At 45.5% G+C, this 57,671-nt stretch carries 51 protein-coding genes, 1 tRNA gene and 1 other RNA gene (1 of these 53 running past the window's edge); 21 read left to right on the top strand and 32 right to left on the bottom strand.

The annotated features are described in order from the left end of the window. From accB to ABD744_RS15395, 10 genes are all read left to right on the top strand, one after another. Positions 1 to 7 carry the end of an acetyl-CoA carboxylase biotin carboxyl carrier protein gene (gene accB / locus ABD744_RS15440; protein ID WP_344799433.1) on the top strand. The gene continues 434 nt to the left of window position 1, outside the view, so only the last 7 of its 441 coding nucleotides appear in the window; its start codon lies beyond the left edge, outside the window; the stop codon is at positions 5 to 7. A 57-nt stretch (positions 8 to 64) separates the two neighbouring features. Continuing rightward, positions 65 to 1,408, top strand: coding sequence for an acetyl-CoA carboxylase biotin carboxylase subunit (gene accC, locus ABD744_RS15435; protein WP_344799432.1), 1,344 nt, complete (start codon positions 65 to 67; stop codon positions 1,406 to 1,408). Positions 1,409 to 1,453: 45 nt separating this feature from the next. Then, a complete protein-coding gene (gene prmA / locus ABD744_RS15430; RefSeq protein ID WP_344799431.1) occupies positions 1,454 to 2,338 on the top strand; it encodes a 50S ribosomal protein L11 methyltransferase in 885 nt (294 codons plus the stop codon). A 129-nt stretch (positions 2,339 to 2,467) separates the two neighbouring features. Further along, complete coding sequence (locus tag ABD744_RS15425) at positions 2,468 to 3,598, top strand: DUF3426 domain-containing protein (protein ID WP_344799430.1); 1,131 nt, start codon at positions 2,468 to 2,470, stop codon at positions 3,596 to 3,598. Positions 3,599 to 3,749: 151 nt separating this feature from the next. Then, positions 3,750 to 4,739, top strand: a complete 990-nt coding sequence (gene dusB / locus ABD744_RS15420) for a tRNA dihydrouridine synthase DusB (RefSeq protein WP_344799429.1) — start codon at positions 3,750 to 3,752, stop codon at positions 4,737 to 4,739. Continuing rightward, positions 4,736 to 5,056, top strand: coding sequence for a DNA-binding transcriptional regulator Fis (fis, locus tag ABD744_RS15415; protein ID WP_425562176.1), 321 nt, complete (start codon positions 4,736 to 4,738; stop codon positions 5,054 to 5,056). The genes dusB and fis overlap by 4 nt, the downstream gene beginning before the upstream one ends. 72 nt (positions 5,057 to 5,128) lie before the next feature. Beyond that, positions 5,129 to 6,712 carry a bifunctional phosphoribosylaminoimidazolecarboxamide formyltransferase/IMP cyclohydrolase gene (gene purH, locus ABD744_RS15410; RefSeq protein WP_344799428.1) on the top strand — a complete coding sequence of 528 codons (1,584 nt, stop codon included), beginning with the start codon at positions 5,129 to 5,131 and terminating at the stop codon, positions 6,710 to 6,712. Positions 6,713 to 6,863: 151 nt separating this feature from the next. After that, positions 6,864 to 8,153 carry a phosphoribosylamine--glycine ligase gene (purD, locus tag ABD744_RS15405; RefSeq protein WP_344799427.1) on the top strand — a complete coding sequence of 430 codons (1,290 nt, stop codon included), beginning with the start codon at positions 6,864 to 6,866 and terminating at the stop codon, positions 8,151 to 8,153. Beyond that, a complete protein-coding gene (locus ABD744_RS15400) occupies positions 8,095 to 9,129 on the top strand; it encodes a hypothetical protein (protein ID WP_344799426.1) in 1,035 nt (344 codons plus the stop codon). Before purD ends, ABD744_RS15400 begins: the two co-directional genes overlap by 59 nt. 411 nt (positions 9,130 to 9,540) lie before the next feature. Next, positions 9,541 to 10,563, top strand: coding sequence for a hypothetical protein (locus ABD744_RS15395; RefSeq protein ID WP_344799425.1), 1,023 nt, complete (start codon positions 9,541 to 9,543; stop codon positions 10,561 to 10,563). A gap of 43 nt (positions 10,564 to 10,606) precedes the next feature. Here the strand turns inward: ABD744_RS15395 and gspD are convergent, their stop codons facing one another. The 6 genes from gspD to ABD744_RS15365 all read right to left on the bottom strand — a co-directional run bounded on the left by gspD (position 10,607) and on the right by ABD744_RS15365 (position 17,173). Then, on the bottom strand, positions 10,607 to 12,559 hold the full coding sequence (gene gspD, locus ABD744_RS15390; protein ID WP_344799424.1) for a type II secretion system secretin GspD: 1,953 nt from the start codon (positions 12,557 to 12,559) through the stop codon (positions 10,607 to 10,609). Positions 12,560 to 12,583: 24 nt separating this feature from the next. After that, on the bottom strand, positions 12,584 to 13,462 hold the full coding sequence (gspC, locus tag ABD744_RS15385) for a type II secretion system protein GspC (protein ID WP_344799423.1): 879 nt from the start codon (positions 13,460 to 13,462) through the stop codon (positions 12,584 to 12,586). 36 nt (positions 13,463 to 13,498) lie between these two features. Further along, the gene (gene gspN / locus ABD744_RS15380; RefSeq protein ID WP_344799422.1) at positions 13,499 to 14,260 is read right to left on the bottom strand and encodes a type II secretion system protein N; all 762 of its coding nucleotides are present in this window, start codon (positions 14,258 to 14,260) and stop codon (positions 13,499 to 13,501) included. Between the two features lie 252 nt (positions 14,261 to 14,512). Next, positions 14,513 to 16,162, bottom strand: coding sequence for a chaperonin GroEL (gene groL / locus ABD744_RS15375; protein WP_344799421.1), 1,650 nt, complete (start codon positions 16,160 to 16,162; stop codon positions 14,513 to 14,515). A 74-nt stretch (positions 16,163 to 16,236) separates the two neighbouring features. Then, positions 16,237 to 16,527, bottom strand: coding sequence for a co-chaperone GroES (locus ABD744_RS15370; protein WP_344799420.1), 291 nt, complete (start codon positions 16,525 to 16,527; stop codon positions 16,237 to 16,239). Between the two features lie 148 nt (positions 16,528 to 16,675). Then, a complete protein-coding gene (locus ABD744_RS15365; RefSeq protein WP_344799419.1) occupies positions 16,676 to 17,173 on the bottom strand; it encodes an FxsA family protein in 498 nt (165 codons plus the stop codon). Positions 17,174 to 17,233: 60 nt separating this feature from the next. On the opposite strand from ABD744_RS15365, the gene ABD744_RS15360 reads away from it, so the two are divergent. Next, positions 17,234 to 17,557, top strand: a complete 324-nt coding sequence (locus ABD744_RS15360; protein WP_344799418.1) for an MGMT family protein — start codon at positions 17,234 to 17,236, stop codon at positions 17,555 to 17,557. A gap of 66 nt (positions 17,558 to 17,623) precedes the next feature. On the opposite strand, the gene ABD744_RS15355 is transcribed toward ABD744_RS15360, so the two are convergent. Further along, positions 17,624 to 18,967 carry an AmpG family muropeptide MFS transporter gene (locus ABD744_RS15355; RefSeq protein ID WP_344799417.1) on the bottom strand — a complete coding sequence of 448 codons (1,344 nt, stop codon included), beginning with the start codon at positions 18,965 to 18,967 and terminating at the stop codon, positions 17,624 to 17,626. Positions 18,968 to 19,336: 369 nt separating this feature from the next. Here ABD744_RS15355 and ABD744_RS15350 point away from each other — a divergent pair, with 369 nt between their 5' ends. The 4 genes from ABD744_RS15350 (at position 19,337) to ABD744_RS15335 (ending at position 24,135) form a co-directional block, all read left to right on the top strand. Further along, positions 19,337 to 20,341, top strand: a complete 1,005-nt coding sequence (locus ABD744_RS15350) for a GGDEF domain-containing response regulator (RefSeq protein WP_344799416.1) — start codon at positions 19,337 to 19,339, stop codon at positions 20,339 to 20,341. 296 nt (positions 20,342 to 20,637) lie between these two features. After that, positions 20,638 to 21,543 carry a ketopantoate reductase family protein gene (locus ABD744_RS15345; RefSeq protein ID WP_344799415.1) on the top strand — a complete coding sequence of 302 codons (906 nt, stop codon included), beginning with the start codon at positions 20,638 to 20,640 and terminating at the stop codon, positions 21,541 to 21,543. Between the two features lie 8 nt (positions 21,544 to 21,551). Further along, positions 21,552 to 23,567 (top strand): ATP-binding protein, encoded by a 2,016-nt coding sequence (locus tag ABD744_RS15340; RefSeq protein ID WP_344799414.1) that lies wholly within the window; start codon positions 21,552 to 21,554, stop codon positions 23,565 to 23,567. Positions 23,568 to 23,580: 13 nt separating this feature from the next. Beyond that, positions 23,581 to 24,135 carry a cob(I)yrinic acid a,c-diamide adenosyltransferase gene (locus tag ABD744_RS15335; protein WP_344799413.1) on the top strand — a complete coding sequence of 185 codons (555 nt, stop codon included), beginning with the start codon at positions 23,581 to 23,583 and terminating at the stop codon, positions 24,133 to 24,135. 79 nt (positions 24,136 to 24,214) lie between these two features. Here the strand turns inward: ABD744_RS15335 and pnp are convergent, their stop codons facing one another. The 13 genes from pnp to ftsH all read right to left on the bottom strand — a co-directional run bounded on the left by pnp (position 24,215) and on the right by ftsH (position 38,514). Beyond that, on the bottom strand, positions 24,215 to 26,311 hold the full coding sequence (pnp, locus tag ABD744_RS15330) for a polyribonucleotide nucleotidyltransferase (RefSeq protein WP_344799412.1): 2,097 nt from the start codon (positions 26,309 to 26,311) through the stop codon (positions 24,215 to 24,217). Positions 26,312 to 26,370: 59 nt separating this feature from the next. Beyond that, positions 26,371 to 26,640, bottom strand: a complete 270-nt coding sequence (rpsO, locus tag ABD744_RS15325; RefSeq protein ID WP_344799411.1) for a 30S ribosomal protein S15 — start codon at positions 26,638 to 26,640, stop codon at positions 26,371 to 26,373. A gap of 114 nt (positions 26,641 to 26,754) precedes the next feature. After that, complete coding sequence (truB, locus tag ABD744_RS15320; protein ID WP_344799410.1) at positions 26,755 to 27,732, bottom strand: tRNA pseudouridine(55) synthase TruB; 978 nt, start codon at positions 27,730 to 27,732, stop codon at positions 26,755 to 26,757. A gap of 21 nt (positions 27,733 to 27,753) precedes the next feature. Further along, positions 27,754 to 28,158 (bottom strand): 30S ribosome-binding factor RbfA, encoded by a 405-nt coding sequence (gene rbfA, locus ABD744_RS15315; protein WP_344799409.1) that lies wholly within the window; start codon positions 28,156 to 28,158, stop codon positions 27,754 to 27,756. A 124-nt stretch (positions 28,159 to 28,282) separates the two neighbouring features. Further along, positions 28,283 to 30,802, bottom strand: coding sequence for a translation initiation factor IF-2 (gene infB / locus ABD744_RS15310; protein ID WP_344799408.1), 2,520 nt, complete (start codon positions 30,800 to 30,802; stop codon positions 28,283 to 28,285). 26 nt (positions 30,803 to 30,828) lie between these two features. Next, positions 30,829 to 32,313, bottom strand: coding sequence for a transcription termination factor NusA (gene nusA / locus ABD744_RS15305; RefSeq protein ID WP_344799407.1), 1,485 nt, complete (start codon positions 32,311 to 32,313; stop codon positions 30,829 to 30,831). Positions 32,314 to 32,340: 27 nt separating this feature from the next. After that, the gene (gene rimP, locus ABD744_RS15300; protein ID WP_344799405.1) at positions 32,341 to 32,799 is read right to left on the bottom strand and encodes a ribosome maturation factor RimP; all 459 of its coding nucleotides are present in this window, start codon (positions 32,797 to 32,799) and stop codon (positions 32,341 to 32,343) included. Between the two features lie 182 nt (positions 32,800 to 32,981). Continuing rightward, positions 32,982 to 33,068, bottom strand: a tRNA-Leu gene (locus ABD744_RS15295). 15 nt (positions 33,069 to 33,083) lie between these two features. Continuing rightward, positions 33,084 to 33,452, bottom strand: coding sequence for a preprotein translocase subunit SecG (secG, locus tag ABD744_RS15290; protein ID WP_344799404.1), 369 nt, complete (start codon positions 33,450 to 33,452; stop codon positions 33,084 to 33,086). Positions 33,453 to 33,456: 4 nt separating this feature from the next. Beyond that, positions 33,457 to 34,203, bottom strand: coding sequence for a triose-phosphate isomerase (gene tpiA / locus ABD744_RS15285; RefSeq protein ID WP_344799403.1), 747 nt, complete (start codon positions 34,201 to 34,203; stop codon positions 33,457 to 33,459). Positions 34,204 to 34,265: 62 nt separating this feature from the next. Beyond that, positions 34,266 to 35,609 (bottom strand): phosphoglucosamine mutase, encoded by a 1,344-nt coding sequence (gene glmM / locus ABD744_RS15280; protein WP_344799402.1) that lies wholly within the window; start codon positions 35,607 to 35,609, stop codon positions 34,266 to 34,268. Between the two features lie 46 nt (positions 35,610 to 35,655). After that, positions 35,656 to 36,477 (bottom strand): dihydropteroate synthase, encoded by an 822-nt coding sequence (gene folP, locus ABD744_RS15275; protein ID WP_344799401.1) that lies wholly within the window; start codon positions 36,475 to 36,477, stop codon positions 35,656 to 35,658. A gap of 93 nt (positions 36,478 to 36,570) precedes the next feature. Then, positions 36,571 to 38,514, bottom strand: a complete 1,944-nt coding sequence (gene ftsH / locus ABD744_RS15270; RefSeq protein WP_425562174.1) for an ATP-dependent zinc metalloprotease FtsH — start codon at positions 38,512 to 38,514, stop codon at positions 36,571 to 36,573. Between the two features lie 452 nt (positions 38,515 to 38,966). On the opposite strand from ftsH, the gene ABD744_RS15265 reads away from it, so the two are divergent. After that, positions 38,967 to 39,284 carry a YhbY family RNA-binding protein gene (locus ABD744_RS15265; RefSeq protein WP_344799398.1) on the top strand — a complete coding sequence of 106 codons (318 nt, stop codon included), beginning with the start codon at positions 38,967 to 38,969 and terminating at the stop codon, positions 39,282 to 39,284. Between the two features lie 49 nt (positions 39,285 to 39,333). Here the strand turns inward: ABD744_RS15265 and ABD744_RS15260 are convergent, their stop codons facing one another. The 8 genes from ABD744_RS15260 to grpE all read right to left on the bottom strand — a co-directional run bounded on the left by ABD744_RS15260 (position 39,334) and on the right by grpE (position 50,048). Beyond that, entirely contained in the window at positions 39,334 to 39,747 is a 414-nt protein-coding gene (locus tag ABD744_RS15260) for a hypothetical protein (RefSeq protein WP_344799397.1), read from the bottom strand. Continuing rightward, positions 39,747 to 40,223 carry a transcription elongation factor GreA gene (greA, locus tag ABD744_RS15255; RefSeq protein ID WP_344799396.1) on the bottom strand — a complete coding sequence of 159 codons (477 nt, stop codon included), beginning with the start codon at positions 40,221 to 40,223 and terminating at the stop codon, positions 39,747 to 39,749. Before greA ends, ABD744_RS15260 begins: the two co-directional genes overlap by 1 nt. Further along, complete coding sequence (gene carB, locus ABD744_RS15250) at positions 40,220 to 43,441, bottom strand: carbamoyl-phosphate synthase large subunit (RefSeq protein ID WP_344799395.1); 3,222 nt, start codon at positions 43,439 to 43,441, stop codon at positions 40,220 to 40,222. The genes greA and carB overlap by 4 nt, the downstream gene beginning before the upstream one ends. A 131-nt stretch (positions 43,442 to 43,572) precedes the next feature. Continuing rightward, on the bottom strand, positions 43,573 to 44,706 hold the full coding sequence (gene carA, locus ABD744_RS15245) for a glutamine-hydrolyzing carbamoyl-phosphate synthase small subunit (protein WP_344799394.1): 1,134 nt from the start codon (positions 44,704 to 44,706) through the stop codon (positions 43,573 to 43,575). Positions 44,707 to 45,008: 302 nt separating this feature from the next. After that, on the bottom strand, positions 45,009 to 45,818 hold the full coding sequence (gene dapB / locus ABD744_RS15240; protein WP_344799393.1) for a 4-hydroxy-tetrahydrodipicolinate reductase: 810 nt from the start codon (positions 45,816 to 45,818) through the stop codon (positions 45,009 to 45,011). 262 nt (positions 45,819 to 46,080) lie between these two features. Then, on the bottom strand, positions 46,081 to 47,217 hold the full coding sequence (dnaJ, locus tag ABD744_RS15235) for a molecular chaperone DnaJ (RefSeq protein WP_344799392.1): 1,137 nt from the start codon (positions 47,215 to 47,217) through the stop codon (positions 46,081 to 46,083). Between the two features lie 135 nt (positions 47,218 to 47,352). Then, on the bottom strand, positions 47,353 to 49,278 hold the full coding sequence (gene dnaK / locus ABD744_RS15230) for a molecular chaperone DnaK (RefSeq protein ID WP_344799391.1): 1,926 nt from the start codon (positions 49,276 to 49,278) through the stop codon (positions 47,353 to 47,355). Positions 49,279 to 49,415: 137 nt separating this feature from the next. After that, the gene (gene grpE / locus ABD744_RS15225) at positions 49,416 to 50,048 is read right to left on the bottom strand and encodes a nucleotide exchange factor GrpE (protein WP_344799390.1); all 633 of its coding nucleotides are present in this window, start codon (positions 50,046 to 50,048) and stop codon (positions 49,416 to 49,418) included. Positions 50,049 to 50,230: 182 nt separating this feature from the next. Here grpE and recN point away from each other — a divergent pair, with 182 nt between their 5' ends. Continuing rightward, a complete protein-coding gene (gene recN / locus ABD744_RS15220) occupies positions 50,231 to 51,904 on the top strand; it encodes a DNA repair protein RecN (RefSeq protein WP_344799389.1) in 1,674 nt (557 codons plus the stop codon). A gap of 86 nt (positions 51,905 to 51,990) precedes the next feature. On the opposite strand, the gene fur is transcribed toward recN, so the two are convergent. Continuing rightward, the gene (gene fur, locus ABD744_RS15215) at positions 51,991 to 52,395 is read right to left on the bottom strand and encodes a ferric iron uptake transcriptional regulator (RefSeq protein ID WP_344799388.1); all 405 of its coding nucleotides are present in this window, start codon (positions 52,393 to 52,395) and stop codon (positions 51,991 to 51,993) included. A 74-nt stretch (positions 52,396 to 52,469) separates the two neighbouring features. On the opposite strand from fur, the gene ABD744_RS15210 reads away from it, so the two are divergent. After that, a complete protein-coding gene (locus ABD744_RS15210; RefSeq protein WP_344799387.1) occupies positions 52,470 to 52,808 on the top strand; it encodes an outer membrane protein assembly factor BamE in 339 nt (112 codons plus the stop codon). 57 nt (positions 52,809 to 52,865) lie between these two features. On the opposite strand, the gene ABD744_RS15205 is transcribed toward ABD744_RS15210, so the two are convergent. From ABD744_RS15205 to ABD744_RS15195, 3 genes are read right to left on the bottom strand one after another with little or no spacing between them, the layout of a single operon-like run. Then, positions 52,866 to 53,177 (bottom strand): RnfH family protein, encoded by a 312-nt coding sequence (locus ABD744_RS15205; protein WP_344799386.1) that lies wholly within the window; start codon positions 53,175 to 53,177, stop codon positions 52,866 to 52,868. Next, positions 53,167 to 53,601 carry a type II toxin-antitoxin system RatA family toxin gene (locus ABD744_RS15200; protein ID WP_344799385.1) on the bottom strand — a complete coding sequence of 145 codons (435 nt, stop codon included), beginning with the start codon at positions 53,599 to 53,601 and terminating at the stop codon, positions 53,167 to 53,169. Before ABD744_RS15200 ends, ABD744_RS15205 begins: the two co-directional genes overlap by 11 nt. A gap of 8 nt (positions 53,602 to 53,609) precedes the next feature. After that, entirely contained in the window at positions 53,610 to 55,211 is a 1,602-nt protein-coding gene (locus tag ABD744_RS15195) for a sodium-dependent transporter (RefSeq protein WP_344799384.1), read from the bottom strand. 168 nt (positions 55,212 to 55,379) lie between these two features. Between ABD744_RS15195 and smpB the strand changes: the two genes are divergently transcribed. From smpB to ABD744_RS15180, 3 genes are all read left to right on the top strand, one after another. Next, the gene (smpB, locus tag ABD744_RS15190) at positions 55,380 to 55,862 is read left to right on the top strand and encodes an SsrA-binding protein SmpB (protein ID WP_344799383.1); all 483 of its coding nucleotides are present in this window, start codon (positions 55,380 to 55,382) and stop codon (positions 55,860 to 55,862) included. Positions 55,863 to 55,919: 57 nt separating this feature from the next. Further along, positions 55,920 to 56,280, top strand: a transfer-messenger RNA (tmRNA) gene (gene ssrA / locus ABD744_RS15185). A gap of 503 nt (positions 56,281 to 56,783) precedes the next feature. Further along, a partial coding sequence (locus ABD744_RS15180) for a WYL domain-containing protein (protein WP_344799382.1) occupies positions 56,784 to 57,671 on the top strand: 888 nt, incomplete at its 3' end.

Genomic DNA, 57,671 nt, shown 5'->3' with positions numbered 1-57,671 from the left:
TGTTTAAACACTGGTGATTATTGTCATCGATTACGATCCATCCGTTTCCATCTGAGTCCGTTTCATGCTTGATAAAGTTGTCATTGCAAACCGAGGCGAAATTGCCCTTCGCATTCTAAGAGCCTGTAAAGAACTGAACATAAAAACCGTTGCCGTACACTCCCAGACAGACCGGGATTTACTCCACGTACGGCTGGCCGATGAATCGGTTTGTATTGGATCAAACCAACCCATTGACAGTTATTTAAACATTCCGGCCATCATCAGCGCGGCGGAAGTCACCGATGCAATGGGCATTCACCCAGGCTACGGCTTTCTCGCTGAAAACGCAGACTTTGCAGAACAAGTTGAGCGCAGCGGTTTTACATTTATAGGCCCATCTCCGGAAGTCATTCGCCTGATGGGCGATAAAGTGTCAGCGATTCGCGCCATGAAACGCTCCGGCATTCCGACAGTGCCCGGCTCTGACGGTCCTTTGCCAAATCATAAAGACGCCATCATTAAAGTGGCTCAGAGAATTGGCTACCCGATTATCATTAAAGCCGCCGCCGGTGGGGGTGGCCGGGGCATGCGCGTTGTTCACAGTGAAGCTTCGCTGTTAAATGCCGTCTCAGTCACCAAAGCGGAAGCATTGGCCGCCTTTGGCGACGGCACTGTCTATATGGAAAAGTTTCTCGAGAACCCAAGGCACATTGAAGTTCAGGTTCTGTCCGACGGAAAGGGAAATGCAGTTCATCTCTATGACAGAGACTGCTCCATTCAACGCAAACATCAGAAAGTCATCGAAGAAGCACCGGCAACCAACCTGGACCCCGAAGCACGAGCAGCCGTATTTGAAGCCTGCGTCCGGGCCTGTAAAGAAATCAATTACCGAGGCGTTGGCACCTTTGAGTTTCTTTATGAAAATGGCCAGTACTTCTTCATTGAGATGAACACCCGAATTCAGGTCGAACACCCGGTTACGGAAGTAATCACTGGTGTTGACCTTATTCGACAACAACTGTTAATCGCCGGTGGCGAGCCGTTATCTATACAGCAGAGCGATATCAAATCCTCCGGCCATGCCATCGAGAGCCGCATTAATGCCGAGGACCCTAAAACCTTTGTTCCTTCGCCCGGTACGGTTAAGTTTTATCATGCCCCTGGCGGCCCAGGCATTCGTGTGGACTCTCACTTATACGCGGGTTACACCGTACCGCCATTCTATGACTCATTAATTGCCAAAGTGATCAGCCATGCGGAAACCCGAACTCAGGCCATCAAGCGCATGCAGAGCGCGATGGAAGAAATGTTGATCGACGGTATCCGAAGTAACATCCCATTGCATCGCAGACTGATGAGCGACCAAGGATTCTGCAAAGGCGAATTTAATATTCACTATCTGGAAAGCATACTCAAACGTAAATAGTCATTTATTTCGATAACCTAAGAATCTTTATTACGGGAAAACAACATGAGCTGGTTACAAATCAAGATCACCACCCAAGCAGAGTCCGCTGAAGCACTCGAAGATTTCTTGCTTGAAATTGGCGCCAGCTCAATCACACTCGAAGACCCTGAAGACCAACCCATCTATGAACCCTTGCCAGGTGAAACTCCGCTTTGGAAGTCCACCCGAGTGGTCGGCCTGTTTACCGAAGACTTTGCTATTGATCACATCGTTAAGGAAGTCCAGGCGTTTGCCAATCAACAGCAGATTCCAAACGAAATCACTTCCGAGACCGTTGAAGATCAGGACTGGGAAAGAGCCTGGATGGACGACTTCAAACCGATCCAGTGTGGTGAGCGTCTGTGGATTTGCCCAAGCTGGCATGAGCCACCGAATAAGAACGACGTTAACATGATTCTCGATCCTGGCTTAGCATTCGGTACTGGCACTCACCCTACGACCTTTCAGTGCCTTCAATACTTAGACGGTTTACCACTGACCAATGCAAAAGTTCTGGACTATGGCTGTGGTTCAGGCATTTTAGCCATTGCCGCATTATTGCTTGGGGCTCAAGATGCAATTGGTGTCGACATCGATCCCCAGGCACTGATCGCAACCACTAATAACATGGAAAGAAACAGCCTGGAACGGAATCGAATTGAATTATTTCTCCCGGAAGAATTCCAGGGTTGCCAGGCCGACGTGACCGTTGCAAATATTCTGGCAGGCCCTCTGGTAGAACTGGCTCCGGTCATTAGCAGCAACACCAAATCGGGTGGTTACTTAGCTTTATCCGGCATTTTATCCGATCAGGCCAATGAAGTTTATGAAACCTACAGCCAGTATTTTGACTTAAATCCAATACAGCAAAAAGAAGACTGGGTACTCATCACAGGGAAAAAGAAATAGCCAAACCTTCACGGAATACGCTGCGTCAGCTATGATCTCGTGATGTAAAATGATCTCAGCCAAGACGGCGGCAGCTGATTTTTACCCATTAATGGATTATACCGAGTTACAGGAACTAGGATTTGCGCCATGGTCGCGGAACTGATCACTCAATGCCCGAAATGCCAGACTTCGTTTAAAGTCCGAAATGAGCAGCTGAAAGTTGCAGAAGGTCTGGTGCGTTGTGGCAGTTGCCTGCATGTATTTAATGCCGTGGAATACAGTGCCCTGAATAACGACGCCCCGACACCGCCTCCTGCAAACGAAGACAAGCTTGAGATGGACGACATGTTCGGCCCTCAGGACACCATCAGCAAGATTGATCAGGACTTCGACCTTTCAGACGACAGCGTCAATGAAATGTTCTCTCCCGAACAGAAGCCTAAATCCAAGAACACGGCGCCCAAACAAGACATAGAACCCGAAGAAACGTTTCTAACCATCACGGACGATCTTGACGGTGAAGACATCGACGCCGATGAACTGTTTGGTAAAAGTGAAGAGTCGGACAACCAGCAGGACGACAGCTGGGCCGAAGAGCTGCTGAGAGAACTCGACAGCTCCGTGGAGGAGGATGAAAACACGCCCCAGGAAACGGTTCCCAAATCCGACAGCGCCCCCAATAACGCATTTCAGTTTTCAGAAGAGGAAGAAGACGACTTCTCCCGTTCACAGATAAATGGCCCTCAGATAGAAAGTGAGCCGGTTTACCTGAGCACTGAAAAAACCACCGCTGATAAAAAGCAGATATATTCGACCGTAGCCTTGAGCGTTGGTTGTCTATTCGCCATCAGTGGACTGATCCTTCAACTTGCCTGGCTGAATTTCAACCAGTGGTCCAAACTACCAAGCCTTAGGCCTGCTTACAGCGTCACCTGCCAGATTATCGACTGCAAGTTGCCGCACGTCAGAGCCATTGAAAAAATACGAGCCAGTAACTTAATCGTTCGTAGCGATAACAAAAACAATAAACACTTACTCATTGACGCTGTCATTTTAAATCAGGCTTCCTTTACTCAGCCGTTCCCGAAATTAGCGTTAATCTTCAGTGACAATGACGGACAGGATATTGCCAGCGGCCTAATTTTGCCAAAACAATACCTTGGCGGTGAACTGTCAGGGGTCACGAACATGCCAACCAACACCCCAATTCATATCGCATTCAAGATCCTTGACCCAGGTGCAAACGCAAGAAGTTACCGAATCGAGTTCTATCCATAAATGTCAAGTACAAAATGATCACTTTCTAGACAATTTTTTACATCTACAGCCTTTTCCAGCACTGACGAAATCGTTATCATAGCGCCCCTGTCTTATTACCATCGAACAAAATTCGATCAATCCATTTAGACATTAACTTTCGGAGCTATTTTTGATTCAGCTGGGCCCTTACACATTAGACAATCGACTGGTACTTGCCCCCATGGCAGGCGTCACCGATCGTCCTTTTCGTATTATGTGTAAACAACTGGGCGCAGCCATGGCCGTTTCCGAAATGATCACATCCGACAAGCGGCTATGGAAAACCGCCAAATCTTCTTTGCGGATGAACTATGATGGAGAACCAGGCATTCGATCAGTACAAATTGCTGGCGGTGATCCTGAGATGATGGCTGAAGCAGCCAAATTAAGCGCCGAAAGAGGCGCCCAAATTGTTGATATCAACATGGGCTGCCCGGCAAAGAAAGTCTGCAATAAAGCAGCTGGCTCTGCACTGTTAAAAGACGAGGGGCTCGTCAAAGAAATTCTGGATGCGGTGATTGAAAGTGTCGACATACCCGTCACCCTAAAAACCCGAATAGGCTGGTCTCAAGCCCATCACAACGGAATAAGAGTTGCCCATCTTGCGCAAGATGCTGGCATCACGGCCATAGCGATCCATGGCCGTACCCGAGAGTGTAAATATCACGGCCCGGTTAATTACGAAGCCATCAAACAAATTAAGTCGGAAGTCAGTATCCCAGTATTTGCCAATGGCGATATTGACAGCCCCGAAAAAGCACTCCAAGTGTTGGAGTACACACAAGCAGACGGTCTGCTGATTGGTCGCGCCGCTCAAGGTCGTCCTTGGATTTTTAATGAAATAAACCACTACCTTGAGACAGGGGAAAAGCTGAAAGCCCCTACCGCTACAGAAATACAAACTTTGCTCCTTTCACATTTGAGAGCACTGTACGAATTTTATGGTGACTTTATGGGCGTTCGAATTGCCCGTAAACATGTCGGTTGGTACCTACAAACCCAACCCACTCATGAAATCTTTAAAAAAGACTTTAACCGTTTAGAAAGCTGCCAAGAACAACTTGCAGCAATCCAAACGTTTTTCCATCAATTAATACGCACAGGAAGTATAGCTGCATGATTCCTTTTGATACTGCCGAAGCCACCGTGGACCAGTCCAACCCGGAAGCTAACCGATTTAGAGAACACCTGACTGCTCCGGTAGAACAGCATCAAACACTGCGCGACAGCGTTGAAAAAGCACTGCAAAATTATTTTAATCACCTGGATGGCCAAGACGTAACAGACGTTTATGACATGGTTCTTTCAGAAGTTGAAGCACCTCTGCTGGACGCCGTTATGACTTTTACACGCGACAACCAGACGAAAGCAGCGGTCATGCTTGGTCTTAATCGCGGGACGCTTCGTAAGAAGTTAAAGCAGTACGGTCTACTATAATTTGTCTGCTTCGAGAGAAGCAGCCCCCTCTTTCACAGTCAGTCGTTAACCAGAACAGGTAAAGACAACACCATGTCGACAACAGCTCTAAAACCAGTAAAACGCGCGCTTATCAGCGTATCTGATAAAGCAGGTATCGTTGAGTTTGCAAAATCTCTTTCCGATTTAGGCATTGAATTACTTTCAACAGGCGGTACTTATCGCTTACTTCAAGAGAACAGCATCAAGGTCACAGAGGTTTCTGAGCACACAGGTTTCCCTGAAATGATGGATGGCCGTGTAAAAACGCTTCATCCGAAAATTCATGGTGGCATTCTGGGTCGTCGTGGTACCGACGACCAGGTCATGGAAGCGCACAACATCGATGCCATTGATATGGTCATCGTGAATCTTTACCCGTTCCAACAGGCGATTTCTCGTCCGGACTGTGACTTACCGACTGCGATTGAAAACATCGACATCGGCGGCCCGACCATGGTACGTGCTGCGGCTAAAAACCATAAAGACGTGGCCATCGTTGTTAACGCCACCGATTACGACGCGCTTCTGGCAGAACTGTCTGACAACCAAGGTCAGTTAAGCCTTGAAACCCGTTTTGACCTGGCGGTTAAAGCCTTCGAACATACAGCTCAATACGACGGCGCCATTGCCAACTACCTTGGCAACCGTAATATTGAAGGTGACACAGTAAGCGACTTGCCTCGTACCTTTAATACTCAGTTCATTAAAGCCCAAGACATGCGTTACGGTGAAAACCCTCACCAGAAAGCCGCGTTTTTTGTTGAAGAGAATCCAGCTGAAGCCAGCGTTTCTACTGCGAAGCAACTTCAGGGTAAGGCGTTGTCATTCAATAACGTAGCTGATACTGATGCAGCACTGGAAACCGTCAAACTGTTTGAAGAACCTGCCTGTGTCATCGTTAAGCACGCGAACCCATGCGGCGTAGCGACCGGCGCAACCATTCTGGAAGCCTACGATCGCTCTTTTAAAACAGACCCAACGTCTGCATTTGGTGGCATCATCGCTTTTAACCGTCCGCTGGATGTAGAAACGGCGAAAGCCATCATTGATCGACAGTTTGTTGAGGTGATTATCGCGCCATCCGTCAAAGCTGGTGTTTTAGAGGTGACATCCGCCAAGACGAATGTTCGTGTACTTGAGTGCGGCCAGTGGTCTGCTGATCGTACACCAGCGCTGGACTACAAGCGCGTCAACGGCGGTCTGTTGGTTCAGGATCTGGATCGTGGCATGGTGTCACAAAGTGACCTGAAAGTCGTCACAACCAAAGTACCAACCGAAGAAGAAATGCGCGACCTGTTGTTCGCCTGGAAAGTAGCAAAATGCGTTAAATCCAACGCCATTGTTTACGCTAAAAATGCAATGACCATCGGTGTCGGCGCAGGCCAGATGAGCCGTGTTTACAGCGCTAAAATTGCCGGTATTAAAGCCGCTGACGAAAACCTTGAAGTCCGTGGTTCGGTCATGGCTTCTGACGCCTTCTTCCCGTTCCGTGACGGCATAGACGCAGCGGCAGCGGCAGGCATCAATGCCGTGATTCAGCCTGGCGGTTCAATGCGAGATCAGGAAGTCATTGACGCAGCCAACGAACATGGCATGGCGATGGTCTTTACTGGCATGCGTCACTTTAAGCACTAAAGTTTAAATAGAAACGACTATTATTTGTCTTATAAGTGCGCCTTAATCACAAAATACCAGGTGATAAGAAGCGCGCAACGACAGAATTTACGGGCCGATTCCAATCAGGCCCGTTGCTGTTTTTTAACTATCAGGAAGAAGAGAGAACATCATGAAAGTATTGGTGATTGGTTCAGGCGGTCGTGAGCATGCCCTTGCATGGAAAGCAGCAAAAGCTGAAAACGTTGAACAGGTATTTGTAGCTCCGGGCAACGCAGGTACCGCACTGGAACCAAATCTAACAAACGTTAATATTGACGTTCTTGATCAGAATAAGCTGGTTGCCTTTGCTCAAAAAGAAGCCATTGACCTGACCATTGTTGGCCCGGAAGCGCCATTAGTCGAAGGTCTGGTAGATCGTTTTGAGCAAGAAGGCTTAAAAGCATTTGGCCCAACGAAAGGCGCAGCTCAACTGGAAGGCTCTAAAGCATTCACAAAGGATTTCCTGGCTCGTCATAACATCCCAACGGCGGAGTATCAGAACTTTACTGAAATCGAGCCAGCGGTTGCTTATGTTAAAGAAAAAGGCACACCGATTGTTATTAAAGCGGATGGGCTGGCTGCAGGTAAAGGCGTAATCATCGCACAAACCGAGCAAGAAGCCATTGATGCCATCGAAGACATGCTGGCCGGAAACAAGTTTGGCGATGCCGGCTCTCGCGTAGTGGTTGAAGAGTTTTTGACCGGTGAAGAAGCAAGCTTCATCGTTATGGTGGATGGTACTGACATCTTGCCATTAGCTTCTTCGCAAGATCACAAAGCACGCGATAATGGCGACCAAGGGCCAAACACAGGTGGTATGGGTGCGTATTCACCTGCGCCAGTCGTAACTCAGGACATTCATGACCGCATCATGCGCGAAGTCATTGTGCCTACCGTTCAGGGTATGCAGGATGAAGGCAACCGCTACCGTGGCTTCCTATACGCAGGCATCATGGTTGCTGAAGACGGCACACCAAAAGTTCTTGAATACAACTGCCGTTTCGGTGACCCTGAAACACAGCCAATCATGCTTCGCTTAAAGTCTAATTTGGCGGATCTTTGTCTCTCAGCCATTGATGGTCAACTGGCCTCCACTACCGTTGAGTGGGACGAAAGAGCCTCTGTAGGTGTGGTTTTAGCTGCAGGCGGCTATCCTGAAGCGTATAAGAAAGGTGATATAATCACTGGTCTGCCGCAACAGGAAGTTGAAGGGATTAAGGTTTTCCATGCAGGTACCGCTGAACATGAAGGCAATACAGTTACCAATGGTGGTCGCGTATTATGCGCTACAGCACTGGGTAATACTGTGTCTGAAGCTCAGCAAAAAGCCTATTTACTGGCGAAACAAATTAACTGGGACGGTGTTTACTACCGTACAGACATCGGCTATCGCGCAATCGCTCGCGAAGAAAACAGCTAGTTTCCTTTTAGGCATTGCATGGGTAAGAAACACCATCTCCGGTGTTTCTTACCGGCTTTTATCCTCCGCTGAATTATCATTCTTACATTCGCCAACCCGCCATATCTTCATTAGACGGCTGTTCTTTTGTACGTGTTTTTTAACGTTAGTCGAAGTCCCCTTATCATCTGCCGATGAAGCACCGACCATCATCACCTTACCGGCCATCGAAAACATCACCAACGAACAAGATCAGTACTTTATTGACCTACTCCACTTGGTGCTCAAAGCCACAGAAGAGGAATTCGGCCCCTATGAAATTCAATACTTAAACTCCACGATTCCTCAAACACGCGCAGTATTGATGCTTCAATCCAATCACAGAATTAACCTGCTCTGGACCATGACCTCCAAACAGAGGGAAACCAACCTCAAGGCCATTCGAAGACCCTTACTTAACGGTTTATTCGGCCTGAGAATTTTTATTATTAACCGGGAAGACCAGCCTACCTTTAATAAAATTCGTTCATTGGATCAACTGAAAAAACTCAAAGCTGGTCAAGGGCGGTATTGGCCAGACACAAAGATATTAAAGACCAATGGATTAAAGGTCGTTGAAAGCCCCAGTTATCAGTCTCTGTTTTCCATGCTTAAAGCCCGTCGCTTCGACTATTTTCCAAGAGGTGTTTCTGAGCCTTGGGGCGAACTCAGCCATTTAAATGACCCCGAACTGGTCGTTGAAAAACGACTGTTACTTCGCTACCAGGCCCCTGTGTACTTCTTTGTAAATCAATCAAATGATGCCTTGTACAGGCGGCTTGATACCGGGCTTTCGCACATCAATAAAAATGGCAAACACCAATCTCTTTTTATGGCCCAAGCCTTTATTCAGCATATTCTGGATAAAGCAGATCTTAAAAACAGAGTGATTTTTGACTTAAACAACCCAGATATTTCACCCCCTAAGACAGCAGAAAACCTTCAATTCTGGCAATAACTCAGCCTAATTCCTGAAGCCTAAACCAGACCAATGGTCAGGCAGCCTTTGAATGACAGGCTATACTTTAACCTGTGTCTGCATAGGCATGGCGTTCTGTTAATAATTACAATATCAGGAGGATAAAATTATGGAACCCGAAATCTGCGTACCCCACAATGACAAAGAACAGAAAAATGTTCGTGCGTTAGCATGTTATTTTGAGGATCTCTATTATTGGTAATCTTTTAGGATAATGCCAATCAGCGATCCTAAACCCAAGAATTCCAAACGCCTGTGTTCTACATGAACAACAGGCGTTTTTAGTTGTGAATCGGTCACCTGTACCAAGCGTTCAACAATGAGTTTCATCAAGCCAAAACTCACTCTGCTACATTTATTAATAGGCACTTAATAAAGGCAGAATAACGAATGCGAGATATCCCTTCCTATCTAAAAGACTCCTCTGAAAGTGCACTTCCCTATCGATTTATATTAATCAGCTTGCTGTTAGGATGGACTTTGGCGGTATTTATCAGTTATCTGGCCATTAACCGAGACTCTCAAAAAGCCACTTCACGCCAGGTCAGCAACTACAACCTGGCAGACTGGGTGACATCAACCTCCAGTAAAATTAACCAAGCTCGCAATCTCACACTGCACCTTGCCCGAGATTATCAAACCGTGGAGTTTTTAGCCGACATAAATGAGCCTGCGGAGCACATATCCAATTACTGGGACAGCCATATTAAAGAAGCTCCTTACATCGAACGTATTGGTGTCGTCGAAGAAGAAACCAACGACTTATTCTATGTGGGTAAAGTTGAGCATACACCCACTGACTTCTCTGACATAGAAAACAAGTTATTAAGCTACTGGATGCAAGTCAGCCTATTAAACAACGATGATGTGCTGTTCAACTATTTGAGTGAATCCGGCCACAGCGATCAAAACACACAACAAGAGTTATTTCGATTTACAACACCAATACACTATGAAGATCTGCGGCTAGGCCATTTGTACATAGACATAAATATCAATGAGTTGCTCTCCGTCACCGCTAACGAACTTGGTGAACTAAGCCAAAATGTCATTATGCTGGACAGTTTAGGCAATTACGTTGCAGAGTCTAAGGCACTCAATAAAGATTGGTCAGCCAAAAGCGCATTCGTGGAAAATATTGGCTTTTACGACCCCGAACTTTGGCGCGCAATGAACGCCATGCTCTCAGGAAACCACAACGCATCATCACAGGAAACCTACTTCTCGAAAATTGATGTTCCCTGGTACGAAAACCAAATCAAGTATTTCTACTTGGTGGAGTTTAAAGAGAAGGCACTGCAGGCGAACGTTGCCAGCTTCGCCTCCCTGCCGATTCTCTTTATTTGGCTGATCGGTCTGTTCGGGTTTACCTTAGCCGTTTCAACGGTTAAACCAAAAAGCGCAGAGGCTTAGAACACCAAGCATAAAAAAGCCGACATCAAGTCGGCTTTTTTATTTATTCGTTTTCTTCAGGCTTATCTTTGGGTTTTATAAAGATTTCTCTTTGCCCTTCAAAAAATTCATCGTATGTAGGGGCAATCATTTCGATCTTAGTCTCTTCGTTTTCAAGACCTTGTTTGGCTTTGTAATTGTTATATTTTAACTCCCACAAACCTTCGTACTTCTTGTGTGTAATCGATTCAATATCTTCACGCGTACGCTGAATGGTTGGCCTTAAAAAGATAAGAAGGTTACGCTTTGTCTTAGAAATCTTAGTACTTTTAAATAAATTCCCCAACCAAGGAATATCACCTAATAAAGGCACCTTTTGAACATCCTCTGAAACCTCATCAGAAATTAAACCACCCAACACAACCGTTTGTTCATTATCCACCAAAATAGACGTCTTCAGTGTACGTTTATCCGTGACCAAATCCGTTGCACCTGAACTTGAGGTTACATTTACAGACTCAACTTCTTGTTCCACATCTAACAGAACAACATTTCCTTCCGTGATTTTAGGCACTACTTTTAAAGTCACACCCACATCTTGTCGCTCAATGGTTTGAAACGGGTTAGATGTTCCATCCCCCGAGGTGGTGGTAGAACCTGTGACAAACGGAACATTCTGGCCAACAACAATTTCTGCTTCTTGGTTATCTAAGGTCATGATACTTGGAGTAGATAACAAATTACTATTTGTTACGGCTTCCAAAGCCTGAATTAAAGCGCCCCATGTGAACTTACCTTCACCACCAACTCCACCAGTAAAACCACTGCTTGGCGTCAAAGTAGATGTGTTATCAGAAGTCAAAGCACCTAATACATCAGCAGTACTCACCCCAACGTTTGTAAAGTTGGTTCCTAAACCCGGGAAATCACCAAAACCACCCAAAGCCCACTGAATACCTAAATCATCTCCAATAATTCCCTGAACCTCGACAATGACTGATTCAATCAATACCTGCGCACGGCGGATATCCAACTGACGAATCACATCTTCCATTTCTGCCATATCCGACGGCGATGCTTTAATCACCAACGCATTCATGTCTTTGTCGGCAATAATATTGGCTTTTTGCTGACCTTTATTTTCTTTACCAGAACCTCCTGTAGTCACTAAACCTTTCAGAGTTTCAGCCACTTTCTCAGCATCTGCGTGATTCATGTAGATCACACGGGCAGAGCCGTCTTGTTTCACAGGTTGATCAAGACGATTGACCAAAGAAATAATTCTATTTCTTGCTGATTTTTCACCTTTAACAATCAGGCGATTGCTACGCTCATCCGCGACAACAGAAATGGTGCTGTTTTTGGATTTACCAACGTCCGGAATTAACTTTTCAAGAATGCCTTTAAGATCACCTACCCAGGCATGCTCTAGCTGAACAACTTCCAGCTCTTCACTTTCTGAGCTGTCCAGATTTTGAATAATCGCCATCATACGATCAATGTTGGTCACGTGATCACTGATGATCAAAGAGTTCGCAGATGCAACACCCGCTAAGTGACCATACTTGGCAACCATTGGCCGTAAAATCGGCACCAACTCAATGGCACTGGTATTGGTAACTTTTACGACGCGAGTAACAATCTCTTCACCTTTTTTACGATTTTTGGCATCAAACCCAGCACCCTCCTGCTTCACTTGGTTTTGCTGAATGACCTTAACAACAGTGCCGTTATCTACGGCGGTGTAACCATGCACCTGAAGCACAGACAGGAACAACTGATAAACTTCATCCGTGGGTAAGGCGGTATTCGATACCACAGTCACTTTGCCTTTGACTCTGGGATCAACCACGAAGGTTTTACCCGTAATGTCGGCGATCTGGCTGATTAACACCCGAACATCGGCTTCTTTAAGATTTACTTTCCAAGTATCTTGAGCAGCCATAGCTAAAGACGAAGTAACAAGCACAATACACAGTACGCTTGCCTTAACTACTCTATTTATTCCATAAAACATCTTAACACCCATACCTTAAACTTCTTATTTAAGCGGAACAGTTATTTCGAATTGGCGAGAACCACGTTCAACAACAACGCTCGCCTCTCCTTGCTCAAATACTTGATCTAAATATTCACCATCTGAACTGGTATCACCCACATCGATGCCATTCACGGATAAAATGACATCCCCTTTTTGAATGCCGTAACGTTCCATCGCCGGATTATGTCCAGAGAACCGATACCCCAAAGCCTGACCATCTTTACTCACAGGTTCAAAGCCTACCGCACCTAATGCACTTAGCGGGTTGGCTTGCCACTGTTTCTGCGCTGCAGCAGCAAACTGGTCTACGGTATTAATTTCTTCTTGCTGTTGAGCAACGTCTGGCTCAGCCTTTTCTTGAACTTCAAACAAGTCTTTGTCGTCATCAAAATACAACGCTTCCAAGCGACCGTTTCTGTTCAAAATCACGCGATCGGCCAATACTTGGTCTAAACGAACACCATTCTGAACGGTATCACCAACATGATAAAACTCTGCATCAGACTTTCCCTGTTCGGAAATAATGGCCGTCGACAAAGTGGTTTTCTGCCCGACAAACACCCCCAGCAACCTCAACCTTAGACGAGTTTTAGGGGCATCCACGACTTCTGTTTGAGCGACTTCTGTCACTTTAGGCGCTTCTCCAAACAAAATTTCGCTTGCAATACTGACACTCCTGCTGACCATAGAGCGCTTTGCATCTAGTCCAGTCGATGAACCAGCCGAAGCAACAATCTCGGGAATTGGCTCCGGTGCCACAACCAACCATACCGCCTTAGCCGCTATGTTCGACAACCACACGCACAACAGCAGAGTAACCACAACTTTTGCTGTTTTGGTTATCGTAAGCAACTTTTCAGGTGTTAAATTACTAATCATTCACAAACCAATAAATAGTTATCGCACTTTGATAAATTACCAAAGCTTCTCTCTCACTTGGAAAATAATGTCATCCGGTTGTTGATTTCCAACCCACGTTTGACCAACCAAGTCTACACTTCGCTTTTTAACCTTGACACCAGCCCAGCCTTTATTCATAACAAAGGCTGAAGCCAGGGCACTGCCATCGGCACCAGACATCACATCCAACGAAGCACCGTTTTCATCGCTTGTTAATTTACCAACAATATCAGGTAACTCTATGTTTTCGATACCTTTAGGACCGGGATAACTGGCTTTCGCGTCTTTCCACATCAGCCGCCCTTCCGCAAATTCAAAGACATTATTGTTATAGTCAAATCCTAAACCAAGGTTATACAAGCTAACAATGCCATTCCCGGTAACTTTCTGAACTTTTAAATACGGGTTTATAACGGGCACAGACAATGAGCCATTCAACTCTTGTATTTGTAAACGCTCGGAGGACACTTTCACCAAACCACTTAATTTTGTATGGCGATCTATTTGGGAGCTTATCTCTAACTCAGGACTTAAAGAAAATAAAGACCAAGGATTTAAACGCCAATTAGCATGCACTGACAAGTGTTGATAACCAATCGTCCCGGTTCCACGCCAAACCGTTCCGGTCAACGATGAAATTTTTACCGGTAAACCAGGAACATGCTCCTTCGCCAACTTCCATGCATAATGCGCAGGAAAGTTAATTACCAGAAAAAACGAAAACAACACCAATGTCAGCAGCACATACCAACGTGCCGCTTTAATTACTGACCACAAATGGAAACCCTCTAATTCAATCCTTGAGTCTAATTATTATTTTTACGTAGCGCTCTATTATAGAGACGACATGAACCAGCACAACCACCCTCTCGGGTAATTTGATCCTTTTTCGCCTTTGTTGCACATTTTGATCGATAATTGTCCCTTTCTATCGAACGCAATAGGCTAACTGTATCCTTATTAAATGACAAACATAAAAAAACCCTGCTTAAAAAGCAGGGTTTTTTGAAAGCGACAGTAGAGGGCTGATTACATCATGCCGCCCATACCGCCCATTCCACCCATTCCGCCCATATCAGACATAGCTGGAGCACCACCTTCTTGTGGAGCATCAGCAATCATCGCTTCAGTTGTGATCATCAGACCCGCAACAGATGAAGCCGCCTGTAGAGCAGAACGCGTTACTTTAACCGGATCAAGAATACCAAACTCGATCATGTCTCCGTATTCGCCTGCAGCAGCGTTATAACCGTAGTTACCTTCGCCACCCTTAACGTTTTCAAGGACAACTGAGCCTTCTTCACCACAGTTAGCAACGATTTGACGTAAAGGCGCTTCCAGTGCACGACGTGCCAGAGCAACACCTACGTTTTGATCTTCGTTCGCACCCAGAACTTCACCAGCTTTAGTTAATGCACGTACCAGTGCAACACCACCACCAGCAACCACACCTTCTTCAACTGCTGCGCGAGTTGCGTGAAGTGCATCATCAACACGAGCTTTCTTCTCTTTCATTTCTACTTCAGAAGCTGCGCCAACTTTAATCACAGCAACACCGCCTGCTAACTTAGCAACACGCTCTTGAAGCTTCTCTTTATCGTAGTCAGATGTAGACTGTTCAATTTCAGTACGGATCTGAGCAACACGAGCATTGATGTCATCTTTATCACCAGCGCCGTCAACGATTACTGTGTTTTCTTTAGTCAGAGTAACACGTTTCGCTGAACCCAAGTGCTCAAGCGTCGTTGTCTCAAGAGACATGCCAACTTCTTCTGAGATCACAGTACCCGCAGTCAGAATCGCGATGTCCTGAAGCATTGCTTTACGACGATCACCAAAACCAGGCGCTTTAACTGCAGCAACTTTAACGATACCGCGCATGTTATTCACAACAAGCGTCGCAAGTGCTTCGCCTTCAACGTCTTCAGCAATGATCAATAGTGGGCGAGATGCCTTAGCAACGGCTTCCAGTACCGGAAGAAGATCACGGATGTTTGCAATTTTCTTGTCAACCAAAAGAATGAATGGGTTTTCAAGTTCCGCACTCATTGTTTCCTGGTTGTTAATGAAGTATGGAGACAGGTAGCCGCGATCGAACTGCATACCTTCTACAACGTCCAACTCGTCTTCGAAACCAGAACCTTCTTCTACAGTGATAACACCGTCTTTACCTACTTTTTCCATTGCGTCTGCGATAACAGTACCCACTGCGTCGTCAGAGTTAGCAGAAATCGTCGCAACCTGTTTGATTGCGTTGTAGTCAGAACATGGTGCTGCCATTGTCTTAAGTTCTTCAACAACCGCTGCAGACAACTTGTCGATGCCGCGCTTAAGATCCATCGGGTTCATGCCCGCCGCAACAGATTTCAAACCTTCATTAACGAATGCCTGAGCAAGAACGGTCGCTGTAGTAGTACCGTCACCCGCCTGATCATTCGCTTGTGAAGCAACTTCTTTAACCATTTGAGCGCCCATGTTTTCAAACTTGTCGCTCAATTCAATTTCTTTCGCTACAGAAACACCGTCTTTAGTCACTGTTGGTGCGCCGAAAGATTTATCTAAAACAACGTTACGACCTTTAGGGCCTAATGTTGTTTTTACTGCGTCTGCCAAAACATTTACGCCTGCCAACATTTTTTGGCGTGCATCATTTCCAAATATTACGTCTTTAGCTGCCATTTCTATTTACCTGTATAAATATATCCATTCAACTGATCCGGCTTCATAGGATCAGTCCATTCATTTTTATAGGATTAAGCTTCAACCACACCAAAGATTTCAGCTTCGCTAAGAACTAGTAGCTCTTCGCCTTCAACTGTTACTGTGTTCTGTACGTAGCCGCCGAACAACACAGTGTCGCCAACTTTCAAATCAACTGGACGAACGTCGCCATTATCCAGAACACGACCATTACCTACCGCCAAAACTTCACCTTGATTTGGCTTTTCAGTCGCAGAACCAGGTAGAACGATGCCACCAGCAGATTTAGTCTCTTCTTCCTTACGACGTACAACTACACGATCACCTAGAGGACGAATTTTCATCGATAAGTGTCTCCCACTTAAAACGTTAATATTGATAGAAATACGCTGTTTATCAGCGCAAATTTTAGATAGTTCTTTATCTTGGGACTCGGGGAATAATTTCAAGGGCAAAAAATGAAAAAAATTTAAATTTCTGACGATTTTTTCATTATTTATCTTTGCGCTCGAACTCACCCTCAATCACGCCATTCACGGACTTTGGTCGCTCAGAGGTTTGAGTTCGGGTCTGCTGCTGGGTAAACACACTGTTTAAGTCCGGTGAGGATGTCTGAGTATAGATGGATTGCGTCGCCACAAACTGCATGCGCTTCATAGCAAACGCGATGTACATATGACGCGTACCCGGCAGCAGACAAGAGAAACCGATAACATCCGTCACCAAACCAGGTGTTAACAGAAGTGCACCACCGACAGCTAATACGATGCCTTCCACCATTTCTTTGGCAGGCATTTGACCACTGGACAGTTTTAAGTTTGCTCGGCTCAAAGTTTTTAAACCTTGTTGGCGCAAAAGGTTTACACCAATGAAAGCAGTTCCTAGAATCAGTGCCACCGTAGGCCAAATCCCAAGCCAGCTTCCCAGTTTCAACAAAATAACCAACTCGATGACCGGCAGAGTACAAAACAACAAAAACAACCAACGCATATGAACACCAAACCTTAATGGACTTAAATGTCAGGCAAATACCTATATAGGAATTATGACGTGAATGACTCTAGACAACAATTTAATGATGCCGTTCTCTATATATTGGGACAAATTCCGAAAGGTAAAGTCACCAGCTACGGAAAAATTGCACAACTGGCCGGATACCCAAATCATTCCAGACATGTGGGCCAGGTTTTAAAACACCTGCCTAACGACTCAAAGCTGCCTTGGCATCGGGTAATCAATGGCCAGGGAAAAATCTCTTTCCCCAAAGACTCGGCGAAATATCAAGTTCAGTCCGATCGGCTCAAAGCGGAAAACATCATTCCACTGAATGACAAAATAAATATGAAGGTGTACGGCTGGCCCCAAGAATCATAGACACACGCCTGATCATAAACCCACCAATGAAACGAGCCATAACTTTCATGCCTTCCCCTGGTAAATCTATGCGGCATTCGTCGAGCGGGAAATCACATAATCAGAATCCGACTTACTCCAGGGCGCTACTCTGAACAGCAGTAACATTCCCGGCACAGCACTCGCCGTACAAAATAAGAAGAAGTTCGTCCACCCCAAACCATCCAAAGGAAATCCAATAAAATTCATGATTGAATACGCTAAAGGATTTTCACTGGCATCGGCCCCTTCCACCAAATACCCGGTCAGGGCATTCGCAAATGTTCGAGGTAAGGCCGCAATAGCGGTAAATAACGCAAACTGGGTGGCTGTGTAATTTCTGTTGGTCGACCTTGCGATGAACGCTACAAACGCAGCAGTTCCTAACCCTACCCCCAAATACTCCAGCGAAATAACCATGGCCAGCACCCATAAGTTATTACCTACTTCAGCCAGCACCGCAAACCCAAGAATCGTAATAATTTGCACAAGCCCAAACAGCCACAGCGATTTATTGATGCCAATTTTAACCATCAGTAAACCGCCTAACAACCCTCCAATGATCGCTGGCCACAGAGCTGCATGTTTGGCAACTAAGCCTATCTCCGTTAAGTTAAAACCCAGGTCAATGTAAAATGGGGTTGATAGCGCGGTCGCCATGCTATCGCCTAATTTATAAAGAAAGATAAACGCCAGTATTTCCAACGCGGGAAAACGCCCCAGACGTTTAAAAAACTCTTTAAAAGGTTCAACAACCGCATCTTTTATCGTCAGCGGGGGCTTACCTCCCCCTTCAGGCTCTTTGACCATCAAGGTCATACCAATGCCCACCAACATAAATAGCCCGACAATCACATACACCCAAAGCCAAGGCAGATGATCGGCCAATATCAGCGCAAGTGAGCCCGGAATCAGACCCGCTATTCGATAAGCATTAACATGTATCGAATTTCCGAGCCCCAGTTCATGATCCGGTAGAATTTCTCGCCGATAAGCATCAAGAACTATGTCCTGGCTGGCGCTGAAGAAAGCAATGGCCGCAGCCAGGTAGGCGATGGACCACAACGAGTCCAGTGGATTAAATAAACCCATAAGCGCCATAGATACCAGAAGAAAAACCTGGGTGATCAACATCCAGCCTCGTCTGCGCCCAAGAAAAGGAGGCACATACCGATCCATCATGGGAGACCAGATAAACTTCCAGGTATACGGCAAGCCAATTAACGCAAACAAACCAATTTCTTTCAGGCTGACCGCTTCACTTCTAAGCCAGGCAGGTATCAATGTGTACACAAAATACAAAGGAAGGCCTGAAGTAAAGCCGGTGAAAATACAAATCAGCATTCTTCGGTTAAATAAAGCCTCTCGAAAGACTCCTGCTCGGTTTCCCAACTTATATCCCTTTTAATAAACAGACCCATTTTCGTCAGGTAAACTGGCTGAGCTATACCAAACACAAAACAATCACTACCACACAGACAAACAAAAACTCAAACAGCAAAAAAGGCAGCTTTATCTGAAAAGCCCCAACTTTGACCCCAACCTTTTCCTGAAAATTGCCCGATATGTTAACCTTGTCAGACTTTTAGTAATTGAGCATAGACTCATTTTTTTTTAATGGTACATTATTTTCAACAGAGCGTTGCAATAACAACACCAATAAAGCAAAGCCTATTAATAAAAACTCATTATTATAAAAACAATACCTGGACTCACAGGAAGTGCGTACCTTTAAGTAGTAGGGCCCATGGGGACACCATTATGACAGACACATCACTGCCCATCGTTGTTGTAGACGATGCGAAATTTTCAGGCGCTATCGTCGAACGAACACTTAAAAAAGCAGGATACACTAACATACGTGTCGCCAGCCACCCATCACAAGCGTTGGACTATTTAAAAGCAGAACCTGCCCGATTGCTCATTGCGGATTGGATGATGCCAGACATGGACGGGCTTACCCTTGCCCAGCGTATCCGCCAGATGGATCAAAAGAAACTTCACTTTACTTACATTCTGCTCCTCACAGGTAAAGAAAGTCCGGAAGCACTCTCTCACGCTTTCAGCCAAGGCGTTGATGACTTCATTTATAAATCCGACATGCACCAACAGCTGGTTCCAAGAGTTTCTGCCGCTGCACGAACTACCAATATGTTGAACTTGCTGATGCGAAATAACACAACGCTGAAGAAGAATGTTCAGGTACTGGAACGTTGCAATCATACGGATTTGTTAACCGGCCTGGGCAACAAACGGTTGACACTGAAAACACTGACTAACTCCATCAAGCAAGTGGAAAGCCGACAAGGCGCAGTGAGCTGTATCGTGTTCAACTTGGATAACATTGATGAGATTGAGCAACATCATAAAGGGCCAATTGCGCAAGAGATGGTAAAAGGCGCCGCTCAAAGACTTCAAAACCTGGTACGCCCTCTTGATGTAGTTACCCGCTTAAGCAAAAACCAGTTTGCAGTCATCACCATGCAAGAATCTACCGATGTAGGCGGACCGACGGCTTTCAAACGGATCTACGATGGCATCGCCAGCAAACCTTATCCAACCCCTGCTGGTTATTTAAACCTGAAGGTCAGTGGTTCCATGATCAGCGCAGAGCGTTTAGGCAACATGCCAACCGCACAGCAGCTATTGACCAGCACAATTGCCAACTTAAGCATCGCCAGAGAAAAGAACGGTATTCACGGTACCCAATGGCATATACAGTCCCAGCCGCTGGATAACTTTCCAAGCGCTATCGCCGCCTCGTAAAACCCTCACTCTCAACAAACAACCTGCTTGTCCCTCAGTCAGGCAGGTTTCAGCAAATACAATTCGTTAGTGCATCTCACCCTTCCAACCTTTTTTCAAACCATCAGGATCGACAAGTTACCCAAAAGGCATTAAATTTCCTTTCTTGTCAGCGACCCACTATAGTCCACAACACTGGACAGATATTTGTTTTACGACGTTAGAACTTTAACTATCAGACAAGTAACACTAAAGATACTGAGTGAGTGCAACCGTAACACCTCTTTTCAATAGCGTCTTTCAAAGGAACATAATTAGTGACACCGAACAACCAGCAGTGGCATATCGCAGGGCCAGGAGCGATAGGGCTTTTATATCACTACAAAGTTTCAGAACTCAGTAATTTTTGTCACAGCCAAACTCCTTACCTGATTAACAGGTCACTCAACAACTCGTTTGAAAAATACACATTTATCAACCTGCAACAAGAAGCGCAGCAAATACCAGCCAAGTGGTTTAAAGGCCAACACATCATTCATAAACTCGTCGTCACCACCAAAAGCCACCAGGTTATCCAATGCCTGGAGTCACTCACACCTTACCTAGCAAACCACTGTCAAATTATTTTATTACACAATGGGTTAGGCGTTCAGCAACAAGTTACGGCGCGCTGGCCGGAGTTCGATGTATTTTTTGGCTCTTCCACCGAAGGGGTCTGGAAATCCAGCGACAACACCGTTCATCATGCAGGAAATGGCATAACAACCTTCGGCAGGGAACATCCACAGAAGCCTGAATGGTGGGGGGAGGAAATATCGAAACTGCCCAACAGCCAGTGGTCGCCCGATATCTTATCTCAACTCCACAATAAAGTAGCCGTTAACGCATCAATCAACCCACTCACGATCCTGTTTGAGTGTAAAAACGGAGAGTTACTCAGCAATGAAGACCGCCTTCAATTGCTCGATCAGCTCTCTGAAGAAAGCAGGCTTGTTTTAAAGTCCGAAGGCTATGATATTCCTTCAATGAAATATATCGTCCGTGACATTGCCAGAAAAACAGGTCAGAACTACTCTTCCAGTTATCAGGACTGGAAACACAAAAGAACAACAGAACTCTCCAACATGAATGGATACATAATGAATCTGGCTAAAAAACATGGACTCTCAACCCCGACTCATGACAAAGTGATGAATGACGTTGCAACCAAAGCCAGTATTTAATATTTCTCATGAGTAATCGACTTAAAAGCTACTTTTCGCACAGGACAATCAGTCAAAAACTGCTGTTCATGTTAATCGTCACAGGCATTGTTACTGCAACCCTTTGTACTCTGATTGCCGCCAGCATTTGGCGATTTGTTATCCACAGCCAAATAGAACCAGATTACACCCACAACCTCAAAGTCATCAGCGAATTAAGTCAAAATATCGATGAGCTCAACAAACAGCTTCCTACCCTACTGGCCGTCGATAGCCACGCCATAGACACCAAACTCATTGCAACATTCGATGAGCAAGGCAACCTGCTTGATCAGCTAAGCCTCAACAACCTCCCCTTACCTGCCAAGCAACTGCATGAGCTGTACGCATATTATTTAAAGCAAGGTCGGTTCTCTCCCGAAGTAGTAAGTCTCAAGCTAAAAAACGGCACTCCCTATACGTTACTGGTCTTGTACAAATACAAAACAGAAGTATTATTCAACAGCAAGTTCTTACTTATGTTGATTAGCCTTTTTCTTGCGGCCATTCTTCTGATTCGCATCATCCAAATGCAAAGCCGTAGGTGGCTGATTGATCCGGTACTGCACTTGAAAGCCGTCACTCATCAGGTCTCTTCATATCAAAACTATAATGTCCGTGCGAATAAAGTTTTCTTCGACGAAATCGGCAATCTGGTGGATGCATTCAACACCATGCTGAGCCAAATCCAGGCTAGAGATCACCTTCTTACCGACGCTAGAGACAAGGCAAATCGCTCACAAAAAAAAGCCGAAGTATCGACAAATGAAATCAAGAAAACCAACATCCGGTTAGAAGAGGAGGCCCGAGTCAGATCTGCCATGGAGCGAAAGCTACTTGAATTCCAGGATTTCCTAAATGGCATTATTAACTCCATGCCTTCGATTATGATTGCCCTCACCCCGAAATACCGTATCACGCTGTGGAATCAACAAGCAGAAAAACTAACCTCCATTTCTGCTGGGCAGGCCATTAATCATCGCATTGATGACGCCTTCCCTTTTATGCTGTTTTATTTAGATTTAGTGCACCAAGCCAGTAAGACCGGTCAGGTTCAAACAGTAAGCCAAGCCGAAATTAAAATATCAGGGATCACCCGTTTTTATTCCATCATGATTTACCCGTTAAAAGGTCGGGGGCAACAGGATGTTGTTATTAAACTGGACGACATCACAGATCAAAAGCACCTTCAGGAACTGGTCGTACAGTCAGAAAAGATGATGTCATTAGGCGGTTTAGCCGCTGGTATGGCGCATGAGATTAATAATCCTTTGGGCGGGATTTTACAAAATGTTCAGAATCTAACACGTAGGCTATCGGCCGGTTTACCTAAAAATCAGCAAATCGCTGACGACCTTGGCTTAAGCATGACAACCATTGAAGAATATTTAAAAGCAAGGGAAATCCCAAGCCTGATTGAAAACATCACACACGCAGGACACCGGGCCGTCGACATCGTCACCAATATGCTCCAATTCAGCCGCAACGCCGCACCTGAACTTGAGCAGTGCGACCTCAATGAACTGACCCGACAAGCACTTCAAATTGCGCGAACTGAAACCACGTTCCATGAATTACAAGCGGAAAGCGGTCTGATTATTTCAGAGCTTTACGATCCCGAGCTGCCCACAATACCTTGCATACCCAGCGAAATAGAACAAGTCATCATCAATTTACTGAAGAATGCCGCTCAGGCTTTGTCTGAGTATGGCTGCCCCAGCGGCACGCCTGAAATCAAACTGAATGTTCAACAACAAGAGACCTATGCCGTCATAGAAGTTATTGATAACGGCATAGGAATGGACGATGATACTCGCAGACGCGTATTTGAACCCTTTTTTACCACCAAAGATGTGGGCAAAGGAACAGGCCTCGGTCTATCGGTATCCTACTTTATTATATCCAGTCATCACCACGGTATTCTGGACGTTCAATCCGAACCAGGTAAAGGGGCACACTTCAGTATCAGGCTTCCAATTCGACCGTTGAGACTTCAACTCGACTAACCCCGGAACAATTATGGCAGACAGATTAACCAAGATCACAACGAAAGGCGGCGATAAAGGCAAAACCTCCATTGCCGACGGCAAAAGACTGAACAAGTTTGACGACAGAATCATTGCCATCGGAGAAATTGACGAACTGAATTCATCCATCGGTGTTGCATTTACTGAATTATCGGACAAAGCCAATACTCAACCGTTTGCAGCAATGCTTCTGAATATACAACACGACCTGTTCAATCTTGGCGGCGAGTTAGCCATGCCCGGCCATGAAGTATTTCAGCAAACCAGTTTGGACGAACTGGAAAAACTTTCAGATCAATTGAACGAACAACTCCCACCACTGAAAGAATTTATTCTGCCTTCTGGCTCAAAAAGTGTTGCTTACACTCATCTTAGCCGAGCTATCTGCCGAAGAGCAGAAAGGCAGGTTGCCCTGCTTTCAACCAAAGAATCCGTTCGGCCACTGCTTTTACAGTACATCAATCGATTATCAGATTTTCTCTTTATCCTTGCACGCAGTTTAGGCAAGCTAGAAGGCCAAACCGAAATCATGTGGCAAAGAAATTAACACATAAAAATCAAATAAAAGACAAAATTCAGACATAAAAAAACCGCTCAATGAGCGGTTTTTTCAGACTCTCAAGAAATTAACCTTGAGCTTCTTCAAGATCTTTCATAGTCAATTTAACTCGACCACGTTGATCAACGTCCAGAACCTTAACCTTAACTTCCTGACCTTCAGAAAGAACGTCTGAAACTTTTTCAATGCGCTCATTCTTGATCTGCGAAATATGAACCAGACCTTCTTTACCAGGAAGGAAAGCAACGAAAGCACCAAAGTCAACAATCTTGCTTACTTTACCGTTATAGATAGCACCGATTTCAGCTTCAGCAGTAATTCCTTCGATACGAGCAATGGCGGCGTCTGCACCTGAGCGATCATCAGCGAATACTTTGATGTTACCATCGTCGTCAATATCGATAGACGCGCCTGTTTCTTCAGTAATTGAACGGATTGTAGCGCCGCCCTTACCGATCACATCACGAATCTTATCAGGATGGATCTTAATGGTATCCATCACTGGTGCATTCTCAGACAATTTAGCGCGAGGCTCTTCGATGACTTTATTCATTTCACCAAGAATATGGATACGAGCGTCATTAGCCTGAGCAAGCGCAATTTCCATAATCTCGTCAGTGATGCCCTGAATCTTAATGTCCATCTGAAGCGCTGTAATACCTTCATCAGTACCAGCTACTTTAAAGTCCATATCGCCCAAGTGGTCTTCATCACCAAGAATATCAGTTAATACAGCAAAACGGTCGCCATCTTTAATCAGACCCATAGCAATACCTGCTACTGGCGCCTTAAGAGGTACACCGGCATCCATAAGTGCCAAACTCGCACCACAAACACTTGCCATTGAAGAAGAACCGTTAGATTCTGTAATTTCAGAAACAACACGCAATGTGTATGGGAATTCTTCTTCTGTTGGCACCATCGCCTGAACACCACGACGAGCCAAACGACCATGACCGATTTCACGACGGCCCGGGCTGCCCATACGACCACACTCACCTACAGAATACGGAGGGAAGTTGTAGTGGAATAAGAAAGGATCGCGCTTGTCACCTTCCAGAGCATCAAACATCTGAGCGTCACGAGCAGTACCCAAAGTTGTTGTAACGATCGCCTGAGTTTCACCACGTGTGAACAAAGCAGAACCGTGAGTCTTAGGCAACACACCTACTTCAACGTTGATTGGACGAACCGTTTTGTTGTCACGGCCATCAATTCGTGATTCACCACTTAGAACGCGCTCACGAACCGTTGATTTCTCAACAGAACCAAATACACCAGAAACTTCTGCTGCACTTGCCTGTCCATCTTCGTCGCCTGCAAGTTCTTCAGTTGCAGCACTACGAAGTTCAGATAAACGGCTATAACGCTCCATTTTATCTGTAATTTGATAAGCTTCAGCAATTTGAGCGCCGAACTTAGCCAAAATTTGATCTTTTAACTCTGTATTTTCAGCAGGAGCTTGCCACTCCCATACAGGGTTATTTACTTCAGCTGCAAACTCTTTAACAGCCTGAATAACAACTTGTTGCTCTTGGTGCGCAAACAAAACAGCACCCAGCATTTCGTCTTCTGTTAGCTCTTCTGCTTCGGACTCAACCATAAGCACAGCGGAATCAGTACCGGATACAATCATATCCAACAGTGACGTTTCCAGCTCTTCGATGCTTGGGTTAAGGATGTAACCATCTTCATCAGTGAAGCCAACACGGGCTGCACCAATTGGGCCATTAAACGGCGCACCAGAGATAGCTAAAGCTGCAGACGTACCGATCATAGCAGCGATGTCCGGGAACGACTTTTTGTCAGCAGACATCACAGTACAAACAACTTGTACTTCGTTCTTAAATCCTTTCGGAAACAGAGGACGAACCGGACGGTCAATCAAACGAGAAGTTAGAGTTTCAAACTCAGAAGGGCGACCTTCACGCTTCAAGTAACCACCAGGGATTCGTCCTACTGCGTAGAACTTCTCCTGATAATGAACTGACAAAGGAAAGAAATCCTGACCAGGTTTAGCGTCCTTACTTGCAACCACAGTTACTAGAACACTAGTTTCGCCCATTGTAACCATTACAGCACCAGAAGCCTGACGCGCGATGCGGCCAGTTTCGATAGTGACCGTTTCTTTTCCGTATTGGAATGTTTTAGTAACCGGATTCACGGTTTAATATCCTTTATCTAATTAATATCAATTATTGAAGAAGTTCGCTGTCGTTAAAATTAACGACGTAGACCTAGACGCTTGATCAAAGCAGCATAGCGGTCATGGTTTTTCTTGTTCAGGTAGTCCAACAGCTTACGACGCTGGTTTACCATGCGAATCAAACCACGACGTGAGTGATGGTCTTTGTGGTTCGCTTTAAAGTGCGACTGAAGACCTTCAATGTTTGCTGTTAGCAAAGCAACCTGAACTTCTGGAGAACCAGTATCACCTTCAGATTGCTGATAGTCTTTTACGATTTGCGCTTTTTGATCTGCACTTAGTGCCATAATTACTTACTCCAAATTAAAACATGCTTAATGAGTTTTGATAACGGTCATCCGTTACTTGGAAAATCAAGCCCGTGCATGTTTACAGACCGATTCACCTTACCGAGATTAAACCTAGGCTATAGGTTCAAACTCTGCCATATTAACCAACCGTTTAGGTTGCAAAATATAACCTGGTAACCAATTTGCCACCCCTAAATAAAAAGGCTGGTTTTTATCAGACTGCACATTATACAGTCTTAATAGCTCTTGAGTAGGTTTTTTATCATTGGCAGTCAAGACTGCCTCAAAACCGGCAACCTGTTCGCTGGTCATGTTCACTTGCTGCCCTAATAACACACGCTGCGTCTGAACTTCATCCAAATAAACGGCGGGCATATCATCAAGACCGGTATCCGACTTCAACAGCGCATCCACTCTGATTTGTTCAGATTGCAAGTCGTCCAACGTTAAAGCATCTTCGATCTTAAAGGGGCCAGTGGCGGTGCGTCTTAATTCTTCTACATGCGCACCACAACCTAACGCCTCACCGATATCCCGCACCAAAGAACGAATGTAAGTCCCTTTGGTACAACTGACTTCCAACTCTAGGTGCTCATCTTCAATTCGCAATAACTTAAGGGTTTTAATAGTAACGCGCCGAGGCTCAATATCAACCACCTTGCCCTGTCGAGCCAACTTATACAGAGGCTGACCATCACGCTTCAGAGCAGAATACATCGGAGGGACTTGATCAATTGGTCCACGGAACTCAGCTAACGCTTTTTCCACGATGCTTTCGGTCAATTCAGGAATTGGACGATCCTCAACCACTTCCCCCTCAGCATCTTCTGTGGTGGTGGTTTGCCCAAGCTTTGCCCGAGTGATATAGGTTTTATCGGCATCCAGCAAAAACTGACTGAACTTAGTGGCCTCTCCTAAACATACCGGCAATAAGCCCGTAGCAAGAGGGTCCAAAGCACCTGTATGACCGGCTTTTTTTGCGGTATATAGCCAACGAACTTTCTGAAGCGCCTGATTAGACGATAGTCCTTTGGGCTTATCCAATAAAACAATGCCGTTTATTGATAAACCTTTACGTTTTCTTGCCATAATTACAACTGGATCTACTGCTTAATCTTGATCTGAATCATCGCGTCGGGCACTGTCTTCCCGAATCGCCTGTTCAATTAACGAAGAAACTTTCATACCGTTTTCAAGCGTATCATCAATGAAGAACCGTAGTTCAGGCGTAGTCCTGGCACGGAACGACTGGCCAATTTTGGTACGCAGGAAACCCGCCGCATTGTTCAGCACTTTCAGCGCATCTTTATTCGCTTCAGCTTTCGCTTCTTCAGTCTGCGCTCCAAACGCCATGACCGTAATAAAGACATCGGCATAACCGAGATCACGGCTGACGCGCACTTCCTGAACCGTCACCATCCCCAAACGAGGATCTTTTATTTCAAACTGAATAAGCTGGGCAAGTTCCTTTTGAAGGAAATCACCCACCCGATCAGTACGAGCATATTCTTTCATTCTAATTACTACCTATAAAAACAAGAAAAGCTCGAAGTAAGGTTTACACCTTAACTCCGAGCAATTCTCTAAGACTTTCACTCCTAATCACTCATACGAGCCATAGAAAAGTGAGTCACCTTGCTTAAAGAGTACGTTCGACCTGAACGCTCTTGAAGACTTCAATCTTATCGCCTGGCTTAACATCTGTGTAGTTCTTAACACCGATACCACACTCAAAGCCATTACGAACTTCATTGACGTCATCTTTAAAGCGACGCAGAGATTCCAGCTCACCTTCATAGATAACCACGTTATCACGAAGCACTCGAATCTTATCGTTACGGAAGATCGTTCCTTCAATTACCATGGAACCGGCAATCGAGCCAAACTTAGGTGAACGGAACACATCACGTACTTCAGCAACACCTACAATCTCCTCACGGAATTCAGGAGCCAACAGACCTGTCAGTGCCTGTTTAACATCATCAATGATGTTATAGATGACTGAGTAGTAACGCAGATCTACTTCTTCACGCTCAATAATCTCTCTAGCGGAGTTATCTGCACGCACGTTGAAGCCGAAGATGATGGCATTAGAAGCCAATGCAAGGTTAGCATCAGTTTCGCTGATTCCACCCACACCGCTGCTAATAATACGAACCGCCACTTCATCGGTAGACAAATCCTGCAGAGAAGTTGTAATTGCTTCCAAAGAACCACGTACATCGGTCTTCAGAACAATGTTCAACTCGCTAACTTCACCTTTGCCCATGTTCTCAAAGATGTTTTCAAGCTTAGAAGCTTGCTGACGCGCCAGCTTAACTTCACGGTATTTACCTTGACGGAAGTTAGCCACTTCACGCGCTTTCTTCTCACTCGGCACAACAATGAATTCGTCACCTGCAGCAGGCGTTCCATCCAAGCCCAGAATTTCAACCGGAATGGAAGGCCCGGCTTCATCAATTGGCTGCCCGTTTTCATCAACAAGTGCACGAACACGACCAAACTGCTGGCCAGCAAGCACGATATCACCTTTCTTCAGGTTACCCGCCTGAACAAGTACCGTTGCAACAGAACCACGTCCGCGATCCAGTTTAGACTCAACGACAATACCTTTAGCAGGGCCTTGAGCCGGCGCTTTAAGCTCTAACAATTCAGCCTGAAGCAGAACTGAATCCAGTAGTGCCTCAATGCCTTCTCCACTGTGAGCAGACACATTCACAAACTGAACATCACCACCCCAATCTTCAGGGATAACTTCTTCTTGTGCCAGTTCGTTCTTAACACGATCCGGATCAGCACCTTCTTTATCAATCTTGTTTACGGCAACGACCAGAGGCACCTCAGCTGCACGGGCATGCTGAATAGCTTCTCTTGTCTGAGGCATCACACCATCATCCGCAGCAACAACCAGAATTACGATATCCGTTGCTTTCGCACCACGAGCACGCATTGCAGTAAATGCGGCATGTCCAGGCGTATCCAGGAAGCTGATCATGCCATGACCAGTTTCTACGTGGTACGCACCAATGTGCTGAGTAATACCACCAGACTCACCGGAAGTTACGCTGGCTTTACGAATATAGTCAAGAAGCGACGTCTTACCATGGTCAACGTGACCCATCACAGTTACAACTGGTGCACGAGGCGTTTCTTCAGTTGAATACTCAACATCTTCTGTAACTTCAAACTCTACTGCGTTATCACGAAGTAGCTTAAAGGTATGCCCCATCTCTTCAACAATCAACTGAGCAGTGGCTTGATCCAGCACTTCATTAATTGTAACCATAGAGCCCATAGAGAACATGACTTTGATTACTTCAGCTGCTTTCACAGACATCTTCTGAGCCAAATCACCAACGGTGATTGTTTCAGGCACACTAACTTCACGAACGATTGGTGCTGTCGGCATAGCAAAAGCGTGTTTATTTGAATCTTTACGCTTTTTCTTAGGGCGACGCATACGTGACTCACCGAATTCATCATCAATATGAATTCGGCCGGCACCACCTTTGGATTTGTGCTCAGTGCGTTTTCTGCTTTCTTCAGTTTTTGCTCCGGCACCTTTTTTAGATGCTGGCGGAGTAGATTGCTTATTATGCACTTTCTTAGGACGATCCTTTTTAGCTTCTTTCTTTGGCTGATCCGCAGGCGCTTGAGTTGCTTCTGCTTTTGAAGGTGCTTCTGCTGGAGCTGCCGGGGCCGGTTCAGCGGCCTTTTCTTCAGCAACGGTTTCAGGTGCTGATACTTCCTCAACAGGTGTTTCAACCACCGGAGTTTCTACCGGTGCCTGTACTGTTTCTTCTACCTGAGGCTCAGCAGCCACTGGAGCTTCTGCTTTCTCTTCTGTTTCAACTGCATCAACAGGTGTGCGTTTAACGTATGTACGCTTTTTGCGCACTTCTACGTTAACGGTTTTGCCACGACCGGCTGGGGCTTTGATGGTTGATTTGGTCTTACGCTGAAGCGTAATTTTTTTAGGTGAACCGTCGTTATCACCGTGACTGCGTTTTAAGTGGTCCAGCAAGGATTGCTTTTCCACTTCAGTCACCATTTCCGACTCAGATTTTTGGGTCAAGCCCGCATCTTTCATTTGAGAGAGCAGTTTATCGGTTGGTACACCAACCACCTCGGCCAACTGTTTTACTGTCAATTCTGCCATAGCTTGGTATTACTCCTTCGTCAGCCTTACGCTTCATCTTCAAACCAATGAGCACGAGCTGCCATAATAAATTTCGCAGCCAACTCTTCGTCGGTTATCACTTTAATATCCATCAAATCATCAACAGACTGCTCTGCCAGATCATCCAACGATTTAACACCGGCTTGGCTTAAAGCAAGCGCAATATCATGATCCATCCCTTCAATTGCAAGGACAGCTTCATCGAGACCCTCTTCAGAAGTCAGTTCATTATTCAAAAGAGAGTCTTTAGCTCGAGCACGCAATTCAATGATTGTATCTTCATCCAATCCATCAATCTCAAGCATTTCTTCAAGAGGAACATAAGCTACTTCTTCCAGACTACTAAAGCCCTCTTCAACCAAGAAGTCAGCAAAATCCTCATCCACATCAAGGCCATTAACAAAGGTACTTATCAAGCTGGAATGCTCTGCCTTTTGCTTTTGACCTGCTTCTTCTTCTGTCATCACATTCAATGACCAACCTGTTAATTCGCTGGCCAACCGAACGTTTTGTCCGCCTTTACCAATCGCTTTAGCAAGGTTATCTTCAGAAACTGCAACATCCATCGTGTGAGTATCTTCATCAATAACAATGGAAGCTACTTCAGCCGGGGCCATTGCATTAATAACTAATTGCGCCGGATTATCATCCCAAAGGACAATATCAATACGCTCACCGCCCAGTTCATTCGATACCGCCTGAACACGAGAACCTCGCATACCAACACAAGCACCCACAGGGTCGATACGTTTGTCGTTGGTTTTAACAGCGATTTTCGCTCTTAAACCAGGATCACGAGCAGCACCCTTAATTTCAATGACTTCTTCTGCAATTTCAGGCACTTCGATGCGGAACAACTCAATCAACACCTCTGGTGCTGAACGACTCAGCATCATACGTGGGCCACGAGTGTCTTCTTTAATGCACTGCAACAAAGCACGTACACGCTCACTGATACGAAATGATTCTCGACCAATCAATTGATCACGAGGCAATTCGGCTTCAGCATTGTTACCTAAATCGATAAACAACTTATCACGGCCAACTTTCTTGACCACACCAGTTACCAATTCACCAACGCGCTCTTGGTATAAACCAACAATTTTCAGACGTTCGGCTTCACGTACTTTCTGAACAATAATTTGTTTGGCGGCCTGTGCACCAATACGGCCAAACTCAACGTTCTCAACCTGTTCTTCGTAAACGTCGCCTATCTGCAAAGAAGCATCTTTCTCAGCCGCTTCTTCCGTTGTAAACTCCGTCCCTAATTTTGCTACCTGGTCATCTGCAACCACGACCCAACGACGAAACGATTCAAAATCACCTGTCTTACGGTCAATGTTCACATAGATATCACTGTCTTCGTCTTCTTCGTAGCGTTTCCGAGTTGCCGTTGCCAACGCCAATTCCATTGCTTCAAAGATGATCTCGCGGTCCACTCCCTTTTCGTTAGAAACCGCTTCAGCTACCAGCAGAATTTCTTTTCCCATTTCACTCTACCCTTAAACTAATAACTGTCACTTAAACTGTGGCTCGACGTTGGCTTTTTCTATCGAGTCAATTGGCAAGCAATACTCATGATTGTCCACATGAACAACCACATCGCCCCCTTCCACACCGTTCAGACGCCCGGTAAACTTCCTGCGCCCTTCAAAAGGAAACCGTAACTTAACCGCCACGACTTCACCGATATACTTTTCAAACTGCTCCAGAGTGAATAACGGTCTATCCATTCCTGGAGACGAAACCTGCAAATCATATTCAGAGCTGATCGGGTCTTCTACATCCAACACCGCACTGATTTGACGACTAACTTTTGCGCAATCATCCACTTGGATGCCATTTTCATGATCAATAAATACACACAACACGGTATGTTTCCCCTGAGGAACGTATTCAATCCCCCAACAAACATAACCCAATGACTCGACAACCGGAGCCAACATTTCTTTTAACTGGTCAGTTTTGGTACTCAAATGCACCTTACTCCATACGTTCAAAAACAAAAAGTAGGAAAAAAAGAAATAAAAAATGGGCCTATAGCCCATTCCTTGAAATATTCTCCTGCTAGAAAAAAGCCCCTACTTGCGGGGCATTTTTCACATGACCTTTCAAGGCCGAGGCAATTATAGTCCTCACCCTTACTCAGGTCAATAATTGGTGCCGAAGGCCGGACTCGAACCGGCACGACCATACAGTCACCACCCCCTCAAGATGGCGTGTCTACCAATTTCACCACTTCGGCTTTAAGTTTCAGAGATTACTCTGAAACTTGAGGAACTTCATCTTCTGCTGTTTCAATCGCTGGTAATTCCGCAGCATCTTCAACAACAGGCGCTTCAACTTGTTCTTGCACCTGAGGTAAACCAGCTTGCTCTGCATTCTCTGCCTGCTTCTTAGCGTACATTGCTAAACCCAAGCTTGTAGCAAAAAATAAGATAGCCAATGTAGAAGTCGACTTAGTTAAAAAGTTACCAGAACCCTGACTTCCAAATACCGTTTGCGATGCACCGCCACCGCCGCCACCAAAAGCTGCGCCAGCATCAGCACCTTTACCTTGCTGAAGTAAAACGAGCGCTATAATAGCGACTGCAAATAAAACATGCAAACTCAATAAAACAACTTCCATACTTTTATCCTGCTGCCTGACAAATTGAGATAAAATCTTTTACTTTAAGTGAAGCACCGCCAATCAACCCACCATCAATATCCGGCTGTCCAAATATTTCTCGCGCATTCTCCGGCTTAACACTACCACCATACAAAATTCTTACTTTCAGAGATAACTCTTCAGAGATCTCCGCTAACACAGACCGAATAAAAGCATGCATTGCCTGAGCTTGCTCTGGCGTAGCAGTCAAACCCGTCCCGATAGCCCACACAGGCTCGTACGCAACCACCACAGACTCAAGATTTTTCGTAACACCCTTCAGTGCTGCCAATACTTGCGCCTTAACAACCGCTTCCGCAACCCCCTGCTCACGCTCATCAAGCGTTTCGCCTACACACAACACAGGAATCAGACCTGCGTCTAATACGGAAAGTAATTTATTGCGTATCAGCTCATCACCTTCAGAAAACAACGTTCGCCTTTCTGAGTGACCAAGAATTACAAAACTGCAACCGACCTCTTTCAGCATTTCTGCAGAAACTTCGCCGGTGTAAGCCCCAGAACTCTTATCCGAACAGTTCTGAGCACCCAACTTCACCAAGCTGCCATCAATCAACCGAGAGACTCGATCAAGATGTACCGATACAGGGCATACTAAGACATCACAACCTATCTCAGCTTGATTCTGAACAATACCCTCTGCCAACGCATCAACGGTTTCCAATGAACCATTCATTTTCCAATTGCCAGCAACTAATGATTTTCGCATGCTCGTCTCCATAACCCTGAGCGGGCGACAATACTATATTCTTTATTTTTGAATAGCAAGGGCTATCCGTTCGCAACTCGCTCGACAATCGAAACCAGTTTTTCAGCTTCCGATTGAATCTCAGCGCTGTCCACACCTTCAACCATTACCCGCACCAAAGGTTCCGTTCCTGACGGTCTCAACAAGACACGTCCGCGATCCCCCATGGAAGACTCTACATCCGTCACAGCAGCCAACACCTCTTTGCTGTTCATGACTTTTTGTTTATCAGCCACAGTCACGTTTAACAGCACCTGAGGGCATTTAGTCATACCCCGACGCAGCTCAGCCAATGACGACCCGGTTTCATGCATGACTTCCAGCACCTTTAACGCCGAAATAACACCATCACCGGTCGTAGTCATATCTCGAATTACAACATGACCTGAGTTTTCTCCACCCAGAGACCAATTCTTTTCTTTCAGAGCTTCCATGACAAAGCGATCCCCTACATCCGCCCGGACGAAAGGAATATCCATATCAGCCAAAGCGCGCTCCAGCCCCAAGTTAGACATGGTAGTACCGACAACACCGCCATTCATTGTGCCCGTCAGTTTTTGATGCCTCGCCAAAATATACAAGATCTCATCACCATCCACTGACTGACCTTCATGATCGATGAACATTAACCGGTCACCGTCCCCGTCAAACGCAATGCCCAAGTCAGCCTTTTCAGCCAGCACAACACGCTTAAGCACCTCTGGGCTGGTCGAGCCACAACCCTCATTAATGTTAAATCCGTCGGGATTGACATGAATTTCACTTATATCAGCACCCAACTCTGAAAGCACCGAAGGGCCAACCTGATACGTCGCGCCATTCGCACAATCCACAACCATCTTCAGGCCCGATAAGTTAATCTCATCAGACACGCGACTTTTACAAAACTCAACGTATCGGCCGCGAGCATCTTCAATTCGAAACGCCTTACCTAGCTCAGAGGAGTCCACTACCTCCATCGGCGCGTCAATCATTGCCTCAATTTGGTTTTCCAGCTCATCCGGCAGCTTGGTACCCTGAGCCGAAAAAAACTTGATCCCATTATCATAAAAAGGATTATGCGAGGCACTGATCACAATACCCGCCTGCGCCTTAAATGTTCTTGTAAGGTAGGCAATGGCCGGCGTTGGTATCGGCCCCAACAAACCAATATTAACGCCCGCTGCCGACAAACCAGCTTCGAGCGCAGATTCAAACATATAACCTGATACCCGAGTATCCTTACCGATTAAAATAGTACTGACTCCCTGCCGGCGAAACACCTTACCCGCAGCCCAACCAAGCTTCATAACAAACTCAGGAGTAATAGGCGCCTGCCCTACTCGACCTCGAATACCATCAGTACCAAAATATTTACGCTTACTCACTTTTATGTCCTTATTATTATCAGGCAACCACTACCTGGAAATCTTATTACACATCCAGCATTGCCTGCACTACCTTTAAAGCATCCACTGTTTCTTCAACATCGTGCACTCGAATGATACGAGCACCATTCATCGCAGCAATGACGGAAGATGACAAACTTGCCGCTAGCCGTTCCGCCACCTCTTTGCCCGTTATTTGACCAAGCATCGATTTTCTGGAGAGTCCGACCAACAAAGGCAAGTCAAACCTCTCAAACACTGTCAGCTGTTTAAGCAACATCAAATTATGTGTCAAAGTCTTACCAAACCCAAACCCGGGATCTAAGATCAACTTATCTTTTGAGATTCCAGCCCCAATACAAGCCTGTATCCGTTCCTCAAAAAAAGTCGATATATCATCAATCGCATTTTTGTAATTTGGATTTTCCTGCATACACTGAGGGCTGCCCTGCATATGCATCAAACATATAGGCAACTGTGTTTCCGATGCAACCTCAAGTGCGCCCTCTCGTTGTAACGCCCTGACATCATTAATCAGCCCCATACCAATCTTTGAGGCTTCATGTAACAGCTGAGGTGAACTACTATCCACTGAAATAACAACTTCCTGAGTTTCTGAAAGCGCCTCAACCACAGGTAAAACCCTGTCCATCTCTTCCTGAAGAGATACTTCTTTCGCACCAGGTCGAGTGGACTCACCACCCACATCAATAAAAGTAGCGCCGGACTGAAACATGGATTCAGCCTGCATCAAAGCATTATCCAACGTCGCAAAACGACCGCCATCAGAAAAGGAGTCCGGTGTTACATTCAGAACACCCATCACATGAACCCGATCCAGATCGAGCTGTATTGAACCAAACTGCATGAAAAAATTCTTATGTTACAAAAACAGAAAAGGTGCTAGCAACGCTGAACTTATTCCTTCAGCCTTACTAACACCCACAAAACACATACTCAATTAGCTTTGACTTGCCGGACCACCCACGCTTGAGTCCTTCATGTCGACATTCTTAGTCTCTTCCGAAGAATCCGGTTTATCTTCCGAAGAACCGGAACCCGAAGCTGAACCCGAGGCCCCATCATCCCAACCTTCAGGATCTTTTGGTTCTTCGCCATTCATAATGTCATCAATTTGTTTCGCATCGATGGTTTCATACTTCATCAAAGCATCGGCCATCATGTCCAATTTATCACGATTATCCACAAGAATAGTCCGGGCACGCTCATAACACTCATCAGCGATACGCCTGACTTCTTCATCAATCAGTTTAGCCGTCACACCAGACATCGCCTTACTGCTTCCGCCAGATGAACGACCCAGAAATACTTCACCATCATCTTCGTCATACATCAATGGCCCCATCTTTTCAGACAAGCCCCACTTGGTCACCATGCTACGAGCAATGCTGGTTGCTCTTTGAATATCATTAGATGCACCCGTTGTGACACCTTCAAAACCAAGTGTTAGTTCTTCAGCGATACGACCACCAAACAAACTACTAATCGAACTTTCAATGGCTCGCTTACTTTGGCTGTATCTATCTTCCTCTGGCAGGAACATAGTGACACCCAATGCACGACCACGAGGAATAATACTCACCTTATAAACAGGGTCATGCTCTGGCACCAAACGTCCAACGATAGCGTGACCAGCCTCATGATAAGCCGTATTCAGTTTTTCTTTCTCAGACATGACCATGGTTTTACGCTCGGCGCCCATCATAATCTTGTCTTTAGCCAGTTCAAATTCTGCCATGGTAACCAAGCGCTTATTTGCACGCGCAGCAAACAACGCAGCCTCGTTACACAAGTTTGCCAAATCCGCGCCAGAGAAACCCGGTGTGCCTCTGGCAATTACAGACGTATTCACATCGTCAGAGACAGGTACTTTGCGTACATGCACATTCAAAATTTGCTCACGACCACGAATGTCAGGCAAACCTACCACTACCTGCCGGTCAAATCGACCAGGGCGCAGCAAGGCCGGGTCTAGTACGTCAGGGCGGTTCGTGGCAGCAATAACAATAATGCCATCGTTCGCTTCAAAACCATCCATTTCAACCAACAGCTGGTTCAAAGTTTGTTCACGCTCATCGTGACCACCACCAACACCAGCGCCACGATGACGACCAACCGCATCAATCTCATCAATAAAAATAATACACGGAGCTTGTTTCTTGGCCTGATCGAACATATCACGAACACGGGATGCACCCACACCCACAAACATTTCAACAAAGTCAGAACCAGAAATAGTAAAGAAAGGAACCTTAGCTTCACCCGCCACAGCTTTCGCCAAAAGCGTTTTACCCGTTCCCGGAGGGCCAACCATCAACACGCCACGCGGAATCTTACCGCCCAGGCGCTGAAACTTTCCAGGATCTCTCAGGAAATCAACCAACTCCTGAACGTCTTCTTTCGCCTCATCAACTCCGGCAACGTCAGTAAAGTTCGTCTTAATTTGATCTTCACTCAGCAATCTTGCCTTACTCTTACCAAACGACATCGGGCCTTTGCCCCCACCACCGCCACCTTGCATCTGGCGCATAAAGAACATAAACACAACAATAATGACAAGAATAGGGAAGCTGGCGACTAATAACTGAGTCCAAATGCTCTGCTGCTCCGGACGTGTACCTTCCACTGAAACATTGTTTGCCAACAAATCGTTAATAAGTTCTAAATCCGGAAGATCAGGACGCACCGTCTCAAACGATGTTCCATCTGACAATTTACCATTGATCACTGGCCCTTCAACTGAAACTTCAGACACCTGGCCTGTTTTAACCTGCTCAACAAATTGCGAGTAACTGTACTCGGTTGCAGTTGGAGATGGATCAAATTTATTCAACACCATCACAACTACGGTAGCAATAATGGCCCACAAAATTAAATTCTTCATTACGTCGTTCAAGGAACAACCCTCTTAAATTATATGGCAATAAATGCTTGGCACACGCCAATGAACTACTTTTCACTATCTTACAGTATGACTCCGACAACAAACAATCTCAAACCGTTCTATTCCGACCAGAGATTTTTTGTAATTTTTTAGTTTCCCAAAGCATCAAGAGCCCATACACAACCCTTCCGAGAGTTCCCTGAAAGCATCAACTTTAAATATGAGGCCTTTTTATTGAATCTCAAGGTGTTAATCTCTAATTTCTGATCAAAGCCCGTTTTTGGACACGTCTTTTCACTCAACCCAGCTGGATACCTTGCTAATCAGAAGACCTTGCTAACCAGAAGACCCTCGCGAAGAACAAGCCACAAAAAACCTCTGCTATTATTTAGAGAATTCAAGTTAATGCTGTACAATCCACGCCAGTTTAAATAATCGGAGTAAAACGACCAATGGCAAATAAAAACGCCAAACTAACCAACGCTAAGAAGAAGGAATACCGCAGCATTGGTCATAACCTTAACCCTGTCATCATAGTTTCTGATAATGGAATTTCTGAAGGTCTTATCAAAGAAACGGAAAGAGCGCTTGATGACCATGAGCTAATCAAGGTTAAGTTTAATGTAGGAGACAGGGACGCAAGAGCAGAACTGATTAAAGAGCTGTGCAACTCAACTCGCGCCGAGCTGGTTCAAACCATCGGAAAAATTGCTCTTATTTTACGAATCGCCAAAGAACGTAACGAACAACTCTCCAATTTAATGCGTTGATCATCTAAATAGCGATCAATAAAAAGGTCACGCAATGCGTGACCTCAGCTCAGCCCCTTCGATTTGCAACAAAAATAATCCCCAATAAAGAAATCATTCCGTACAGCAGGTCCTGCTCAGCCACTATCTTCACAGCCTCATAATTCCGAAAACTGTAAACACCAGAAAGCATCAACATCAAAGAAACTATCGTCGTCTGCGCCTCTACAATTGGCCGACTCTCATTTTGCAGTTCCATGATTCGGGCAACAAGCACAATCAAACCACAAAAAATACCTACATTAATGGTGAGAAACTTCAAACCCAATGCCAACGGCTGCCAGACAGCCGGATCAGGAAAGGTTTTTGCTATATAAGGGATAGCAAGATACCCCACTGACCAAAGCGCACCCAGCCAGAAGGTTAAAACCAAACGAGACCCAGCACCTACCTGTGGTTTTTGCTGAACTTCCTGAGCCGTCATCAGACGTAGCTCACCTTAGAAATCTCATACTCAACACCACCATTCGGTGTTGCAACCACGACAATATCCTCTTCCTCTTTACCCACCAATGCTCTTGAGATAGGAGAAGTTACGGACACCTTGCCCTGCTTGATATCAGCCTCATCCTCACCAACAATCTGATAAGTAACTTCCTCATCCGTTTCAAGATTGATCAAATCAACCGTAGAACCAAAAATAACCTTACCGTTATTTGGAAGTTTTGTAACATCAATTACCTGTGCATCTGAAAGCTTACCTTCAATTTCTTGAATTCGACCCTCAATAAACCCCTGCTGCTCTCGCGCTGCATGGTATTCAGCGTTCTCTTTCAAGTCGCCATGTTCACGAGCATCGGCGATCGCCGCGATAACACGCGGGCGATCTTCCGTTTTCAGCTGGGTTAATTCATCACGCAGGTTCTGCTCACCCGCCACCGTCATTGGTACTTTATTCATGCGTTAATTCCTTCGTGCAACTCTTGCAAACGACGCACTGTCTTTTCTTCACCACTTTCAAGTGCATGCAACGCAGCAAATGCACCTGCCAACGTAGTTGTGCAATACACCTTATGTTGCAACGCACTACGACGAATCATGGCCGAATCTTCAATAGACTTACGCCCTTCAGTAGTATTTACAATCAATACGATCTCATCATTTTTGATCATATCAACGATATGTGGACGACCTTCTTTTACTTTATTTACGCGCTCGATGGTCAAACCAGCCTGTTCGATTACATCACAAGTGCCACCTGTAGCACAAAGATCAAAACCTTGTTTAATCAGACCTTCCGCTAACTCAACCACACCTGATTTATCTGCATCACGAACACTGACAAAGGCCCGACCCGAAGTAGGAAGTACTTCACCACCGGCTTTTACTGCCTTACTGAAAGCTTCACCGAAGGTATTACCAACCCCCATCACTTCACCAGTAGACTTCATCTCAGGGCCTAAAATCGGATCTACCCCCTGGAACTTATTGAATGGGAAAATCGCTTCTTTCACACTGTAGAAAGGAGGCACAATTTCATTCGTAAAGTTCTGATCAGCCAGAGAAACACCCGCCATACAGCGCGCAGCAACCTGAGCCAGAGAGCGACCAATACACTTAGATACGAACGGCACGGTACGTGAAGCACGAGGATTCACCTCAATCACATAAATTTCACCGTCCTGATACGCAAGCTGAACATTCATCAAGCCAACAACACCCAACTCAAGCGCCATGCGCTTAACCATATCACGCATATCATTCTGCACATCTGCAGGAAGCGAGTATGGAGGCAAGGAACACGCAGAGTCACCAGAGTGAACCCCAGCCTGTTCAATGTGCTGCATGATGGCACCAATCACAACTTCTTTGCCGTCCGATACCGCATCAATATCAACTTCAATCGCACAATTCAGAAAGTGATCCAGCAAAACAGGAGACTCATTAGACACACTCACTGCTTCACGCATATAACGATTCAATTCAGTTTCGCTGTATACGATCTCCATGGCACGGCCACCCAATACATAAGATGGGCGAACAACCAAAGGATAACCAATTGCATCCGCAGCTTTGACCGCTTCTTCAGAAGAGCGAACCGTAGTATTAGGCGGCTGTTTGATATCAAGACGCTGTACCATTTGCTGGAAACGCTCACGATCTTCCGCTCGGTCAATTGCCTCAGGGCTAGTACCAATGATAGGCACGCCTGCAGCTTCCAGTTCACGGGCCAATTTAAGCGGCGTCTGGCCACCAAACTGAACAATCACGCCTTTTGGTTTTTCAAGATCTACAATTTCAAGCACGTCTTCCAGTGTAACCGGCTCAAAGAACAATCGATCTGAAGTGTCATAATCCGTTGATACTGTTTCCGGGTTACAGTTCACCATAATGGTTTCGTAACCGTCATCACGCATCGCAAGCGCAGCATGAACACAGCAGTAATCAAACTCAATACCTTGACCAATTCGGTTAGGACCACCGCCCAACACCATAATCTTGTCTTTCTCAGATGGCTGAGCTTCACACTCTTCTTCGTAAGTGGAATACATATAAGCCGTATCTGACGAGAATTCCGCCGCACAAGTATCAACACGCTTATAAACCGGGCGAATACCCAGCGCCTGACGATGCTTACGCAATGATTTTTCAGAAACAGCCAGCAATTGAGCTAACCGGGTATCTGAAAAACCTTTGCGCTTCAGCTGATACATTTTATCCGAGGTCAGATCAGACAACGCTGAAGACTTCAATTCTTCTTCAATCTGAATAATTTGTTCAATTTGAACCAAATACCAAGGGTCGATACCAGACAACTTGTAGACTTCGTCTACGGTCATACCAGAACGGAAAGCATCACCCACGTACCAAGCACGCTCAGCACCAGGCGACTTCAATTCATGAATTAACGTGTCTTTCGCATCTTCCTGAGAGAAGTCCAGGATCTCGTCAAAACCACATGATCCCACTTCCAGGCCACGCAATGCTTTCTGCATTGATTCCTGGAACGTACGACCAATCGCCATCACTTCACCAACAGACTTCATCTGTGTTGTCAGACGATCATTCGCCTGCGGGAACTTCTCAAAGGTGAAACGAGGGATTTTAGTAACAACGTAATCAATTGAAGGCTCAAATGACGCAGGTGTTGCACCACCGGTAATATCATTTTGCAGCTCATCAAGGGTATAGCCTACCGCCAATTTTGCAGCGATCTTAGCAATCGGGAAGCCCGTTGCTTTTGATGCCAGCGCAGAAGAACGAGACACACGAGGGTTCATCTCGATAACAACCATTTCCCCGGTCTCAGGGCACAGACCAAACTGAACGTTTGAGCCACCCGTTTCCACACCGATCTCACGCAATACAGCCAAAGAAGCATCACGCATGATCTGCAGTTCTTTGTCAGTCAATGTTTGCGCAGGCGCCACCGTGATCGAGTCACCAGTGTGAACACCCATCGCATCAAAGTTTTCAATAGAACAAACGATGATGCAGTTGTCGTTCTTATCACGAACCACTTCCATCTCGTACTCTTTCCAACCGATAAGGGACTTATCGATCAGCAACTCAGACGTAGGAGATAGATCTAAACCACGCTCACAAATCTCTTGGAACTCTTCACGGTTATAAGCAATACCACCGCCGGTACCACCCATCGTGAATGAAGGACGAATAATCGCAGGAAAGCCAATCTGATCAAGAACCTGATAAGCCTCTTCCATGCTATGAGCAATGGCCGCTTCCGGCGTTTTCAGGCCAATCTTTTTCATTGCCTGATCGAAACGATCACGATCTTCCGCTTTATCAATTGTATCAGCGTTTGCACCAATCATTTCAACGCCGTACTTCTCAAGCACACCTTCACGCTCAAGATCCAGCGCACAGTTCAAAGCGGTCTGACCACCCATCGTAGGAAGCAATACATCCGGGCGCTCTTTTTCAATAATTTTTTCTACGGTCGTCCAGTGAATCGGCTCGATGTATGTTGCATCGGCCATCGTTGGATCGGTCATGATCGTGGCTGGGTTCGAGTTAACCAAAATAACCCGATAACCTTCTTCACGCAGAGCTTTACACGCTTGCGCCCCTGAATAATCAAACTCACATGCCTGACCAATAATAATTGGGCCTGCACCTAGAATCAGAACTGATTGTATGTCTGTACGTTTTGGCATTGCTCGAAACCGTAAGTGTAAAATTCGTTCTTGCTTAATAGAGCTGATGTCTGCCTATTAAGCCTTTAATCCAAGAAAAGGATCTCGCATGCGTGCCTGAACCGGAAACAGGCACCTATCTCATTCCGGTTTTATTTAGCTGCCTTGATCAAATCTATAAAGCGATCAAACAACGGAGCAATATCATGCGGCCCCGGGCTAGCTTCAGGGTGTCCCTGGAAGCTGAATGCTGGCTTATCAGTGCGACGAACGCCCTGCAATGAGCCATCAAAAAGCGACTTATGGGTTGCCTCCATATTGGAAGGCAAGCTCGCTTCATCCACAGCAAAGCCGTGGTTCTGACTGGTAATCATAACCTGCTTGGTTTCAAGATCCTGAACCGGATGGTTACCACCGTGATGACCAAACTTCATTTTGGCTGTTTTCGCGCCACTGGCCAAAGACAACAACTGATGCCCCAAACAAATACCAAATACAGGAATATCAGTTTCAAGAATTTCTTTAATCGCTGTGATGGCGTAATCGCACGGCTCCGGATCACCAGGACCATTGGATAAGAAGATACCATCCGGGTTCATCGCCAACACATCACCTGCGGGTGTCTTGGCAGGAACAACAGTCAATTTACAACCGCGAGCCGCCAGCATACGAAGGATATTTCGCTTTACTCCGAAATCGTAAGCAACCACATGGTACGGTAGCTCTGCTTCTGACATTGTTTTATAACCAGAACCCAACTCCCACTCACCATCGACCCAACCATAAGACTCAGCAACAGTGACCTCTTTCGCTAAATCCATTCCCTTCAACCCTGGGAAAGCTTTCGCTGCTTCGAGTGCTGTTTCTTCAGTCACTTCATCACCCGCGATGATACAACCGGCAAGCGCGCCTTTTTCACGAAGTAAACGAGTCAAGCGACGTGTATCAATTTCAGCGATACCAACGATGTTGCGATCACGAAGGTATTGATCCAACGTTTTCTCTGAACGCCAGTTACTTGCAATCAAAGGCAGATCGCGGATAACCAAACCAGCCGAATGAATCTCTGTTGCTTCTTCATCTTCAGTGTTTACACCTACGTTCCCGATGTGAGGGTACGTCAAAGTTACGATTTGACGAGCGTAAGAAGGATCCGTCAAGATTTCTTGATAGCCAGTCATTGAAGTATTAAAAACAACCTCACCCGCTGACTGACCGTCAGCCCCTATAGAGATCCCTTTAAAAATACTGCCGTCTTCTAGAGCCAGTATTGCTGGTTTACTCAATGCAACCTCCCCGCATATGTGCTGCTACGCATAGACCTGGAGAACCCCAGGCGGTAGAAAATTTTCTCTTAGGCAAGTGACCTTTCCGCAAATCGCAAAAAAGCGAGATGAGCAACTTCGATTAAATCGATTTAGCTCTATCCCGCTTTTCCATAATTATTACCCGGTAATCCATCACAAACGACAGTTTATCAATTTCACCTGCCCAAAATTTGGCGCATTTTACGAAATTATCACCCAACTGTCATCTGGATTTTTATCTTTTTTAAACATAAAAGATAAAAGCACCACTGCATAAATTATTAAACGTCTTTCAATTCAAGCACATCCTGCATATCGTACAAGCCCGCAGACTTACCAGATAACCAAGTCGCAGCCCTGACAGCACCTTTAGCAAAAGTCATACGACTGCTCGCCTTATGGGTAATTTCAATTCTCTCCCCATCAGCCGCAAACAATACCGTATGATCTCCCACAACATCCCCGGCACGAATGGTTTCAAACCCAATGGTATCCTTCTTACGTGGACCTTCCTGCCCCTGACGACCATACACAGCACACTTGCTCAGGTCGCGACCCAAGGTTTCAGCAACCACTTCCCCCATGCGAACCGCTGTGCCTGAAGGTGCATCCACCTTATGACGGTGATGCGCTTCGATAATTTCAATATCCGAATCATCGCCTACAACGCGCGCCGTCATTTCCAACAACTTCAAACACAGATTTACACCAACACTCATGTTCGGCGCAAACACAACCGGAATATCTAACGCGGCGGCACTTAGCTGAGCTTTCTGAGCTACATCAAACCCGGTAGTACCAATGACAATGGATTTACCAGCCTCGCGACACTGCGCAATGTTATCCAGCGTCATTTCAATACTGGTAAAATCGACCAACACATCAATCTGCTCAATCGCTTTCGACAAAGCATCTACCGTCGAAACCCCCAAGCGGCCAACACCTGCAATTTCACCTGCGTCCGCACCAACCAATGAACTTTCAGGATGAACAACCGCAGCAGCCAATTCAGCGCCCTCTGCCGCCACAACAGCCTCTATTAAGGTTTTTCCCATCCGGCCATTTGCACCAACAATACCTACTTTAACCACTAGCTGCTCCCCAACAATTAATTCAAAAACAATTTATTCAAAAACAATCATTCACGCCAAACCCAAACCAACCTTAGCTCAGCACCAACCAACAAGGCAATCCGCGCATGATTTCATAAAAAAAGCGCTAAACCAAGATGATTTAGCGCTTTCTTTGAAATTCCGAAACTCAAAAATAAGAGATTCAGAATAAACCCACCATCAACAACCTAAAACAGACAAGCCCATTTCACAGCGCTGATAATGAGTAAAAAATCAGACATTAAAACTTCATGTCTTCAAAGAAGTTCTTAACCCCTTCAAACCAAGTGGTTTTCTGAGGCGACTGATTCTTACTTTCACTGTCTTCCAGTGTCTGCTGAAATTCTTCCAACAACTCTTTTTGGCGTTTAGACAGATTCACCGGCGTCTCAACCACTACACGACACATTAAATCACCAGGGCCGCCACCACGCACCGAACTGACACCCTTGCCACGTAAACGGAATAATTTACCCGTCTGAGTTTCCGCAGGAATCTTCAGCTTAACACGCCCATCAAGGGTTGGAACCTCAAGCTCACCACCCAAAGAAGCATCAGCAAAACTGATTGGCACATCACAATATAAATTACGGCCATCTCGCTGGAAAATAGCATGCTCACGAACTTCAACCTGTACGTACAAGTCTCCCGCCGGACCACCATTGCCACCTGCTTCACCTTCACCAGCCAAACGAATACGATCTCCTGTATCCACTCCCGCCGGAATCTTCACGGACAATGTCTTAACTTCTTGGGTCACACCCTGGCCGTGACAATCGCCACACGGGTCTTTAACAACCTGTCCTGCACCATGACACACAGGACACGTCTGCTGAACAGAGAAAAATCCCTGAGACATACGAACCTGACCAGCACCTTTACAGGTACCACAAGTATCCGGCGTCGTACCTTTCTTAGCGCCGGAACCATCACACGTATTACAGTTGACCTGAGCACGTATTTTGATTTCTTTGGTTACACCTCGAACCGCTTCTTCCAGATCAAGATCCAACGGATACCTTAGGTCAGCCCCTCGTCTGGCTCGGGTTCTGCCACCGCCACCCTGAGCACCGCCAAAGATATCACCAAATACATCACCAAAGATGTCACTGAAGTTATTGGCGCCACCGCCAAAACCTCCACCCTGACGCTGATCCACACCAGCATGACCAAAGCGATCATAAGCCTGACGCTTATCTGCATCCGATAAAACTTCGTACGCCTCGCTAACTTCTTTAAATTTGGACTCAGCTTCTGCATCATCAGGGTTTTTATCCGGATGATACTTCATTGCCATACGGCGATACGCTTTTTTTAGATCACGCTCCGAGGTGTCTTTTGCAACCCCCAGAACCTCATAATAATCTCTCTTAGACATAATTCTGCTGCAATCCAGTTAACAAGTTTCGAATAAACCCTATCAGGCCAACAAATCGACCTGCATATAACGAAGTAAGCCCGCCACAACCTACCTGAATTCAGGAGTCATGGCAGGCTACAAGTCAACTAAGAATTACTTCTTGTCGTCTTTCACTTCTTCAAACTCAGCGTCAACAACGTCTTCGCCTGCTGCTGAAGCTTCTTCAGCTTGCGGCTGACCTTCCGCTGCACCTGCCTGTTCAGCATACATCTTCTCAGTCAAACCCTGAGAAGCTTTGGAAAGTGCTTCAATTTTAGCTTCAAGATCTTCTTTCGTTGACTCTTGATTCTTAATTGCCTCTTCCAAGTCAGAAATGGCTGTTTCAATTGCAGTCTTTTCTTCTTCAGTAGCCTTATCACCTGACTCTTCAAGCATCTTACGCGAAGCGTGTACTAAACCGTCAGCGGTGTTACGCGTCTGAACTTTCTCCTGGAACAGGCGATCTTCTTCTGCGTTCGCCTCTGCATCTTTAACCATTGCATCCACTTCTTCATCAGAAAGACCTGAAGACGCTTTAATTACGATAGATTGCTCTTTGCCTGTTGCCTTATCTTTCGCAGAAACATTCAAAATACCGTTTGCATCGATATCGAATGTCACTTCAATCTGAGGTGTTCCACGCTGCGCTGGCGGAATATCCGACAAGTCAAAGCGACCCAAAGACTTATTCAAAGAAGCCTGCGGACGCTCACCTTGAAGCACGTGAATCGTTACTGCCGACTGATTATCTTCTGCTGTTGAGAAAACCTCAGACTTACGAGTAGGGATCGTGGTATTTTTAGAGATCAGCGGAGTTGCCTGACCACCCATTGTCTCGATACCCAACGTCAACGGCGTAACATCCAAAAGCAATACATCTTTCACATCACCGGCAAGAACACCACCCTGAATAGATGCACCCACAGCAACAGCTTCGTCTGGGTTAACGTCTTTACGAGGCTCTTTACCAAAGAAGTCTGTCACAGCCTTCTGAACCATCGGCATACGAGTCTGACCACCAACCAAGATCACATCATCCACTTCAGATGTTTTCAGGCCAGCATCTTTCAGAGCTGTACGAACCGGCTCAATCGACTCTTTTACAAGGTCTTCAACCAAAGACTCAAGCTTCGCACGAGTTACTTTTACAACCAAATGCTTAGGGCCCGTTGCATCCGCAGTGATGTACGGCAGGTTCACGTCTGTTTCTTGTGCACTTGAAAGCTCAACTTTCGCCTTCTCAGCCGCTTCTTTAAGACGCTGAACAGCCAACGGATCGTTATGAAGATCAATACCACTGTCTTTCTTGAACTCTTCAGCAAGATATTCAATCAAACGCTCATCGAAGTCTTCACCACCCAATGCAGTATTACCGTTGGTCGCAAGTACTTCAAACTGGTGCTCACCATCCACTTCAGCGATTTCAATGATGGAAATATCAAAAGTACCACCACCCAAGTCATATACGGCAATGACCGAATCGCCACGTTTCTTATCCATGCCATATGCAAGCGCTGCAGCAGTCGGCTCGTTAATAATTCGCTTAACTTCCAGACCTGCGATACGACCCGCATCTTTAGTCGCCTGGCGCTGAGAGTCATTAAAGTATGCAGGAACAGTAATCACGGCTTCCGTTACTGGCTCACCCAGGAAGTCCTCTGCAGTCTTCTTCATTTTCTTAAGAACTTCTGCAGAAATCTGAGGTGGCGCTTTCTTTTCGCCCTTAATGTTTACCCAAGCGTCACCGTTGTCCGCCTTTTCAACTTTAAACGCGAAGTGCTTTAGTGATTCCTGAAGCGCCTTCTCGTCGAACTTGCGACCAATCAAACGCTTAACACCGTATAGAGTATTATCTGGGTTAGTCACTGCCTGACGCTTTGCTGCCTGACCCACCAAAATCTCACCATCGTCTGTATAAGCGATGATTGAAGGCGTTGTACGACCGCCTTCCGCATTTTCAAGAACTTTAGGTGCATCGCCATCCAGAACAGCCACACATGAGTTGGTTGTACCCAAGTCAATACCGATAATTTTACCCATAATTCACACTCCGTAAATTCTATTCAATGACCTTTCTTTAGGTCTTAATTCTTTGCTTGCTACTGTTAATAAGGCCGGTTTTTAGGGTTTCAACCCCTCAAAATAAAAAAAACAAGCCATAAAGCACAATTTTTCGCTTAAACTTCAGCGTCAACTTTTTGCTGACCACCTTTCGCCACAACAACCATCGCAGGTCGAATCAAGCGACCGCTCAAGGTATAGCCTTTCTGCATCACTGCAATCACAGTATTAGGTGCAACATCAGGCTGCTCAATCATTGACATGGCCTGATGCAACTGAGGATCAAACGACTCACCCATCGGGTTTACCGCTTCTATTTTGAATTTAGCCATCAAGCTAGCAAGACCATCACGGGTCATAGCCACGCCATCATACAAAGGCTTAACCGTCTCTGAATCTTTTTCTGCAACCGAAGCTTCAAGCGCCCGATCAAGATTATCAGCCACATCCAATAGCTCTTTAGCCATCTTTTCCAACGCAAACTTATGCGCCTTTTCTACATCCTGCTCGGCACGACGGCGAACGTTCTGCATTTCGGCCTGAACCCGAAGACTTGCATCCTTAGTATCAGCCAAATCGGCCTTTACTTTTTCAAGTTCAGTCTGCAAAGAAGCCACATCTATCTCTACCGCTTCAACCGCCTCTTCAAGTGTTTCTTCAACTTGGTCAACAACCTCTTGCTCTGCAGCTTCCTGCTCAACAATTTCATTTGCTTTCAACTGATCTTCTGGCTGATCTACTTGAGACATACACAAAACTCCAAACGTTAATCCGTACGATTTATAAGTTAAAAATTGAATTAAACGCTATATAAGGTCTGAAAAATAAAATTCAAGGGAAAAACACCAAAACAATTCCTTTCTGATACTTGCGCTCTTGAATTTTTACTGTATAAATAAACACATGTATTTTTAAACAGCGGAACATTCCCATGCTTCAACAATTATCTGTACATAACTTTGCCATCGCAGACCACATAGAGCTTCAGATCAATAACGGATTAACTGTCATCACCGGTGAAACCGGCGCAGGCAAGTCCATCATGTTGGATGCACTTTGCATGGCATCAGGTGACAGAGCCGACGCAGGCGTTGTAAAACATGGCTCCGACAAAGCTGAAATTTCCGCCAGTTTTGACATTCAAACACTCCCCAAAGTACAGCACTGGCTTCACCAGGAAGACCTGGATGACGAAGAAGGCCTTTGCCTGATCCGACGCGTCATTACCAAAGAGGGTCGCTCACGGGGCTACATCAACGGACGCCCTTGCCCCATCAGCAAATTAAAAATCCTTGGCGAACAACTGCTTGAAATCCACAGCCAACATGCGCATCAATCATTGATGCAACCCCAAAACCATATTCACATGTTGGACAGCTTCGGAACTTACGGCAATAAAATAGAAAAACTGAAAGCCAGTTATAAAAAATGGCAGCTCAGTAAGCAACAACTCGAACAACTGGCCAGCCAACAAGAAGAAATCAATGATCGTAAGCAGTTGCTTACTTATCAGTTGGAAGAGCTAGACGAGCTCTCGCTCAAAGAAGGCGAACTGGCAGAAATCGAACAAGAACATCACAGACTGTCACAAGCAGAAGAACTAAAACGCCAAAGTTACCAGGTACTGGAGCTTACCAACAGCGAAAGCGGGCCGGCCTCAACCAGTGCTCGCGATCTTCTCCGACAGATTGGCAGCATGACGGACAACATCAATGATCAGCACGAGACACTCACTTCAGCTCAGGAGCTTTATAACCAAGCCCTGATCAACATCGAAGAAGCCGCCAGTGAAATACAGCACTACCACGAGTCCCTGGAAGTGAACCCTGAGCATCTGCACAACCTGGATCAACGTCTCACGGACATTCACGACCTGGCCAGAAAACACAGAATCCAGCCCGAAGAAATCCCAGCCATTCACCAACAAGTCATAAAAGACCTTGAGGCATTAAGCGATTCCAACCTATCCTTAGAAACCCTTCAAAACCAAGAAGATAAAGACAAAGAAAACTACTTCTTGCTGGCAAATACCGTCAGTGATTTGCGCGCAAAAACCGCACAGGAACTGAACAAACTGATCATGAAGCAACTTACGCGATTAGGGATGGGCCACTGTAAATTCAACACCCACATCGAGAAACTGAACGACCTTAAAGCCAGCCAACTTGGGCTCGATCAGATTGAATTCCAAGTCAGCTCAAACCCCGGACAGCCATTTCAACCACTCACAAAAATTGCATCCGGCGGTGAACTTTCAAGAATCAGCCTCGCGATTCAGGTAGTGAATGCGTCCAGAAGCCAAATACCCACGTTAATTTTTGATGAAGTGGACGTCGGCATCGGTGGTGCAACCGCAGAAATTGTTGGCGACCTACTCAAAACCATAGGCAAAACAGGTCAAGTGATTTCAGTTACCCACCAACCTCAAGTTGCAGCACAAGGCGACAACCACTTAAAGGCAGCCAAAACGCTCACCAATAACACAACCAAGACTCAAATGATTCCACTCAATAAAGAGGGCAGAATTAAAGAGATTGCGCGAATGATGGGTGGCCAACAACTTACAAAAGCAACTTTGCAACTGGCCGAAGAAATGCTTGTTTAACGCCACTGCCGCCAAATCACCTTCACCTACAAACGAAAAAAGGCCGTTACAGTTTCCTGCAACGGCCTTTTTCATTCATCACATACTTATTTTTTTCGAACGTATAACACTAAGCTGTGATCCACTAATTCAAATCCGTGCTTTTCGGCAATTTCATGCTGCAGCTTTTCAATCTCTTCATTAAAAAACTCAACAACTTCACCCGACTCCAGGTTCACCATATGGTCGTGGTGCTCTCCTTTCGCCAACTCAAAAACAGCATGACCGCCATCAAAGTTATGACGAACCACCAACCCTGCGGTCTCAAACTGGGTTAACACACGGTAGACCGTAGCCAGTCCAACATCTTCCCCCGCCTCGATCAAAGACTTGTAGACGTCTTCAGCGCTCATGTGTCGGCTATCAGATCCTTCTAATATCTGAAGAATTTTTACTCTTGGCAGAGTAACCTTCAGCCCAACTTTTCTTAATTCACTATTTTCAGATGCCATAATCTTTGTAATCTCGGAGTTCTATCGTTAATATCGGTAGCCTAAACTTTTTTGAAGCTACTGTATAAATTAAAATGAGAAAGATTTTACTACTAATTCCCATTTTGTCGATGACAATCAGTTTACTACCAGGTTGCTCTTCGCTCAATGTTTATAAGATCACCGTTCAGCAAGGCAACATCATTGAAGATGAATCCCTTGAACTCTTAAAACCAGGAATGACCCAAAAACAAGTTCAATACGTTCTGGGTACTCCCGTACTAAAAGACCCGTTCCACCCAAACCAGTGGGATTACTATCACAGCGAAAAGCCAGGCTATGGTGATAGAGTAGCCTATTCTGTGAGAGTCTTTTTCAAGGACGGGTTAATGACTCACTACGAAAAGAAAGACATTACCCAACAAGCATTTTAGTCCCAAAATAAAAAAGGAGCTTCTAAGGCTCCTTTTTTATTGCCGCAACCAACAAAATCAATCCAGTGCCTTCTTGGCTTTCGCCTTCGCCGCACGGTTGGCTCTCGCTGCTTTAGGGTCAATTTTCAACGGTCGATACAACTCAATACGCTCACCCTCCAGCACTTCCTGCTCTTTGGGTTTACGAACAGACTTCCCAAAAACCCCCATAGGAATGACTTCAGGGTCAATTTCAGGAAACTGTTGAACAATGCCTGAATGGACGACAGCATCAAACAAACTAGACCCCGCTTCCACCAACACGGGTAGGATTACCTGAGACTCGGGCGTTGCATAAGCAACTTCCACTTGAATTTTTTCAGCGGCCATAAACCTCTCCTGCTTGCTTTACAAACGCATCCACCATGGCATTTGCAACTTGTTGAAACACTTTTCCTACCGCCAGGTTTTTTAACGAACCCGACATTTCAAAATGAAGATCCAAACAAACCTTACACGCTGTTTCATTTAATGCCTTGAAGCCCCACGCACCGGACAAACTGGTAAAAGGCCCATCCACCAAGCTCATCTCAATCCGGTGACCATCAATCAGCTGATTACGGGTAGTGAATTTTTGCTTCACCCCCGCCTTGTTGATGTTCAGGGTTGCAACGACCTCTTCATCCGTTTGGGAATGAACCTCTACACCGTCACACCAAGGTAGAAACGATGGGTAACTGTTTACATCATTCACAAGATCAAACATCTCGCGCGCACTGTGCAACACCAGTGCGCTTCTTTCAACAACTGCCATGTAATTTACTACTCAGCCAACCCTCGGGCAGGCTTTTTCAAAGACTTAACAATAATACCTACATACACGATGGCAATGATAACACCACCAATCAATCGAGGCTGTAGATACGGCGCGTTACTGCATACACCTGAATCAGCATCTAATAATTCTGAATCAAAAGAACACTCAGGCAACAACCCTTGAATGAAAACAATGCCGATAGCGATTGGCGTAATGAAACGCAAAACCACGTACCAGATATTGAAGAACAACGGTGTTTTTACTTGCATCTCATTGTAAACATGGTGGTACTTCATACCAAAACCAACGAATAACGCAATCAACAAACCGCCCAAAGGCAACATGATGTTTGCAGTAATAAAGTCCAATAAATCAAAGAAAGTTAACCCTTTTAAAGTATCAACAGCCGTAGGATACATTGCTTTTAACTCACTCATAACTGCAAATAATTCAATACCATCTGGAGTCTTCGCAAAAAATACGTAATCAGACCAATCATTAAACGAGAAAACGGTACCGATTCCTAAGAACCAGATAATAAAAGCAATACCAATCGTAGCTTTAACTCGAGACGTTTTGAAACGTTCAACCGCCCATGCAGTGGCTGGCTCAATCAAAGAAATTGCAGAACTCCATGCAGCAAACGTAACCAAAATAAAGAATAACGCGCCAAAGAACTGACCACCTGCCATGTTGCCAAACGCCAACGGCAGTGACACGAACAGCAGCCCAGGGCCCGCCGAAGGCTCAAGGCCATTTGCAAATACAATCGGGAAAATAGCCAAGCCAGCCAATAACGCTACGAGCGTATCAAGACCTGCAATCGCAAACACTGTGGTACCAATTGAGGCCTGACGCGGCATGTATGCGCCATACGCCATGATAGCCCCCATCCCCAAACTCAGAGTAAAGAAAGCGTGGCCCAAAGCAACCAAAACAGATTCAGCAGAAAGTTTAGAGAAATCGGCATCAAACATGAAATGAACGGCTTCTGCAAAGTTGCCGTTTTTCGCTGCATAACCAATCAATACTAATAGCAAAACAAACAACAGCGGCATCAGCACCTGAATCGCAGACTCAATACCTTTGTTTACACCGCGCATGATGACGCCCGCCGTCAACACCATGAAGATGGTGTGCCACATCATTAACCCGCTAGGATCACCCAACATATCGCTGAACTGATCTCCGGCTAATGCTTGGTCAGCACCCACAAAGGTCCCCGCTGCTAGCTTCAACACATACGACAACGCCCAGCCAGCAATTACAGAATAAAACGACAGGATTAAGAAACCTGCCAGGGCGCCCATCCAACCAATCGCTTTCCAGGCCGGCCCTGCTTTCGCCTCAGAGATCAAAGAAATCATAGTATTGATAGGGCTTTGACGACCACGACGCCCCATGGCAACCTCGGCAACCATGACAGGAATGCCCACCAAGGCAATACACGCCAAATACATCAACACAAAAGCGCCACCGCCGTGCTCACCCGTGATGTACGGAAACTTCCAAATATTACCTAAACCAACTGCGGAGCCAGTAGCAGCTAAGATAAAGATCCAACGATTTCGCCAGATACCATGCACTGACTGATTATTGTTCGCCATGTTCTCTCCAAAGGAACTTATTATGTCGTCTCGTTTGGGCCTGAAGTTAATCTCAAAACCCACTTTCCCCAAAAAATTTGCAGCTATTCTAACCACACTAAAGAATAAACCCAAATAACGGATTGTAACCATAGGAAAAAAATTAAAATCCCCCTATAATTGCGGGCTATGGGAAAACAAAAGAAAAAAAAGCCGACTAATGGCTCATCAACAATCGCGTTGAACAAAAAAGCGCGTCACGATTACAGCATCGATGACAAATTTGAAGCGGGTGTTTCACTTCTCGGATGGGAAGTAAAAAGCATACGCGCAGGCAAAGTACAGCTGGTCGACTCTTACGTCATTATTAAAAATGGCGAAGTTTGGTTAGTAGGTGCGCACATGACACCACTGATCCAAGCCTGTACACACGTCATTGCTGAACCGCGAAGAGAACGTAAGCTGCTGCTCAACAAACGTGAAATTGCGAAACTTCATCGCCATACCGCGAACGAAGGCCACACCTGTGTTTGCCTGGCGCTATATTGGAAAGCCAACAAGGTTAAAGCCGAAATTGCCACTGTGACGGGCAAGAAGCAACACGACAAACGTGCGGCCGAAAAAGAGCGCGACTGGAACAAACAAAAACACCGTGTTTTGAAGTCAGGATAAATAATTCTATTTTTTAGTTGGATTAATATTTTTCGGCCATATAATAGAACTACCAACGGGGATGACATGGCTTCGACGTTGGCGACGAAACTTAAGGTGCATGTCGAGAGGGGTATACGATCTCGTAAATAAACGTTTACCGTTTTTATAGTTGCAAACGAAGACAACTACGCTCTAGCGGCTTAAGCCCGCTAGCACCACCGATGTTTTAAGTGTCTATGCTTCATCGACTGGTGTCATCTTTCATAGAATACGCCGAAAGCAATGTTTATGTGTCTAGGCCGACAATTTAAATAAGCTCGCCCCAGCCACCCTGTCCTTCGGGCCGGTACGGGTTAATTAAATAGAAGTGACTAAGCATGTAGTACCGAGAGCAGAGTGCTCGCGGACGTGGGTTCGACTCCCACCATCTCCACCAAATAACGAAGGTCAACCGTTCTCGGTTGGCCTTTTTTATTGCCTACACCCCGCGCTACAGGCCTTATGTGGCAAGGGTTTACGGACTTCGCACCATTCTTAATCTCAGACTATCCAAGGCGAATATTCTCTGAATTGCCGAAAACTCTCTGCACCTCTCCCCATCTCGAACAGCCCAAGTCCATGACCAGAGAACAGAGAACCCTTTAAAATCAGTAGCTTATTATCGGACTAATCAAAAGGTTTGTTGGGTGAATTGGTTGAGCTGAAGGGAATAAGCAAACAATATCAATTTAACTGTGGTTATCATATTGACACACACTGAATATCATTTAACACTACGTAACCATTAATAGTAGTATCAAGCCATATTCAGCCCGCAGCATTAAGGTGTGGCATTTATAGAGCGGCCCTTACAGGTTAAAAGCAGAGAGTAGCGAAAGTGAAAACGCACTATTCACAGCATGAGAAGCAAACAGGCATTCCTGATTTGGAGGCTACTTAATGTCTCACGATAAATCAGTTCTAGAGCAGCTTGCTACAACAAGCCAGGCGCAAAGAGAACGGTTATTTCATATCGACTTCAAACTTTACTTTTTAGGTACGGTTAATCGCAATGATCTTGTTTCGCGCTTTGGTATAAAAGAAGCGGCCGCCTCACGAGACCTATCCTTATATAAAGATCTCGCTTCTAAAAACATCGAATACGACACTAAGGCCAAAACCTATATTCAGCGCGAAGGCTTTACGCCACTATTTGAATACTCTGGCAGCCAAACCCTCGCTGCATTACTGCATGGCTTTGGTGACGATTTTGTTGGCACTCAGAAGTCCATCGTTACCAGCGAAGCGCCGACACAATTAAACTTTCCACACATACAAAATTTGGCACATATCACTCGAGCTATTCACAACAAGCAAGCCCTTCGCATTGTCTACCGATCACTTTCTAGTGGCCTATCTGAAAGAGATATCGTCCCTTTCGCATTGGTCGATAATGGCTTGCGCTGGCATGTTAGAGGATATGATCGAGCTAAAAATCGCTTCTCTGATTTCGTAATTAATCGAATTGAAAATCCCTACGAATTACCACAAAGCGACGTTTGTGAAGAAGAATTAAAGGATGCAGACATCCAGTGGAACCGAATTGTAGAAATGCACATTGTTCCACACCCACGGCTTAAGCACCCAGAAACAATCGAAGCTGAATACGCCATGGCAAATGGGGTTCTCAATGTTCAAGTAAGGGCTGCCGTAGCAGGATATGTATTGCGTAAGTGGAATGTAAGCGATCAACAAACCACATCTAGTTTTGAACTGTCGGCTCTGGTACCACCTCAAGTTCAACATTCCAAGGCAGTAATTTTTCAAAGTCGTTCAGTTTTTCACAGC

Source organism: Litoribacillus peritrichatus (assembly GCF_039537985.1).
Taxonomy (GTDB): Bacteria; Pseudomonadota; Gammaproteobacteria; order Pseudomonadales; family Litoribrevibacteraceae; genus Litoribacillus; species Litoribacillus peritrichatus.
The sequence above is the reverse complement of the archived record's forward strand: the minus strand, read 5'-3'. Positions and strand labels throughout refer to the sequence as shown.

What these genes read in the sequence shown, in the direction of transcription:
- gspD (WP_344799424.1), bottom strand. Translation starts at nt 12,559, where the DNA reads ATGTTTTATGGAATAAATAGAGTAGTTAAGGCAAGCGTACTGTGTATT.
- ABD744_RS15260 (WP_344799397.1), bottom strand. Translation starts at nt 39,747, where the DNA reads ATGACGGCTCAGGAAGTTCAGCAAAAACCACAGGTAGGTGCTGGGTCT.
- infB (WP_344799408.1), bottom strand. Translation starts at nt 30,802, where the DNA reads ATGGCAGAATTGACAGTAAAACAGTTGGCCGAGGTGGTTGGTGTACCA.
- gspC (WP_344799423.1), bottom strand. Translation starts at nt 13,462, where the DNA reads ATGATTAGTAATTTAACACCTGAAAAGTTGCTTACGATAACCAAAACA.
- smpB (WP_344799383.1), top strand. Translation starts at nt 55,380, where the DNA reads ATGGGAAAACAAAAGAAAAAAAAGCCGACTAATGGCTCATCAACAATC.
- ABD744_RS15335 (WP_344799413.1), top strand. Translation starts at nt 23,581, where the DNA reads ATGGCAGACAGATTAACCAAGATCACAACGAAAGGCGGCGATAAAGGC.
- folP (WP_344799401.1), bottom strand. Translation starts at nt 36,477, where the DNA reads ATGCAGTTTGGTTCAATACAGCTCGATCTGGATCGGGTTCATGTGATG.
- fis (WP_425562176.1), top strand. Translation starts at nt 4,736, where the DNA reads ATGATTCCTTTTGATACTGCCGAAGCCACCGTGGACCAGTCCAACCCG.
- ABD744_RS15350 (WP_344799416.1), top strand. Translation starts at nt 19,337, where the DNA reads ATGACAGACACATCACTGCCCATCGTTGTTGTAGACGATGCGAAATTT.
- secG (WP_344799404.1), bottom strand. Translation starts at nt 33,452, where the DNA reads ATGGAAGTTGTTTTATTGAGTTTGCATGTTTTATTTGCAGTCGCTATT.
- ABD744_RS15210 (WP_344799387.1), top strand. Translation starts at nt 52,470, where the DNA reads ATGAGAAAGATTTTACTACTAATTCCCATTTTGTCGATGACAATCAGT.
- accC (WP_344799432.1), top strand. Translation starts at nt 65, where the DNA reads ATGCTTGATAAAGTTGTCATTGCAAACCGAGGCGAAATTGCCCTTCGC.
- carB (WP_344799395.1), bottom strand. Translation starts at nt 43,441, where the DNA reads ATGCCAAAACGTACAGACATACAATCAGTTCTGATTCTAGGTGCAGGC.
- groL (WP_344799421.1), bottom strand. Translation starts at nt 16,162, where the DNA reads ATGGCAGCTAAAGACGTAATATTTGGAAATGATGCACGCCAAAAAATG.
- tpiA (WP_344799403.1), bottom strand. Translation starts at nt 34,203, where the DNA reads ATGCGAAAATCATTAGTTGCTGGCAATTGGAAAATGAATGGTTCATTG.
- ABD744_RS15200 (WP_344799385.1), bottom strand. Translation starts at nt 53,601, where the DNA reads ATGGCAGTTGTTGAAAGAAGCGCACTGGTGTTGCACAGTGCGCGCGAG.
- nusA (WP_344799407.1), bottom strand. Translation starts at nt 32,313, where the DNA reads ATGGGAAAAGAAATTCTGCTGGTAGCTGAAGCGGTTTCTAACGAAAAG.
- grpE (WP_344799390.1), bottom strand. Translation starts at nt 50,048, where the DNA reads ATGTCTCAAGTAGATCAGCCAGAAGATCAGTTGAAAGCAAATGAAATT.
- ABD744_RS15365 (WP_344799419.1), bottom strand. Translation starts at nt 17,173, where the DNA reads ATGCGTTGGTTGTTTTTGTTGTTTTGTACTCTGCCGGTCATCGAGTTG.
- ftsH (WP_425562174.1), bottom strand. Translation starts at nt 38,514, where the DNA reads ATGAAGAATTTAATTTTGTGGGCCATTATTGCTACCGTAGTTGTGATG.
- ABD744_RS15195 (WP_344799384.1), bottom strand. Translation starts at nt 55,211, where the DNA reads ATGGCGAACAATAATCAGTCAGTGCATGGTATCTGGCGAAATCGTTGG.
- ABD744_RS15370 (WP_344799420.1), bottom strand. Translation starts at nt 16,527, where the DNA reads ATGAAAATTCGTCCTCTAGGTGATCGTGTAGTTGTACGTCGTAAGGAA.
- ABD744_RS15265 (WP_344799398.1), top strand. Translation starts at nt 38,967, where the DNA reads ATGGCAAATAAAAACGCCAAACTAACCAACGCTAAGAAGAAGGAATAC.
- dnaK (WP_344799391.1), bottom strand. Translation starts at nt 49,278, where the DNA reads ATGGGTAAAATTATCGGTATTGACTTGGGTACAACCAACTCATGTGTG.
- dnaJ (WP_344799392.1), bottom strand. Translation starts at nt 47,217, where the DNA reads ATGTCTAAGAGAGATTATTATGAGGTTCTGGGGGTTGCAAAAGACACC.
- ABD744_RS15340 (WP_344799414.1), top strand. Translation starts at nt 21,552, where the DNA reads ATGAGTAATCGACTTAAAAGCTACTTTTCGCACAGGACAATCAGTCAA.
- truB (WP_344799410.1), bottom strand. Translation starts at nt 27,732, where the DNA reads ATGGCAAGAAAACGTAAAGGTTTATCAATAAACGGCATTGTTTTATTG.
- ABD744_RS15395 (WP_344799425.1), top strand. Translation starts at nt 9,541, where the DNA reads ATGCGAGATATCCCTTCCTATCTAAAAGACTCCTCTGAAAGTGCACTT.
- prmA (WP_344799431.1), top strand. Translation starts at nt 1,454, where the DNA reads ATGAGCTGGTTACAAATCAAGATCACCACCCAAGCAGAGTCCGCTGAA.
- rpsO (WP_344799411.1), bottom strand. Translation starts at nt 26,640, where the DNA reads ATGGCACTAAGTGCAGATCAAAAAGCGCAAATCGTAAAAGACTATCAG.
- fur (WP_344799388.1), bottom strand. Translation starts at nt 52,395, where the DNA reads ATGGCATCTGAAAATAGTGAATTAAGAAAAGTTGGGCTGAAGGTTACT.
- purH (WP_344799428.1), top strand. Translation starts at nt 5,129, where the DNA reads ATGTCGACAACAGCTCTAAAACCAGTAAAACGCGCGCTTATCAGCGTA.
- ABD744_RS15205 (WP_344799386.1), bottom strand. Translation starts at nt 53,177, where the DNA reads ATGGCCGCTGAAAAAATTCAAGTGGAAGTTGCTTATGCAACGCCCGAG.
- recN (WP_344799389.1), top strand. Translation starts at nt 50,231, where the DNA reads ATGCTTCAACAATTATCTGTACATAACTTTGCCATCGCAGACCACATA.
- greA (WP_344799396.1), bottom strand. Translation starts at nt 40,223, where the DNA reads ATGAATAAAGTACCAATGACGGTGGCGGGTGAGCAGAACCTGCGTGAT.
- ABD744_RS15425 (WP_344799430.1), top strand. Translation starts at nt 2,468, where the DNA reads ATGGTCGCGGAACTGATCACTCAATGCCCGAAATGCCAGACTTCGTTT.
- purD (WP_344799427.1), top strand. Translation starts at nt 6,864, where the DNA reads ATGAAAGTATTGGTGATTGGTTCAGGCGGTCGTGAGCATGCCCTTGCA.
- rbfA (WP_344799409.1), bottom strand. Translation starts at nt 28,158, where the DNA reads ATGAAAGAATATGCTCGTACTGATCGGGTGGGTGATTTCCTTCAAAAG.